General features: G+C 66.7%; 43 protein-coding genes and 4 pseudogenes (1 of these 47 running past the window's edge). 9 read left to right on the forward strand and 38 right to left on the reverse strand.

Going from position 1 to position 57,671, the window contains the following annotated elements; genetic code table 11:
- The first annotated feature begins 131 nt into the window (after positions 1 to 131).
- Complete coding sequence (locus ACV22Z_RS33565; protein WP_448080553.1) at positions 132 to 623, forward strand: IS21 family transposase; 492 nt, start codon at positions 132 to 134, stop codon at positions 621 to 623.
- Here the strand turns inward: ACV22Z_RS33565 and ACV22Z_RS33570 are convergent.
- From ACV22Z_RS33570 to tssJ, 18 genes and pseudogenes are all read right to left on the reverse strand, one after another.
- A pseudogene (locus ACV22Z_RS33570) lies at positions 598 to 1,128 on the reverse strand (contractile injection system protein, VgrG/Pvc8 family); the annotation flags it as partial. The gene ACV22Z_RS33565 and the pseudogene ACV22Z_RS33570 sit on opposite strands and share 26 nt — an antisense overlap.
- Positions 1,129 to 1,199: 71 nt before the next feature.
- The gene (locus ACV22Z_RS33575) at positions 1,200 to 6,176 is read right to left on the reverse strand and encodes an RHS repeat-associated core domain-containing protein (RefSeq protein ID WP_448080554.1); all 4,977 of its coding nucleotides are present in this window, start codon (positions 6,174 to 6,176) and stop codon (positions 1,200 to 1,202) included.
- 14 nt (positions 6,177 to 6,190) lie between these two features.
- Positions 6,191 to 7,456: a hypothetical protein gene (locus tag ACV22Z_RS33580; RefSeq protein ID WP_448080555.1), complete on the reverse strand. Its 1,266-nt coding sequence runs from the start codon at positions 7,454 to 7,456 to the stop codon at positions 6,191 to 6,193.
- 15 nt (positions 7,457 to 7,471) lie between these two features.
- Positions 7,472 to 9,676: a type VI secretion system tip protein TssI/VgrG gene (gene tssI / locus ACV22Z_RS33585; RefSeq protein WP_448080556.1), complete on the reverse strand. Its 2,205-nt coding sequence runs from the start codon at positions 9,674 to 9,676 to the stop codon at positions 7,472 to 7,474.
- A complete protein-coding gene (gene tssH, locus ACV22Z_RS33590) occupies positions 9,673 to 12,423 on the reverse strand; it encodes a type VI secretion system ATPase TssH (protein ID WP_448080557.1) in 2,751 nt (916 codons plus the stop codon). Before tssH ends, tssI begins: the two co-directional genes overlap by 4 nt.
- A 12-nt stretch (positions 12,424 to 12,435) precedes the next feature.
- Positions 12,436 to 13,605 (reverse strand): type VI secretion system baseplate subunit TssG, encoded by a 1,170-nt coding sequence (tssG, locus tag ACV22Z_RS33595; protein WP_448080558.1) that lies wholly within the window; start codon positions 13,603 to 13,605, stop codon positions 12,436 to 12,438.
- Complete coding sequence (gene tssF, locus ACV22Z_RS33600; RefSeq protein WP_448080559.1) at positions 13,602 to 15,473, reverse strand: type VI secretion system baseplate subunit TssF; 1,872 nt, start codon at positions 15,471 to 15,473, stop codon at positions 13,602 to 13,604. The genes tssG and tssF overlap by 4 nt, the downstream gene beginning before the upstream one ends.
- A gap of 4 nt (positions 15,474 to 15,477) precedes the next feature.
- On the reverse strand, positions 15,478 to 16,023 hold the full coding sequence (tssE, locus tag ACV22Z_RS33605; RefSeq protein ID WP_448080560.1) for a type VI secretion system baseplate subunit TssE: 546 nt from the start codon (positions 16,021 to 16,023) through the stop codon (positions 15,478 to 15,480).
- Between the two features lie 18 nt (positions 16,024 to 16,041).
- Positions 16,042 to 16,533, reverse strand: coding sequence for an Hcp family type VI secretion system effector (locus ACV22Z_RS33610; protein WP_448080561.1), 492 nt, complete (start codon positions 16,531 to 16,533; stop codon positions 16,042 to 16,044).
- A 34-nt stretch (positions 16,534 to 16,567) separates the two neighbouring features.
- Complete coding sequence (gene tssC / locus ACV22Z_RS33615) at positions 16,568 to 18,076, reverse strand: type VI secretion system contractile sheath large subunit (protein ID WP_448080562.1); 1,509 nt, start codon at positions 18,074 to 18,076, stop codon at positions 16,568 to 16,570.
- Positions 18,069 to 18,647, reverse strand: a complete 579-nt coding sequence (tssB, locus tag ACV22Z_RS33620) for a type VI secretion system contractile sheath small subunit (protein WP_448080563.1) — start codon at positions 18,645 to 18,647, stop codon at positions 18,069 to 18,071. The genes tssC and tssB overlap by 8 nt, the downstream gene beginning before the upstream one ends.
- Before the next feature lie 55 nt (positions 18,648 to 18,702).
- Positions 18,703 to 19,752, reverse strand: a complete 1,050-nt coding sequence (gene tssA, locus ACV22Z_RS33625; RefSeq protein ID WP_448080564.1) for a type VI secretion system protein TssA — start codon at positions 19,750 to 19,752, stop codon at positions 18,703 to 18,705.
- Between the two features lie 42 nt (positions 19,753 to 19,794).
- On the reverse strand, positions 19,795 to 21,789 hold the full coding sequence (locus tag ACV22Z_RS33630) for a serine/threonine protein kinase (protein WP_448080565.1): 1,995 nt from the start codon (positions 21,787 to 21,789) through the stop codon (positions 19,795 to 19,797).
- 117 nt (positions 21,790 to 21,906) lie between these two features.
- On the reverse strand, positions 21,907 to 22,617 hold the full coding sequence (gene tagF, locus ACV22Z_RS33635; protein WP_448080566.1) for a type VI secretion system-associated protein TagF: 711 nt from the start codon (positions 22,615 to 22,617) through the stop codon (positions 21,907 to 21,909).
- Positions 22,599 to 26,234, reverse strand: coding sequence for a type VI secretion system membrane subunit TssM (gene tssM, locus ACV22Z_RS33640; RefSeq protein WP_448080567.1), 3,636 nt, complete (start codon positions 26,232 to 26,234; stop codon positions 22,599 to 22,601). Before tssM ends, tagF begins: the two co-directional genes overlap by 19 nt.
- The gene (locus ACV22Z_RS33645) at positions 26,231 to 27,577 is read right to left on the reverse strand and encodes a DotU family type VI secretion system protein (RefSeq protein ID WP_448080568.1); all 1,347 of its coding nucleotides are present in this window, start codon (positions 27,575 to 27,577) and stop codon (positions 26,231 to 26,233) included. Before ACV22Z_RS33645 ends, tssM begins: the two co-directional genes overlap by 4 nt.
- 15 nt (positions 27,578 to 27,592) lie before the next feature.
- Positions 27,593 to 28,972, reverse strand: coding sequence for a type VI secretion system baseplate subunit TssK (gene tssK / locus ACV22Z_RS33650; RefSeq protein WP_448080569.1), 1,380 nt, complete (start codon positions 28,970 to 28,972; stop codon positions 27,593 to 27,595).
- Positions 28,969 to 29,487 (reverse strand): type VI secretion system lipoprotein TssJ, encoded by a 519-nt coding sequence (gene tssJ, locus ACV22Z_RS33655; RefSeq protein ID WP_448080570.1) that lies wholly within the window; start codon positions 29,485 to 29,487, stop codon positions 28,969 to 28,971. The genes tssK and tssJ overlap by 4 nt, the downstream gene beginning before the upstream one ends.
- Before the next feature lie 188 nt (positions 29,488 to 29,675).
- Here tssJ and ACV22Z_RS33660 point away from each other — a divergent pair, with 188 nt between their 5' ends.
- From ACV22Z_RS33660 to tagH, 3 genes are read left to right on the forward strand one after another with little or no spacing between them, the layout of a single operon-like run.
- Positions 29,676 to 30,059 carry a hypothetical protein gene (locus ACV22Z_RS33660; RefSeq protein ID WP_448080571.1) on the forward strand — a complete coding sequence of 128 codons (384 nt, stop codon included), beginning with the start codon at positions 29,676 to 29,678 and terminating at the stop codon, positions 30,057 to 30,059.
- 55 nt (positions 30,060 to 30,114) lie between these two features.
- On the forward strand, positions 30,115 to 30,519 hold the full coding sequence (locus ACV22Z_RS33665; RefSeq protein WP_448080572.1) for a TssQ family T6SS-associated lipoprotein: 405 nt from the start codon (positions 30,115 to 30,117) through the stop codon (positions 30,517 to 30,519).
- Between the two features lie 48 nt (positions 30,520 to 30,567).
- Positions 30,568 to 32,070 (forward strand): type VI secretion system-associated FHA domain protein TagH, encoded by a 1,503-nt coding sequence (gene tagH / locus ACV22Z_RS33670; RefSeq protein WP_448080573.1) that lies wholly within the window; start codon positions 30,568 to 30,570, stop codon positions 32,068 to 32,070.
- A 279-nt stretch (positions 32,071 to 32,349) separates the two neighbouring features.
- On the opposite strand, the gene ACV22Z_RS33675 is transcribed toward tagH, so the two are convergent.
- The 8 genes from ACV22Z_RS33675 to ACV22Z_RS33710 all read right to left on the reverse strand — a co-directional run bounded on the left by ACV22Z_RS33675 (position 32,350) and on the right by ACV22Z_RS33710 (position 41,606).
- Complete coding sequence (locus ACV22Z_RS33675; RefSeq protein ID WP_448080574.1) at positions 32,350 to 33,795, reverse strand: NAD-dependent succinate-semialdehyde dehydrogenase; 1,446 nt, start codon at positions 33,793 to 33,795, stop codon at positions 32,350 to 32,352.
- A 154-nt stretch (positions 33,796 to 33,949) separates the two neighbouring features.
- Positions 33,950 to 35,257 carry a c-type cytochrome gene (locus ACV22Z_RS33680; RefSeq protein WP_448080575.1) on the reverse strand — a complete coding sequence of 436 codons (1,308 nt, stop codon included), beginning with the start codon at positions 35,255 to 35,257 and terminating at the stop codon, positions 33,950 to 33,952.
- A gap of 14 nt (positions 35,258 to 35,271) precedes the next feature.
- A complete protein-coding gene (locus ACV22Z_RS33685) occupies positions 35,272 to 37,494 on the reverse strand; it encodes a molybdopterin cofactor-binding domain-containing protein (RefSeq protein WP_448080576.1) in 2,223 nt (740 codons plus the stop codon).
- Positions 37,495 to 37,650: 156 nt separating this feature from the next.
- Complete coding sequence (locus ACV22Z_RS33690; RefSeq protein WP_448080577.1) at positions 37,651 to 38,106, reverse strand: (2Fe-2S)-binding protein; 456 nt, start codon at positions 38,104 to 38,106, stop codon at positions 37,651 to 37,653.
- A gap of 74 nt (positions 38,107 to 38,180) precedes the next feature.
- Complete coding sequence (locus ACV22Z_RS33695) at positions 38,181 to 38,483, reverse strand: putative quinol monooxygenase (protein ID WP_448080578.1); 303 nt, start codon at positions 38,481 to 38,483, stop codon at positions 38,181 to 38,183.
- A gap of 90 nt (positions 38,484 to 38,573) precedes the next feature.
- A complete protein-coding gene (locus ACV22Z_RS33700) occupies positions 38,574 to 39,617 on the reverse strand; it encodes an NADP-dependent oxidoreductase (protein ID WP_448080579.1) in 1,044 nt (347 codons plus the stop codon).
- A gap of 91 nt (positions 39,618 to 39,708) precedes the next feature.
- A complete protein-coding gene (locus tag ACV22Z_RS33705; RefSeq protein WP_448080580.1) occupies positions 39,709 to 40,329 on the reverse strand; it encodes a TetR/AcrR family transcriptional regulator in 621 nt (206 codons plus the stop codon).
- 254 nt (positions 40,330 to 40,583) lie between these two features.
- The gene (locus tag ACV22Z_RS33710) at positions 40,584 to 41,606 is read right to left on the reverse strand and encodes a DNA-binding protein (RefSeq protein ID WP_448080581.1); all 1,023 of its coding nucleotides are present in this window, start codon (positions 41,604 to 41,606) and stop codon (positions 40,584 to 40,586) included.
- A 910-nt stretch (positions 41,607 to 42,516) separates the two neighbouring features.
- Here ACV22Z_RS33710 and ACV22Z_RS33715 point away from each other — a divergent pair.
- Positions 42,517 to 43,131, forward strand: coding sequence for a c-type cytochrome (locus tag ACV22Z_RS33715; RefSeq protein WP_448080582.1), 615 nt, complete (start codon positions 42,517 to 42,519; stop codon positions 43,129 to 43,131).
- A gap of 69 nt (positions 43,132 to 43,200) precedes the next feature.
- Here the strand turns inward: ACV22Z_RS33715 and ACV22Z_RS33720 are convergent, their stop codons facing one another.
- Positions 43,201 to 44,277: an MBL fold metallo-hydrolase gene (locus tag ACV22Z_RS33720; RefSeq protein WP_448080583.1), complete on the reverse strand. Its 1,077-nt coding sequence runs from the start codon at positions 44,275 to 44,277 to the stop codon at positions 43,201 to 43,203.
- 642 nt (positions 44,278 to 44,919) lie between these two features.
- On the opposite strand from ACV22Z_RS33720, the gene ACV22Z_RS33725 reads away from it, so the two are divergent.
- Positions 44,920 to 45,291 (forward strand): DUF3564 family protein, encoded by a 372-nt coding sequence (locus tag ACV22Z_RS33725; RefSeq protein ID WP_448080584.1) that lies wholly within the window; start codon positions 44,920 to 44,922, stop codon positions 45,289 to 45,291.
- Between the two features lie 21 nt (positions 45,292 to 45,312).
- Here ACV22Z_RS33725 and ACV22Z_RS33730 read toward each other — a convergent pair whose 3' ends face one another.
- The 7 genes from ACV22Z_RS33730 to ACV22Z_RS33760 all read right to left on the reverse strand — a co-directional run bounded on the left by ACV22Z_RS33730 (position 45,313) and on the right by ACV22Z_RS33760 (position 53,866).
- Positions 45,313 to 47,646 carry an exo-beta-N-acetylmuramidase NamZ domain-containing protein gene (locus tag ACV22Z_RS33730; protein ID WP_448080585.1) on the reverse strand — a complete coding sequence of 778 codons (2,334 nt, stop codon included), beginning with the start codon at positions 47,644 to 47,646 and terminating at the stop codon, positions 45,313 to 45,315.
- A 5-nt stretch (positions 47,647 to 47,651) separates the two neighbouring features.
- A complete protein-coding gene (locus ACV22Z_RS33735; RefSeq protein WP_448080586.1) occupies positions 47,652 to 48,908 on the reverse strand; it encodes a putative glycoside hydrolase in 1,257 nt (418 codons plus the stop codon).
- Positions 48,901 to 49,689 carry a polysaccharide deacetylase family protein gene (locus ACV22Z_RS33740; RefSeq protein WP_448080587.1) on the reverse strand — a complete coding sequence of 263 codons (789 nt, stop codon included), beginning with the start codon at positions 49,687 to 49,689 and terminating at the stop codon, positions 48,901 to 48,903. Before ACV22Z_RS33740 ends, ACV22Z_RS33735 begins: the two co-directional genes overlap by 8 nt.
- Positions 49,690 to 49,992: 303 nt before the next feature.
- Entirely contained in the window at positions 49,993 to 50,646 is a 654-nt protein-coding gene (locus ACV22Z_RS33745) for a dienelactone hydrolase family protein (protein WP_448080588.1), read from the reverse strand.
- A 328-nt stretch (positions 50,647 to 50,974) separates the two neighbouring features.
- A complete protein-coding gene (locus ACV22Z_RS33750; RefSeq protein WP_448080589.1) occupies positions 50,975 to 52,789 on the reverse strand; it encodes a PHA/PHB synthase family protein in 1,815 nt (604 codons plus the stop codon).
- Positions 52,790 to 52,800: 11 nt separating this feature from the next.
- Positions 52,801 to 53,547, reverse strand: a complete 747-nt coding sequence (locus ACV22Z_RS33755) for a beta-ketoacyl-ACP reductase (protein WP_448080590.1) — start codon at positions 53,545 to 53,547, stop codon at positions 52,801 to 52,803.
- On the reverse strand, positions 53,537 to 53,866 hold the full coding sequence (locus ACV22Z_RS33760; RefSeq protein ID WP_448080591.1) for a hypothetical protein: 330 nt from the start codon (positions 53,864 to 53,866) through the stop codon (positions 53,537 to 53,539). The genes ACV22Z_RS33755 and ACV22Z_RS33760 overlap by 11 nt, the downstream gene beginning before the upstream one ends.
- A gap of 105 nt (positions 53,867 to 53,971) precedes the next feature.
- Here ACV22Z_RS33760 and ACV22Z_RS33765 point away from each other — a divergent pair.
- A pseudogene (locus ACV22Z_RS33765) lies at positions 53,972 to 54,070 on the forward strand (Crp/Fnr family transcriptional regulator); the annotation flags it as partial.
- Positions 54,071 to 54,095: 25 nt separating this feature from the next.
- Here ACV22Z_RS33765 and ACV22Z_RS33770 read toward each other — a convergent pair.
- Together ACV22Z_RS33770 and ACV22Z_RS33775 are read right to left on the reverse strand one after the other, a co-directional pair.
- Positions 54,096 to 55,085 carry a zinc-dependent alcohol dehydrogenase family protein gene (locus ACV22Z_RS33770; RefSeq protein WP_448080592.1) on the reverse strand — a complete coding sequence of 330 codons (990 nt, stop codon included), beginning with the start codon at positions 55,083 to 55,085 and terminating at the stop codon, positions 54,096 to 54,098.
- Position 55,086: 1 nt separating this feature from the next.
- Positions 55,087 to 55,290: a DUF3562 domain-containing protein gene (locus tag ACV22Z_RS33775; RefSeq protein ID WP_448080593.1), complete on the reverse strand. Its 204-nt coding sequence runs from the start codon at positions 55,288 to 55,290 to the stop codon at positions 55,087 to 55,089.
- Between the two features lie 217 nt (positions 55,291 to 55,507).
- On the opposite strand from ACV22Z_RS33775, the pseudogene ACV22Z_RS33780 reads away from it, so the two are divergent.
- Positions 55,508 to 55,654: pseudogene (locus tag ACV22Z_RS33780) on the forward strand (Acg family FMN-binding oxidoreductase); the annotation flags it as partial.
- Here the strand turns inward: ACV22Z_RS33780 and ACV22Z_RS33785 are convergent.
- Positions 55,642 to 55,779, reverse strand: a pseudogene (locus ACV22Z_RS33785) (Hsp20/alpha crystallin family protein); the annotation flags it as partial. The pseudogenes ACV22Z_RS33780 and ACV22Z_RS33785 sit on opposite strands and share 13 nt — an antisense overlap.
- A gap of 99 nt (positions 55,780 to 55,878) precedes the next feature.
- Positions 55,879 to 56,154, reverse strand: coding sequence for a DUF1488 domain-containing protein (locus ACV22Z_RS33790; RefSeq protein WP_448080594.1), 276 nt, complete (start codon positions 56,152 to 56,154; stop codon positions 55,879 to 55,881).
- A 602-nt stretch (positions 56,155 to 56,756) separates the two neighbouring features.
- Here ACV22Z_RS33790 and ACV22Z_RS33795 point away from each other — a divergent pair.
- Positions 56,757 to 57,671 carry the 5' portion of an AAA family ATPase gene (locus ACV22Z_RS33795; RefSeq protein WP_448080595.1) on the forward strand. It continues 237 nt past the right edge of the window, so only the first 915 of its 1,152 coding nucleotides appear in the window; its start codon is at positions 56,757 to 56,759; its stop codon lies beyond the right edge, outside the window.

The following is a 57,671-nucleotide window of genomic DNA, read 5'->3' on the forward strand; positions in this document are numbered from 1 at the left end:
AGATTCTGGTGATAATTCACGTTATGTAAAGTCTGATCACTAGCAAACGGCTGACGTTTTTGTCAGGCCAATGGGAACTTGTTGTGAGACAACTCGCAGGCCATTGCCCAGTTTCGCCTCACGCAACGCTTATGAATGCCGCCGAACCGCGACACGGCGCGCTGTCCGATTTTCTCGCGCTCACTGACGGCCTGTCCGTCGCCCGAATCGCCCGGACGCTACGCTGCAGCACCCGCACCGTCCGGAACTACGTCGCCGGACGCTCGCCGATCCCGTGGCATCGAATCGAAATGCTCCGTCTGTTGGCGCTCGAACTGAGCCGTGCAGCGCACGAGCCTGCGACGCCCGCTCAACACGTCAATTCACCGTCGCCGGTACGGGCAAACATCGAACCGGATCCGGACGCACCGGACGTGCCACCTGATGAAATGCTGGCGTGGGTTGGCGTCCACGCTCCGCATTACCTATCGAGCCAACGCAGTCTCACGCACTACATTCGCGGGTGGAACGTGGTCGACAAAATTCACCGAGCCAAGAGCGAAGGTACGTTCTCCGTCGTCCTCGCGCGTTGGCGCACTCTCGCGCTTGATCTGCCGCGCGCATGGCGCTCAGGTCCGCTTTGACGTGTAGCATTCGCACTGCGAAACGTGATCGCGAAACGTGATCGCGATACGAATCGCCGCTGGATCTGCGCAGTCGAGTGTCGGCAGCGGCTTGCCGCTCGCACTCGCCCCTGTGCCAATCGGCATGAACAGCAAGCGCCCCTCCTTGACCGTCATCACCGCGTCGTAACGCTTCGCGAGCCTAACCAGAAACGACATGTCGCTTTCGCTCGTCTGGTCGATATGCGCGATCCTGATCTTCGCCAGCACGTCGCCGAGTGCGGGCGTTAGCTTGTGCCGTGCCGCAATCGTCTTGACGATGTCACGCCAGATCTCCGCGTGAATCGTCCAATACCAGATTGACCGAATCCGCCTCATCCTCCCTCGATTCCATCACCGCGAGCTCGATCAGGTATGGGGCAATCGTGCGCGACAGATCGCGCCCGTCGAGCGTGATGCGGTAATCGGCCTGGGGGGCGATGCGCCCGGTCGGCAGTAAGAGTCGGATGATCTGCTCGTCGGCAATTCGCTCCTTGATCGAGTTCTCTTTGCCTTGATCAATAAGACAACTCCTTGCTAAATGGCTGCGAGAAAAATTCAGGGCCATTTTCTCCACAAACCGTTCATTTTAAACCACTTCGTCTGTTTTTGACTTGCGACGCTTTGATGGTTTGGCATGCAAGATTTATCATGGCCGTCGTCTTCTATATTTCGTTTGCATTTATTTAGAACGGCATCTTTCTCGTCAGTCATGCTGAGATGGGCTTCTTGCAACATATTCGCAGGAACAATGAAACTCCCCTTTCGCACATGGGATGTTACTTGTGGTGCCTTGACTCTGAGTGCACCAAGTTTGTGCAGTTGCCCGAATATGTCCGGGCGGCATACCAATGAACACACGTTAGTGGGGAGCCATTCTTCGTGACGCTCCCATGGAGCATCGGCATCTTCACGTTCCATTCGAACGTACAAACCCTCAATGTTCGTAAAGTTTACACGTGCTCCTCGAATATCATGTTCGTGTTCGGAGATGGCGACTTGTTCCGCGTGCTTTCCCTTCAGCGGTGTATATTCTCCCGATATGAGCCCCCTTTTTGGGTGAGAAATTTCCACATTGATCCTGATCTTGTTTGGCCCGCGCCACGCCGTTTTGTTTTCATCTTCACCCTGGCCCCAAGGGAACAATCCAAGCGGGTCTATCGCATTAATTGTATTCGGGACATAACGGTAAAGATTTACCCCTCCGATCAACCCAATGGGATCTTGCGAAATGAAAATCCCACTGCGCGAATCATAATACCGGTTCCGGTTATAGTGCAGCCCGGTTTCTGCATCTCGATACTGCCCCTGAAGTCGAAGCGGTTGATCGAATTCTTCGAAGGCCCCAAATCGGCTGACCGCACCCCAAGCGCCATAACTGCCTTCCCAGGCGACGGCTCCCAGTGAATCGATAACCCGCGTAGGAGCCCCGTTGGGATCAGTATGGAAATAGTGCAGCGCTGCAGATTCCGGCGTCAGGTCCGACGGCGGAGGGATTGCCGCAAGATCCCGACTCTTCTCGGCGACGTACGGAACTTGCCGTTGTTGCCTATCCCTGTCGCTGTCTTCAGTTGCATGGCTGACGGTTCGAACATCGCTAGTGGGAGGTGTTCCGGTATCCATTCGGCATGTACACCGCACCTCGGCCAGCGGCCGGAAGGTTTCCGGATAGTAGATCCATTCCCGAGCCTCGCTGTATCTGCCCGTCGGTCCTGAATTCATACCGGCGTGGTTACGCATTTTGGGCTGCTCGGCACTTGCACCGAAAGACGCATTCGACAGCAATTTAGCTGCGTCCGGAGTACCGTGCGAGACTTCGCCCACCAGCGTATCCCCTTGCCAGAAGAAATAGCTGGTACAGGACAGCGGCAAGCTGTCGAATGAGGATTCGGGCGGAGTACCATCATCATGCCCAATCCGTGTGGTCTTCTTCACCCGCCGATGAAATGCATCGTACCCATAGCGCGTGCGGATGCTCAGTGTGCGATATGTGTCGACAACAGCCGTTGGTACCTGACACCGGATCAACGTCTCGATCAACAGACCGTCACCGTCCCACCACAGCAGCAAATCCTGCCGCCCATCCTGTTTGCGCACGAGATTGCCGATACGGTCGAATGCGTAGTAGCAGCCGTCAACTTCTCCTTCACGTACCCATGTGTCGGTGCCCGGGGCCGTAGCGAATATGTCGCCCTGACCGTCCTGGAGAATCTGGGTCTTCATCAGATCGCCGGCAGGGTCGTACAGGAAGCGATTCAGCGTGCCTGCTGGATCGACGTATCCAGTCAGTTTGCCCATCGGATCGTATTCGTAGCGTTCGATACCGAGCCGCGAGTCGCGCTTCGCGGTCATCTGTTGGTTGGCGTTATAGGTGTATTCGCTGGCGAATAAGGGGCCGGTATTGACCATCAACGTCTGCTTGGCCAGTTGCCCTTCAGACGTATATGAGAACTCGCGTCTCAGTTCGTCCCCGAGATGCTCGACACGAATTTGTCCCAGCGCGTCCGGTTCGATTGTGATCGCCGCCGAGTTGTCGATCGTGATCGAACTGATGGAACCGAGAGCGTCGTACCCGTAGCAAACCCTATGCTCGATGATCTCGTCGCCAGTGTCGAGTTGCGTCCGGCGTTCTATCTGATTGCCTACGTCGTCATACTCGTGGGCAATCACGAAGTCGTCACCCTGCTTTTCCTCGACGAGGCGACCGGCCACGTCATACGCCAGATCGACCCGGCTGTCCGGATTCTCCGCGATGACCAGGTTACCCATGCGATCATACGAGAACATTTCGATACGGATCCCGTCGGGCTGCCGCGGGTCAGGCACTCGCTTCTGTACGATGCGGCCAAGTGCATCCGTTTTGTAGTCGATCGCCTGTCCCAACGGGTCGATGCTGCGCAGCAGTTCGCCTGCCATGCCGTATACGTAGTAACGCGGCTGCCCCCAGTAGTCGACTTCCTCGACGATCCGCCCCAATGCGTCGCGCTTCAACTCGTAGTGCTCGCCGCGCTCGTTGACTACGCCGATCAATTGCTCCTCGGTATCGTACCGGTATTCGACCACGCCGCCGTCGGGCGTGTGTCGTTTGGTGACATGCCCCAGCGCAGAATATTCGCGTTGTGTGATCTGGCCGTTCGCATCGCGATAGCGCGTCAGGTTGCCGTCCGCGTCGTAGGAGCAATGGCGCTCACGCCCGCCCGGCTCAATCGTCCGCGTGAGGTTACCCTTGCGATCATATTCGTAGCGACTCATCTGCCCGAGGGCGTCTACGATCTCGATGACGTTGGCCCGTGCATCGTGCGTGTACTGTGTTCGGTGGCCACGTGCATCGGTAAGCCCCGCGAGATTGCCATCACAGTCGTAGTGGAAGTGCGTCACCGCGCCATAGGGGCCCGTAAGGGCGATGAGTTGACCGTGCCGGTCATGCTCGTAGTTCGTATCGCCCAGCCACGGCGTCGTTTGCCTGAGCAGATTACCCCGGTCATCCCAGACATATCGCCACGGCCTTCCCCACGCATCAGTTATGCATACCGGGTTATGGTCCGTACCATACTCCGTGCGTACGACTCGTCCATCCGGCTGCATTTGTGCCAGCAGATTACCGTAGGCATCGTATTCCCAAGTCGTGATGCGCCCGGACGGATCCGTTTCCGCGCTCGTGCGGCCCTGCGCGTCGTAAAGGTAAGTCGTCGCCCCCCCAAGTGGATCGATCCGTGCCACCGGCATGCCGCGCTCGTCAGCTTGGAGGATCGTCGTGTGGCCAAGTGAATCGGTGATTCGCGTTTCCCGATGCTCGACATCGTAGACAAAGCGGTAATCGAAAAGGCCGTTGTCCCCCCATGCGCGATCGACCCGCCACGCGCCGTCATCCTGCTGTTGATGGTTGTAGTAGAAAGATATCCCTCGTGCGCTCGTGTGGCGCACCATCTGGTGACCAACGGTATATGCGAAATAGTGCGGCTGCTTCATTGCGTCGCATACGGCGACCAGATCGCCGTTCTGATCGTGTTCGTAGCTGACGAGCGGATGGGGGCAGCCACCCATATCGATCAGCGTCAACGCGCTAAGCAAGTTCGAATGATGTCCGGCGTTGCTATCTGTGCCAACCTTGCACTCAATCATGCGCCCGGTCGCCTCGTCCGACTTCCACTCGCTGAGACGTGTGAGGCTGGAATCCGGTCCGCGCTCGAAAACCCATGCATTATCGTTGAGGTCAACTATCCGCCCGACAGGCAACGTCAACCTGCCCTCCGCCGCGCATCCAGCCAACTCGTGTTGCCAGTGTGCGGGCAATGCAAACTCATGTTCGATCCCGGCACGCGTACGCAGAACCAGGATTCCATCCCTCCGGTACAGCGAATATCCGTGCTGCCAGTCATGCACGCGCGCTAACCACCCGGCTGCGTCCGGTATCGCGTCGAACGCCGTCGTGTGATCGGGGAAATACGCCACCACATCCACCGCGCCTGGGTGCCGCATCAGTTCCAGCCGGATATCGGCGGGCGTCTGCCATCCCACGCCAACCGCTCCACACCACGTATTGTTGCCTGTGTAGTATCGGTCCCAGACGAGCGGTAAGCGGCCAGCGATCGTGAAATCCCGCTGTTGCACAACCACTTCACCGGTGATCGCATCCACCGGCTCCGCATGCAGCACCGTGCACCGCAAGAACCCCGACTTCAAATGCAGCTTATCCGCCAGCGCCTTCGCCCAATCCGATCCTTGAAATGATTTGAACAACCCCTTTGCCGCGGCAGCCATGTTCATGATTGGCGGCCCGCCCACCATCACCGGCCGCCCTGCCGGAATCGGCAGCATCACCGAACTCGGCATCGACGGATAAGTCCGGTCCGTATGCGCGCTATTGTGTGAAGGCGGCTCCAATCCGATCGACCAGCAACTCAACGCCTGCAACGCCATGAACGACATCGGATCGTTGTTGGCAAGCACCGTCTTGCTGCCCATGAACGATTCACCGTCATTCGAAGGCTCCGGATCCTCCTTCGGCGGCGGGGCAAACGATTCGCCGAGCGGAAAATGAAGTCCTGGAACGTGATACGCGTGCGTTCCTGCCGTAGCCCGCATCAAGCCATTTACGAGAATCGGCCTGCCGCTGCTCCCGCCCATTCCGACGTTCGAGCCGAGATCATTGCTGATACGGTTCTGGAGTGCCTTGCGCGCTTTGTTCAGCTTCATCCCTTCCGCGACAATCGGGTTGTCCTTGATGTCCGGAAGCTTGCCCCCCATTACACCGGCCACGTCATTGAGCTGCTGCATGGCGGAATCGGCCAGGTGGTCGAGCTTCTTCACATCGTCGGGATGATCCTCGATGTATTCGGTCACCTTCTCCTGCACGATCATCATTGCGATGCTGCCGACCACACCCTTCGCCGCCTCGACGTACTCTCGCAGATCGAGCATGAACCCGACATGAGGATGCGGCAGAAGAACGGGCGTCGGACTCGGCGCGACCAGTACCGAGTGAACATCGATTCCGACAACCGGATCCAGATGCTTGACCGCGAGCAAGCCCATGTCGTCCTCCCCACTCAGCGTCCACCGCGCAACGCGGCGACCTTCTCGCTGAGCGCGTTACGCCGCCGGTCCAGCATCCCCAATTGCGACACCATCCATTCGACGACAAGCGGCAGATTGCTGTTCGCACGCATCGGTTCGTCGATCATCAACCCGGCATCGAGCGCATTGAATCCAGCTTCGAGCGCATGCTCGCGCTCCCCTGCCCGCTCCCAGCACACAGCGCTCATACGCCACGCCTCCACCGTCATCAGCCCGTCCCGCGCGGCAGTAGTCGATGTCGCAGCGCGTTCATAGCAATAGGCCGAGTGCGCGTAATCATTGTGTGTCAGGTGCACGCTCGCCTCGCCGAACAACCCGTTCGCGACGAGCGTGTGACCTGCCGGATGCCCTGCTTCAACCGCACGCATGCCGTTGCTGGCTGCGCTCCGGTACGCCTCGATCGCGCGTTCCCGATCGCGCCATTTCAGATACGCGGCACCGGCGATCAGATGTACGACGACGCACTGATCGAACCACTGCTCGCGGTCCGCGACCTTCAATGCCGCCGCACGCAACTCCTCGAGCCGCGTCGGGTTAGCGCCTTCGATCGTCTCGGTCAACATCACGAACAGCCGTCGAAATTCGCCGCTCGGCCCGCGCTCGCCCGATTCCGCCAGCAATTCGCGCGCCACGCTCGCCATCGAATATTTGCCTTGCGCGATGCGCACCGCAGCAGGATGTTGTTGCAGCAGCGTCGCCAACGGCGTGATATCCGTGCACGGCACGACGAAGCGCACACGCTCCCCAAGCTTCGGGACGACGGCAACGATCGACAACAAGCCATCCAGCCATCGCGTCCATGCCGCGTTGTCACGCACTTGTGCCGGCTCCAGCACGAAAACCATCGCGGAAAAGATGTCCGGATGGTGACGCATCAGGCTGTCGGCGACCGTGAGCAGATACAGCTCGGGATTCGTGCCGTCGTCGCGCGGCGCTTGCCAATCGGCGCGCACGCCCTGCGCATTGGACGCATCGCGCCGACTGTCGTAGAACGCGATGAGTTCGTCCGTCAGTGCCTTCGCATAACGTTTCTCATTGACGAACGACGCGCGCATCGTCCGCACCGCGCACGACGTTTCGTTCTGAACCTGGAAATAGAGCTGAACGAGCCGCGCATCGGTCTCGTCGGTCTGCCAGATCATCATTCGCGCTTCCCGTTCCTTAGCGAAATTCATCCAGTCCGTATGCGCATCCATGAACCTGCGCTCCACCGGATTGGTCGGCTGCCAGTTCTGCATTCGTGCGGACCTCCGTCACGGATTCAGTTTCAATATGGTCCCTTCGACCGTGTGCTCGCCCGTCGCCGACGATGTCACCGTCTTGCCGCGCACGCTGTGGCTGTCGGTGCCGGTCGATTCGACGTTGACGCCCTGGATCACGATCGTGCCGTCGCGCTTCATCACGATGCTCGACATCCCGCAGACGAGCGCAAGCTGGTCGCCGGCATTGACGAGCACCTGATGCTGCACGTTCGTCGTATGGTTCGCGCCGACGCTGACGGTGTGTTCACCTCCGACCGTGAGCGTATGCGCGTTTGCAATCGTCGACGTGCGCGCACCGATTTCCTCGGTATGCGACGACGCCACCAACGTCTTCATGTCCTGCGACGTCGTCTGATAAAGCTGTCCGACGGTTAGCGTCTTGCCTGCGCCGATCGTTTCTGTCTTGCTTTGCGCGACCGTTTCCTTGTGCGTGCCGCCGATGGTCGCGTCACGGTTCGCGCCGATCGTCACGGTTTCGCTCTGCCCAACCGACCGCGTCCGGTTGCCGACGACTCCATGCGTCTCATTCCCCCCGATCTGCGCAACCCGATGCTGCCCGATGTTGACAGTCTCGTTCTGCCCTACACTCCTTTGCCGGTTGTTCTTCACCTGCATCGTCTCGTCGTTGCCGACCGTATGCGTGTGGTCGTGCCCGACCGACAGCGAGTGATCGAGCTCCGTCTCCGCATCGAAATTGCGTTCCGCATGCATCCACAGTTGCTCCGCGCCTTTACGATCCTCGAACCGAAACGCATTCGCGTGCTCGGTGGTCCCGCCCGGTGACGACCTCGACAACAACCCGCTTTGCGTCGCGCTCCCCGGCAGCCCCCACGGCGGCATCTTTTCCCCGTTGTACACACGCCCTGTCACAATCGGTTGATCGGGGTCGCCGTTCAGGAAATCGACGACCACCTCGTCGCCCACGCGCGGAATCTGCACGCCCCCAAACCCGCCCCCCGCCCACGGGCTCGACACGCGCACCCAGCACGATGAATCCTGGTTGCTCTGCCCGTAACGGTCCCAGCGGAACTGCAGCTTCACGCGCCCGTACTGGTCGGTCCAGATCTCCTCGCCCGGCGGGCCGACGACGGTCGCGGTCTGCGGGCCATTGGTGCGCGGCCGAAGCGTCATGCGCGGCGACCGGTACGGCAGGCTCGACGGTTGAACCGACACTTGCGATTCGTGCACGACGGCCTCGTTACCGCTGTCGCTCGCATACGCGTTCTCCTGAAACCGATAAATGCACCGCACGATCAGGTATTCGCGGTTCTGGTCGGCGCGCGGGCAATGCTCGAGCGTGAACAGGTAGCCGGGCGCGAGCCCGCGCACGTCCGTGCTCGCGCTCGCGCGCTCGTGTTCTGCCTGCTGTTCCTCGAGCCGCACGCGGCTGTAGCGCTCGCCGGGCGCATCGTCGCGATACCCGCCCGGCCATTCGAACGATTCGAAACCGTCGTGATCGTGGCCGCGCGGATCGACTTTCTGTGTCGACAGGTCCGCGCGTGGCTTCGTGTAGTCGTAGTCGTTCGTCTGGTGCTTGCCGACGCTAACCTCCTGCGCGGGCAGCCAGCTATCGATATGCTCCTCGTCCGCGATCGCCGTGCGGTCGCGCGCGATGAACGGAATCGTCTCGTAACCGGGCAGCGCCGCATGCGACGACATCGCATCGCACAGCACGAGCGTGTGGCTGTCCGCCGCGTGCCTGAAATAGAAGTAGATGCCCTCGAACTCCATCAGCCGCGACACGAACGCCGCGTCCGTTTCGTTGTACTGCACGCAGTATTCGCGCGGCGCATACGCTTCGGTCAGCCGGTTCTCGACCGGGAAACCATACCGCGCGAGCACGTCCAGCACGATTTCCGGCACGGTCCGGTTCTGGAAAATCCGGCAGTCGGAGCGGCGCGTCGCGAGCCACAGCCACGGCCGCGCGACCAGCAGGTAGCCATAGTGGCGCTCCGCGCGACGCCCGACGAGTGACGCGCGCGCGACGATGCCATTCAGGTAGCGCGTCGTACCGTCCTGCTGTTCGACCCGCACGGTCACCGGTTTGCCGAGCAGGTCCTTCAGCGACAGGCTGTGGTTGTCCGCAAGCGCCTCGATCCGGTATTCAAACAGGCGGCCGAGTTCCTCGTCGCCGTCGAGGCTGTGGAATTTCAGATCGTCGCCGTGTGGGCTGTCGAGTGTGAACACGCGGGTCACGTCGTCACCTCCTCGTCGAACCGGTAAACGAACTGGCCGTCGGCCGCGCCCACGTCGATCGACGACAGCGCGCGCCCTTCGACCGTCGCGCGCAGGATCGCCTGGCTGATCCGCGGCAGCACGGTATGCGTGAGGATCGCATCGACCATCCGGCCGCCAGATTCGATCGTCCGGCAGCGTTCGACGATCAGCGCGGTCGCGGAATCGGCGCAATGCAGCCGGATACCGTGGTGCGCTTCGATCCGCCGCTCGATGCGCCGCAGTTGCAGCGCGACGATCCGCGCGAGCGTCATGTCCGTCAGCGGGTAATACGGAACGACGGTCAGCCTGCCGAGCAGCGCGGCCGGAAACACGTCGAGGAGCGGCGCGCGCAGCGCATCGGCGAGCGTCTGCGCATCGGGCAGGCGCTCCGGATCGCGGCACAGCTGCATCACGCGCTCCGAGCCGACATTCGACGTCAGCAGGATCACCGTATGCCGGAAGTCGATGTCGCGGCCCTCGCCATCCTCCATCCAGCCCTTGTCGAACACCTGGAAGAACAGCTCGTGCACGTCGCGATGCGCCTTCTCGATCTCGTCGAGCAACACGACGCTATAGGGCCGCCGCCGCACGGCCTCGGTCAGCACGCCGCCCTGTCCGTAGCCGACGTAGCCGGGCGGTGCGCCCTTCAGCGTCGACACGGTGTGCGCCTCCTGGAACTCGCTCATGTTGATCGTGATCGCGTTGTGCTCGCCGCCGTACAGCATGTCGGCGAGCGCGAGCGCGGTCTCGGTCTTGCCTACGCCTGACGGCCCGCACAGCAGGAACACGCCGTGCGGCTTCGCGGGATCGTCGAGCCGCGCGCGGGCGGTCTGGATCCGCTCGGCGATCAGCTCGACCGCGTGACGCTGGCCGACCACGCGTTCGCCGAGCGTGTCGGCGAGCGTCAGCACCGACTGCATCTCGTCGCGCACCATCCGGCCGAGCGGAATCCCGGTCCAGTCCGCAACGACAGCCGCGACGGCATGCGTGTCGACCGCCGGCAGCACGAGCGGCGACTCGCCCTGCAGCGCGGCGAGCGCCGCCTGCGCGTCGGCGAGCTTTGCCTGCAGATCAGTGCGTGACGATGCGTCGGACGCCTGCGACGGTGCATCGACAACCCGCGAGCCGGCAAGCTTCGCCTGCAGGTGGGCGCGCACCGATGCGTCGGTCGCTGGCGATGGCGCATCGACAAGCTGCGCGTCGAGCAACGCAGCGCGCGAATCTGCGATGGCCTCGAACGCATCGCGCTCGGCCTGCCAGCGCGCATCGAGCCGGTCAAGCTCGGCCTGCCCGGCGGCGATCTCCGCGTCGACGTCGGCAAGCCGTGCCGCGTCGCCAGTGCCGAGCGCGCACTCGCGCGCAACCCGCTCGCGCTCGACGCGCAGGCCGTCGATACGCCGCCGCGCGTCCTCGACCGGCGCGGGCACCGCATGCTGGCTGACGGCGACCCGCGCGCATGCCGTGTCGAGCAGGCTGATCGCCTTGTCGGGCAACTGACGGGCCGGGATATAGCGGTGCGACAGAGTCACGGCGGCCTGCAGCGCGTCGTCGAGCACGAGCACGCGGTGATGCGCTTCGAGCTTCGCGGCGAGCCCGCGCAGCATCGCCAGCGCCGCGTCCTCCTCGGGCTCGCGCACCTGCACGAGCTGAAAGCGCCGCGTCAGCGCCGGGTCCTTCTCGATGTGCTGCTTGTATTCGGACCACGTGGTCGCGCCGATCGTGCGCAGCAGGCCGCGCGCGAGCGCGGGCTTCAGCAGGTTCGCCGCATCGCCGGTGCCCGCCGCGCCGCCCGCGCCGACGAGCGTGTGCACTTCGTCGATGAACAGAATCACCGGCCGCTCGTTCGACATCGCTTCGTCTATCACGCCGCGCAGGCGGCTCTCGAACTCGCCCTTCACGCCCGCACCGGCCTGCAGCAGCCCGATGTCGAGCAGGTACAGCGCGACATCGCGCAGCGACGGCGGCACGTCGCCCGCGACGATCCGCAGCGCGAAGCCCTCGGCGACGGCCGTTTTGCCGACGCCCGCTTCGCCGACGAGCAGCGGATTGTTCTGCCGACGCCGCAGCAGGATATCGACGATCTGGCGGATCTCGCCATCGCGCCCGACGACGGGGTCGATCTCGCCCGCGCGCGCCCGGGCCGTCAGGTCGACCGCGAAGCGCGAAAGCGCGGAACCGTCGGCGGAAGCGGAAGCAGATGCGGACGCGCGCGCGTCGACCGGCGTCCCGTGCGCGGCGGGCGACGGCGCCTCCGGCGAACCATCGACGATCTGTGCGAGCCCATCGGCAAGCATGTCCGGCGCGACGCGCTCGAACTCGCGCGAGATCCCGTACAGCACGTTGCGCAGCGGTGGCGTCTTCACGATCGCGAGCAGCAGCGTCGCGCCGCGGATCTGCGTTGCCTCGTACTTCAGCGTCGCGTAGACCCACGCCCGCTCGACAGCGTCGTCGATGTGTACGGACAGGTCCGACACCGAGCCGGCGCCGCGCGGCAGCCGGTCGAGCGCCGCGACGAACCCGCGCTCGACCGTCGTGGCGTCGATGTCGAAGCGGCGCAGAATCCGATGCAGGTCGCTGTCCGGGCGCCGCACAATCTGGCTCAGCCAGTGCGCGAGCTCGACGTACGGATTGCCGCGCAGCCGGCAGAAACCGGTCGCCTGCTCCAGCGTCTCGTAGAGAAAGGGGTTCAGCTTGCCGAACAGCGTGACGCGGCCAATATCGGACATGGTGGTTTCCTTTCAGTCAGGTTCGCGTTGCAAAGCAGCGTCGCCGGCCGCCCTGACCGTGCCGGTAGGCCGCGCGTCGCAGCGGATCACGAGATTGCGCGCGGGGCCCGGCTCGAGCCGCTGCCCGAGCCATGCGGCGCGGCCGATCCCGTGCGGGCTGCCGAGCGCGAGCGCCGGCACCGCGTCGTGCGCGAGTTCGAGCTGCACGTCCCAGTCGAATTCGATGCCGACGTATTCGCGCACCCACTGCTCGAGCTGCCGCGCATGCTCGCCACCCGGCAGGAACCGCCGGTACGCATCGAGCGACAGCGGCCCGAGCACGATCCGGAAGCGCGACTGCGCATCGCGCACCGCGACCCCAAGCACCGCGCCGCCGAGCGGCAGCGTCGGCCGCATCGCGTGGATCGCGCAGCGTTGCGTGCACTCGATCGTCACCCACTGCGGCACGTGCTCGACGATCCTGACCGCGACGCCGAAGTGCCGCCGCAGGATCTGCGCGAGCCCTTCCGGGTTGCGCGTGTGGCGCACGAGGTGTCCGGCGTGGAAAAGGCGTGCATGCGGCGCAAGTGCATCGACCTGGCCAGACAGCCGGTCGTCCGCGGATGTGGATGTGGATGTGGATGTGGATGTGGAAGGTAAAGCCGAAGAGGAACCGGACGCAGGCGCGGACAGGCCGCGCCCGATCAGGCTCGCTACATACCCGTCGAACCGTGCGCGCGCCGGCCGGTCGAGGCTCACCGTCGGCTGCGCGTCCGCCCACGCGCGGTAGAACAGCAGAATCAGCCGGTGATGGAACAGGTCCGCGAACGCGGCGAACGTCGGATCGTCATGCTGGGTCGCGCGCTCGTACGCATAGTCGGTCAGGTGCGTCGGCAGCGGCCCGTTCGGCCCGAACAGCCCGAAGCCGTGAATCGTCACGAGTGGCACCCCGCCGTTACCCTGCACGCCGGCCAGCATCGCGGCCGCGAACGCGAGCGACGGCGCCTGGCCGAGCCGCACCGGCTCGTCGCGCGGCCGCGCCGCATGGCCGAGCGGCGCGTGTCCGGGCGACAGTGCGTCGAGCCAGCGCAGCGCCTGGAACAGGTCGTAGCCGTACGGCGCCGTACGCAAGCGCGCCCACAACGCGTCGCGCCGTGCCACGACGGACGCCGGGTTCGCAGTGGGCGGCGTATCGCGCTTCATGCCGCGGGCCGCCTGCCGACGCGCGCCGGCCATTGCGCGAGCATGCCGCGCTGCGTGCTCGTCAGTACGCATTCGGAGAACGCGTTGATCGACACGTGGCGCGCGAAAAACTGCTCGAGCACCGCGCCGAGCAGGAACGGGCTGTCGCCGGAAAACGCATGGTCGTCGACGGTCACGTCGACCTGCACACCGCGCCCGAACATCAGCGGCCCGGCCACCGGCAAGCGGCGGAACACGGGCGCGAACGCGACGCGACGCACGCCGTCGATCTGCCGGCGCATCGCGGCATCGGCCGGGTCCGCATGCAGGCCGAGCAGTTCGCGCAGCACGCGCGCGCCTTCTTCGTCGTCGAGATCGGTCAGCGTATGCCGCGCGAGCCCGAGATGACGGATCAGCCGCCACGCGGTTTGCGCCTCGGCGATCGGCGGGCGCGGCCGCGTCGGCCCGCGGATCGCGACGATGCGCTCGACAGGCGCCGACACGCGCAGCGTGAACATATTCGCATCGCCGGGCGGCTGCAGCAGCACGAGGTCGCGGTTCGTGCAAAGCGTATCGACGGCCAGATAGCGCATCGTTTCGTCGTATGGCGCGCACTGGCTGTCGACGAGCGACACGTAGGTCTCGCTGCCTGCGTAGCCGGTGCGCGTGCCATTCGCGCGCGCCTGTGCGGACACGAGGCGCGGCTCGTGGCGCACCGTGTAATACGCGCCGAAGTTGCCGTCGTCGTCCGCGAACGATGCATGGAACGGCCGGAATTCGCGCGCCTGTCTGTCGTCGCGCTGCTCGCTCGCGAGCCGCTCGACCGCGTAGACCTCGTAATCGAGCGGCCGGCTGCGGTCGACGACGACATGATGCTCGCGCGCGCCCGGCTGTACCGGAATCCGGTCCGCGCGGCGCGCGAACAGGTTGATGGCCGGCGTGCAGTTCAGCGCGAGGTGCCGCGCGTCGACGGCCGCCTCGAGCGCCGCGTCGTGCCGGTCGAACAGCAGCGTCAGCTCGCATTCGTCGCCGCTCGCGCGCGCGAGCGCCGGCCGCAGCCCGTCGACGCTGAAGAACAGGAACCGCGCCGGGAACGCGAAATACTCGCGCAGCAGCCGGTAGCCCTGAAAGCTGCGGCCGTCGTTGGGCAGCAGCGCCTGGTCGGCGCCGAAGCCGTGATGGACGATCGCGTCGGGGCCGAGCGTGTGCAGCCAGCACGGCGGCTGGCCCGGGTCGTGCACGACAACGCCGAGCGTATGTGCGGCGATCAGCTCGAGCAGATGCAGCGCGTCACGCTCGGGTCCCGCGAGATGAAACATCAGCCGGTCGGCCGCCAATTGCGCGAGGCGCGCGCCGCCGCGCGCCTTCAGCCGGATCCGCAGCGCGCCGCGCACGTCGTGCCGCGCCGCGACAGCGCCGCGCGGCAGGTAGGCGGGCGCGCCCGTCACGGCGGCGCGTGTCAGCTCGAGCGGCCACAGCGTCAGGTCGTGCGCGGTGCGGAATTCGCACGCGGTCTGCTCGGACGCGGCCGGCCGCGCGCGCAGCGCAGTGCCGGCCGGTAGCCGCCAGCCTTGCGCGAGACTGCCCTCGTTCATCACCGGCGCGAACTGCACGATCGCCATCGACGGCAGCGGCGCGACGTAGCCCGGATACACGGCATCGAGCAGCGCCTGCGTGAAGCGCGGAAATTCCGCATCCATCTTGAGTTGCACGCGCGCGGTGAGGAAGCTGAAGCCTTCGAGCAGCCGCTCGACGTACGGATCGGGCGGCCCCGATTCGGTCAGCCGCAACCGCGCGGCAACCTTCGGGAATTGCTGCGCGAACTCGCCGCCGAGTTCGCGCAGGTACGCGAGTTCGCGGTTGTAGTACTCGAGCAGGCGCGTATCCATCGCGTCAGCCCCCCGCCGCCGATTGCAGCGACATCGCGCCGGTCTCGAGATCGAGATCCGAGCGCAGCACGAATTCGACCGGGTACGGCACCGACCATAGCGTGCCGCGGATCTCGAACATCAGCACGTTGTGCCGCCCCTCGCCGGCGGCGCCAGGCGCGTCGAGCACGCTGCGCACGTCGACGCTGTCCGGCGCGATGCGCGGCTCGAAGCGGACGATCGCGTCGCGGATCGACGCCTCGACCGACATCCGCTCGACGCCCGACATCGGCTTGCCGACGAGCGGCCGCATCCCGTAGTTCAGCACCGACGCCTGCGCATGCGGGAACGCCGACCAGTCGACGAAGCCGTCTTCCCCGTTACGCGTATTGAGGAGCCACGTCAGGTCGCGCAGCACCGCCGCGCGCAGCGGCTCGGCGCCGACCGCCTGCGCGCCCGGAGGCTCCGTGCGCCGCTGCGGGTCGGCGTCGGTCAGGCGGTCGAGCAGCGCGGGCTGCAGCCGGTCGCGCAGGCCGCCCGCGCGGTCGTCACGGGTTCGCGCATCGCTCATCGGTTCGCCTCCGCGCGGTCACATCTCGGTGTTTTCCTTGATGTTCCAGCCGACCGACACCTCGGCGCCCTTGCCGCCGTTGTCGTTCTGCTGCCAGTACTGCTTCTTGACCTTCGCGGCCTGGAAGCCGTAGTGCATCAGCAGCCGGTCGGCCGTGTCGCCGGGGTCGACGCCCGCGAGCTGCGCGGACGTGACGAGCACCTCCTGCAGCGTCACGCGCATGAACTCGACCTGCGAGCCGCCCGTCTTGCACGCAGAGATCTCGACCGTCGGCAGGTGCTTGCCGTTCGCGCAGTATTTGATGATCGCGGGCGTGCCCTTGTCCATATATGCGGCCACGACGAGATCGTTGAAGCTCGCCTTGCCCGCATTGCCGCCGCTGCCGCTCGCCATCGCGCCCGGCTGGCTCGCGCCCCACGAGAACGTCTGGATGTCGGTCCAGCCCTTGTGCTGCGCGTCCGCCGATTCGCCGGATACGCCATCCACCTTCATAAACATTGCCACGCCCATCGCTATCTCCATTCGGGTTGAGGTGAGCCGACGCTCATTCGTTTGCCGCCTTCGCCGATGGCAGCTTCGAGATGAGCCGCAACGACACGGTGAGCCCTTCGAGCTGGTAATGCGGCCGCAGGAAGAACTTCGACGCGTAATAGCCGGGGTTGTCCTCGACCTCGTCGACGACGACCTGGGCCGCCGCGAGCGGCTTGCGCGCCTTGGTTTCCTGCGACGAGTTCGCCGGGTCGCCGTCGACGTAGTTCATGATCCAGTCGTTCAGCCAGCGCTCCATGTCGCTGCGTTCGCGGAACGAGCCTATCTTGTCGCGCACGATGCACTTCAGGTAATGCGCGAAGCGGCAGCACGCGAACAGGTACGGCAGGCGGCCGGACAGCCGCGCGTTCGCGGTCGCGTCGGGGTCGTGATACTCGGCCGGCTGGTACAGCGACTGCGCGCCGATGAATGCCGCGAAATCCGAGTTCTTCCGGTGCACGAACGGCATGAAGCCGTTCTTCGCGAGCTCGGCCTCGCGGCGGTCGCTGATCGCGATCTCGGTCGGGCATTTCTGGTCGACGCCGCCATCGTCGGTCGGGAACGTGTGGCACGGCAGCCCCTCGACCGCGCCGCCCGATTCGACGCCGCGAATCGACGAGCACCAGCCGTACAGCTTGAACGAGCGGTTGATGTTCGCGGCCATCGCATACGCGGAATTCGCCCACGTGTAGCGGTCGTGGCTCGCGGCTTCGGTGTCTTCCTCGAAGTCGAATTCGTCGACCGGGTTGGTGCGTGCGCCGTACGGCAGCCGCGCGAGGAAGCGCGGCATCGCGAGGCCGACGTAGCGCGAATCATCCGACTGGCGCAGGCTGCGCCACGCCGCATATTCGGTGTTCTGGAAGATCTTCGTCAGGTCGCGCGGGTTCGACAGCTCCTGCCACGAATCCATCTGCATCAGCGCCGGCGACGCGCCTGCGATGAACGGCGCGTGCGCGGCCGCCGCGATCTTCGACAGCTCGCCGAGCATCTCGACGTCGGGCGGGCTGTGGTTGAAGTGGAAATCGCCGACGAGGCAGCCGAACGGCTCGCCGCCGAACTGCCCGTATTCCTCTTCATAGACCTTGCGGAACAGCGGGCTCTGGTCCCATGCCACGCCCTTGTAGCGCTTCAGCGTGCGCGCGAGCTCGTTGCGCGACACGGGCAGCGCCTTGATCTTCAGCAGCTCGTCGGTCTCGGTGTGCGTGACCAGATAGTGCAGCCCGCGCCACGCGCCTTCGAGCGTCTGGAATTCGCCGTGATGCAGGATCAGGTTGATCTGCTCGGTCAGCTTGCGGTCGATCTCCGCGATGATCTGCTTGACGCTGCCATACGCGTCCGTCGTCATGCCGACGGTGTTCTCCAGCGCCTGCTGCGCGAGCGTGCGCACGGCCCGCTCGACCGATTCACGCGCTTCGGCGGTCTTCGGCTTGAATTCCTTCTGCAGCAGCGCGGCGAACTCGTTGTGTGCGACGGCCGGCTGCGCTGCGTCGCGCGTGTCGGCGCGGGTTTGGGCGCGTTCATTCATGGCGGGCCTCCGGGCCGGCGACGGCGCCGTTCTGTGCGGCCGGTGCTTCGTTCGCGGCAGATTCCGCCGCCGGCTGCCGCACGAGCGCCTTCAGCAGTTCAGGATCGTTGATCGCCTGCTCGATCAGCTGCTCGGCGCCATGCTTGCCGTCCATGTACGACAGCAGGTTCGACAGTTCCGTGCGTGCGTCCAGCAGCTTGCGCAGCGCGTCGACGTTGCGCGCGATCGCCGCCGGCGAGAAATCGTCGATCCGCTCGAACGTCATGTCGACGCTAAGCATCCCGTCGCCCGACAGCGTGTTCGGCACCTGGAACGCGACGCGCGGCGCGACCGACTTCATCCGTTCGTCGAAGTTGTCGACGTCGATCTCGAGGAACTTGCGGTCCGCCAGATCCGGCAGCGGCTCCGCGCGCCTACCGGCGAGATCCGCCATCACGCCCATCACGAACGGCAGCTGCACCTTGCGTTCGGCGCCGTAGGTCTCGACGTCATACTCGATCTGCACGCGCGGCGCCCGGTTGCGCGCGATGAATTTCTGTCCGCTGCCTGCTGCCCTGGTTCTGTCCATCATCGTCTGCTCCTTTCCTTTGCGTCAGGTTGCCCCGTTCAAGTCCGCGTCATTTGCGTCATTCGCTCCGTTCGCCGCTCAACAGGTCCAGCTTCGGCAAGCTCTCTGGGGCAAGGTCCCGCATGATTTCGTAGAAGTCGAGCGCGAGCAGCCGCTGCGCGCGCCGCATCAGCAGCGGCGCAGGGTGGCTCGGCTCGTGCTGCTCGAAGTAGCGGCAGAATTTCTCGAGACCGATCCGCACGTCGTCGCGGCTCGTCACCTCGGCGTCGCGCCACGCGCGGCCGTCGGGCAGCGTCGCGGCCTGTGCAGCGCCGGGTTTCGTGGATTCGGCAGCCATTGCCGCGACAGCCGCCGCCGGGGCGTCGTCCGCGTCCGTGTGCAGTGCTGCCGCCGGCAACGCGTCGTGCACGATCCGCCTCAGCGCCTTCTCGAAGTCGCTTGTTTCGGGCGCCCATTCGGCGCCGAGCTTTGCGCGCATCTGCGCGCGAATCGCGTCGAGCGCATCGAGCACGGCGAGTGCCGCGCGAAGCGGCGCCTGGCCGGTGTCGCGCGCGTGCGCCAGATCCGCGACCAGCCGGTCGCTGCCGCCCGGATAGCGCGACGCGGCGTCATCGCGGCCGTCGAGGATGCGCTCGGCGTCGCGCACGCTCGGGCCGCCGTCGAGAAGCGGCTGACGCCGCGCGGCGCGTGCGCAGTCGTGCGCGCCCGCGATCTCGGCCAGCGCGTTGATCCGCGGGCCCGGGTCCACGTCGCCGTCGGCGTCGAGGCGCGGATGCACGTCGTCCCACCAGCGCTCGAGCAGGCCAGCGACGAGCGCCAGCCCGTCCGCGTGACCCGGCAGGCCGCGCAGTTCGGTCCAGCTCCGCGTCAGGTGCGCGGCGACGCGCAGATCCTTCGTCCGCTCGCCCAGCGCAAGCGCGAGCTGCTCGACGGCCGCCCAGTCCGGCGCCTCGGCCGGGATCACGGTGTCGCCATACTGCTGTTCGGCGCGCGGCGTCGCGCGTTCCCGCAGCAGCAGGAAATCCGCGTCGTACTCGAGATTCGCGCCGCACGGCGCGTCGGGGGCGACGGGGGCAAGCAATCGTTCGATCAGGTCTGCGTGCGGCATGAACGTTCCCGTGGCTGAAGGCGGCGCGGCGGCCGGCCGGCGTCATTCGAAGGCATAGTCGATGCTGATCGGCTTGCTGCCGGGGTCGATCTTCACGGTGCGCCGCATCGGCGGCAGCGTGCCGTTGCGAATCTCGATCTGGTATGTGCCGGGCGACAGCGACACGGAGCGCAGCGGCGGGCTCGCGCCGCGCCGCACGCCGCTTACGTAGACGTCACCCCACGGCCGCACGCGGAAGCGCACCGCGACGGTTTCCGGCGGCAGCTCGGGGGCTATCGCGTTCGGTGCGGGGGGCATTGCGGTGGTTGCAACATTAGTCGCGGCAGTCGTGCCTGCTGTCCCTGCTGTGCCCGCTGCACCCGCTGTGGCTGGAGTGGCTGGAGTGGCAACAGCCGACGCGGCGGCTGTTGGTGCGGCGTTGTCAGTTGGCGACACGTTGACGACGCGCTCCGACGCATCGAGACTCCCGGCCGGTGCGAGGCCCGAACCGTGCGCGGCCGACGGCGAAGCAGTGCCGGCATCAGTCGTCCCGATTGGCGGTGGCGGCGACACGGCGGGCACGCTGGCCGGCTCTGCCGCGACGACAGGTGCGGACGCTTGCGCAGACGACTCCGCCGGCGTTTGCGGCTGAGCGAGCGCGGACGTCCGGGCTTGCCGCGCGAGTGTCGCGGCCGGATTGCTGCCGACTTCGGGCGACGGCACGGACGCCTGCGGCAGGCTCGCGCCCGATGCCGGCATGTCCGCCTCCTGCGGAGGCTTCATGAGATACGCAGTGCCGATGCCGATCACGAGCAACAGCGCGAGCGCGCCGCCGACGTAGAGTCGGGTACGGCGGTCGCCCGGCAGGCGCCGGACGATGCCGGCGCGCGAGCCTGTCGACTCGGCGTAGGCGGCGGCGGCCGGCGACGCCGCGGCCGCCGTAGCGCTTCTCGTCTCGTTCGTCGCATCGTTCCGATATGCGGCGCCCAGTCCCGCTGCATCAGAAGCAGCAGCCTGCGCTGCATTCGCGGGAGCTTCACGCTGGTCGGGCGTGTTCGATGCCGGGCGCGATTGCCGCTCGCTCGCCGGCGTCGCGCCGTAACCGTGCCGCTCGGGCTCACGCAACCCCAGTTCCGCCGCAAACGCGGCGACCGTATCGGGCCGATCCGCGATCCGGACCTGCAGCGCATGATCGACCGCCGCGAGCAGCGCCGGGCTGTACACCTCGCGCCCGGCCAGCTGACGCGTCGCGAGCGGCCGGTACGTATCCTGGATGCTGCGCACCACCGCCGCGGGCGGCAGCTCGCCGGTGATCATCGCGTGCATCACCGCGCCGAGCGCGTACAGGTCGGTCCACGGCCCCTGGCTGAACGCGGGGTCGTCGGTGTACTGCTCGATCGGCGCATAGCCGGGTTTGATCATCATCGCGCCGTCGTCGACGAGATCGCCGATCCGTTTGCGCGCCGCGCCGAAGTCGAGCAGGATCGCGTTGCCGTCGGGACGGATCAGCACATTGTCGAGTGCGATGTCGCGATGGAAGCACTGCGCGCGATGCAGCGTGTCGAGCGCGCCGAGCAGCGCGCCGACGACGTGGCGCAATTGCGTCTCGCCCATCTGCACGCCGCTGTCGAGCAGTTGCTTGAGCGTGCGCCCTTCGTAGAACGGCATCACCATGTACGCGGTGCCGTGGCTTTCCCAGAAATGCAGCACCTTCACGAGCCCCGGGTGATCGAACTGCGCGAGCAGCCGCGCCTCGTTGAGGAACGCGCCGCGCCCTGCGTCGAACGCCTGTGCGAACCGCTCGGCGCGCAGCGACACTGTGTAGTCGCCGCCGCGCGTCGCGAGCATCGACGGCATGTATTCCTTGATCGCCACCGCGCGGCGCAGCGTGCGGTCGAACGCGCGATAGACGATCCCGAAACCGCCGACGCCAAGCACCTCGTCGAGCTGCAGCTCGCCAAGCCGATGCCCGAGCGGCAGTGGCCGCACCGCGAACTCGGCCGCCCTGCCGCGGGTTGCCGTCTCCTGCTCGTTGTCCTTCGAAACCGTGTCCTTCATGTCCACCTCTCGATACCGCTTGCCGCGGCCGGCGCCCGCCCGCATGGCGCGTCCCGTTGCGTTGCTTGCCGGCGCGCGCGGCCCCCTGCGTCGCGTCGCGTCGTGCACCCTTCGGCGCTAGATTCCGTCGCCGAACAGCCGCAGGAACAGCAGGCTGTCGGGCACGCCCGTATGCGCGTGCGTGCGCAGCGGCGATCCGTCGGCGCGATTGGTCCACCAGAAGCTCGTCGCGCCGTGCGGATCGAAATAGCCGGACAGCCCCGGCCACGCGGGCGCGACCGGCAGCACGGGCTCCGCCGACGATCCGTCAGCCACGCTGCCCAGCACGCGCGGCGGCATGACGGACAGATCGCCCGGCACGAGCCGCACCTTCTCCAGCGATTCGTCGAGGTCGACGGGCGCGCGCGCATGCCGGATCGCATCGAGCAGCGCGCTGCCGACCTGCCAGTAGAACGCGTCCGCCGCGTCCGGCAGCCCGCTCCAGTAATCGGCCTCACGCAGCGGCAGCGTCACGAGCACCGGGTAATAGCGCCCGACGCGATCACAGCTCGGCGCGAGGCAGCCGGGCTGCACGCATTGCGCGCCGGCACCCGCCGGAATCAGGAAATTCCAGACCGGCGCGACCGTGTAGTAGCGCTCGATATCGTCCTTGCTGCGCTGGCGCATCGCAGCCATGCCCTGCTGAAACCAGCGCTCCCACCAGCCGGCGAGCGCATGCGGCAGCCGCCGGTTGACGAAGTCGCCGGCGCCGGGGATCTTTCCGTACCACGCGGGCGGTGCGCCGTCGTAGGCGAGCGACGGCGTCGGGCTCATGGCTTCGGAGGGCATGTGAAGGACTCCATCTGGGCCAACCTGAACGGATTGCGCACGCTGTCTGCCGTCACCTGCAGCACGATCGGCTTCCCGTCGACGGACAAGCGCGCGATCATCTGCTCCGGCCCGCGCCCGGCCGACAGCGCCGCGCGGTCGAACAGCCGGTGCAGCGCCCACGGCCCGTCGGTCGTGATGCCGTCCGCGGCGCCGGCAAGCCCGGTCGTCTGCAGCCGCACCTGGTTGCTGCCACGCGGGCCCGGCCACTGCACGGCGCTCGGCACGAGCGGCCCGTGCGCATAGCGGACGATCTGGCCGTCGACGTCGAGCACCATCTCGGAGATCGACGGGTCCATCTCGAGCGGCTCGATCTGCACCTTCAGCTGTGCGGTCCGCGCGCCGCCCGCGAAATACACGTCGCGGATCGCCGCCGCCTTCTCGAACGACACGAGCATCGCGGCGGCAGACGGATCGGCGTCGGCGTTGCGGTTCGCGAAACGCCACGGATGCGACGTCGTGTCGACGATCGGCTGCAGGTTCTTCTGGAAGAAGTCGTCCATCAGGCCGCCCGGCGCAAAGAGCTGCGCGAAATCGGACGGCGCGACGTCGCGCGGCGAACCGTGCGCGAACGGATAGCGGCCCGCGATCGCCTGCCGGCAGAACTCGCCGACGTTCGCGCCCGCGCGCTGCGCGACGCTGCGCTGCTCGACAGTCGCGACGCTGCCGTTCGCGACGTTCGACAGACCGTCGAGCACTTGGCGGAACGGCGTCGGCAACCGCCCGGCCTGCGCACGCAGCCGCGCGGGTGCGTCGGACGGCGGCGGCGTCGCGCCGCTGCGCAATGCGTCGTCGGTCGCGGTCAGGTACGTATACAGCGCGTCGATCGCCTTCAGCACCGCGTCGAATGCCGCGGCCTGGTCGCCGCTGCCCGGCGCGAACGCACGCAGGCCCGCGAAGTGGCTGTCGACGACCTGCTCGGGGCTCGCGGGGCCGGCAGCCGCCGCACCCGCGTCGCTGCCCGGCTGCCCCGCGAAGATCTGCGCGAGCGAACTGCGCGCCTCGTCGACCTTGTCCTGCGCGCGCGATGCGAGGTTGCGCGCGCCGCCCGGCGCATCGCCGAGCGCGGTGTCGCGCGCGAGCGCGACCATCAGCCGGGCCAGCGGCGAATCCGCCGACGACAGCATCCGCGCGACCTGGATGCTCTGCGCGAGCGTCGCCGTGTGCTGCAGCCGGATGTCGGCCAGATAGTCGTCCCAGGTCTTCAGGTAATCGTTCAGGTAGCGCTGCCGGACGTCGCGCGCCCACGCGGCCGCGTCGTTCGCATTCGGAATCTCCGACGCGCCGAGGTTCAGCACCCACACTTCCTCGCGTCCGTATGCGTCGATCGCGCCGGCCAGCTGCGGCGCAAACACGTTCCGGTAGCCGTTGCGCGTATAGAGGCCCGGCACACCGTCGGCGAGCGGCTTGCCGCTGTCGCGCCGGAACACGAGCGACGCGTCGGGGCCGACCGCGCGCGCGACGCTGAAGTCGTACGACGCGGTGGCCGCGCGCAGTGTGCGCGTGAGCTGGCTGTACAGCCGCTGCGAGAACGGCACCTGCCGCAGCCGCTCGCGCACGTCGGCGACAAGCCGCTCGTTCATCGGAAACGGCGACACCGCGACGCGGTTGCCGAACAGCGCCGCGAGATGCGCGCGCAGCGCGGCGCGCTGTGCCGGCGAAAAATCGGCGGGCAGCGCGCGCTCCATCTCGAGGTCGACGACGGCCTGCACGAACGCGGGGTCGTAATGCGCGCTGTCGTAGAGCATCAGGTAGGCCTTCAACGCGGCATACGCGTATTCGCTGTCGCCTGGCTGGGCGTCGCGCAGCGCGGCTTCCATCCGGTTCGCGGCGATCGGCAGCAGCACGTCGTCTAGCGCGCGCCGGTAGACGACGTCGACTGCCTCATCGATCTTCTCCCCCTGGAACAGCCCCCAGCGGTACGCGAGCGGCGGATGCGCAAGGTCGAGGCCGCCTGAGTTCGACAGGTTGCCGAGCGCATCGAGCACCGGCAGCAGCCGCACGACGTCGGCTGCGTCCGCGAGCTTCGCGCGGCCGATCTCCGCGTCGACGGCCGGCACGCGCGCGGCGACTGCGTCCAGGTACGCGCGGTTGTTCGAATAGCTGCGCAGCCACGCGAACAGCACCGCGATGCACACGAGCGCGAGCGCGACGTAGCCGGCGGCCTGCAGCACGCGCCGCCGCCGGTGCCAGCGCAGGTTGCTGCCCGCGAGCGCCGCCTCGCGGAAGATGTGCTCCTGCAGCAGCGATTTCAGGAAGAAGCTGCGCCCCGTCGAACCCGCCTGCGCGACAGGCGGCACGCCCTCGATCTTCAGGAAGCGCTTGATGCCGCTCATCACGCGGTCGAACGCGGTGCCCTCCTGGGTGCCGCTCGTCAGGTAGACGCCGCGCAGCATCGGCATCGGCTCGAAGCTCGACACCGAGAACACCTCGGCAACGAACTGGCCGAGCAGGTCCTGCAGATCCGCGATCTGCTGCGGCAGCAGATAGGTCATCTCGCGCTGCCGCGCATCGGTCTGCGACGCGAGCAGCTCGGGCAGCGCGTCGTTGAGCCGCCGGTGCAGCAGCCGATATTCGCTGTCGAACGCCGCACGCAGGTCGAAGCCCGGCTTCTCGCTGTCGGCGAGCGGGAACGTGAAACCCCACACTTGCGCGCACTCCACGCGGCCGAAGCCGCCGAAATACTCGGCAAACCCCGCGAGCAGATCGGCCTTCGTCACGAGCAGATACACAGGGAAACGGATCCCGAGCTGCGCGCGCAGTTCGAGCAGGCGCTTGCGCAGCACCATCGCGTGCTGCGTGCGCTCGGCCTCCGACGCGCCGAGCAGGTCCGCGACGCTGATCGTCAGCATCGCGCCGTTCAGCGGCTGGCGCGCGCGGTATTTCTTCAGCAGGTCGACGAAGCCTTTCCACTCGGCCTCGTCAAGCGCGCGGTTGCCTTCGTGCGTCGTATAACGGCCGGCCGTGTCGATCAGCACGGCGTCGTTCGTAAACCACCAGTCGCAGTGCCGCGTGCCGCCGACGCCGCGGATCGCCGCGCGGCCGAACTGCTCGGCAAGCGGAAAGGTGAGCCCCGAGTTGACGAGCGCCGTCGTCTTGCCCGAGCCCGGCGCGCCGATGAACACGTACCACGGGAGCTGGTACAGGTATTGGCGCGACAGCCGCCCGAGCCAGCGCGACCAGCCGGGGCTGCGCGCGCCGTCGGCCTGCCCGAAGCGGACCTTCTTCAGCAGCGTCGCGGCTTCGTCGAAGCGGCTGCGCAGTTCGTCGAGCTGCGCCTTCGCGGGGGCGCCGGCGGCCGGATGCGGCGCCGCTTCGCGCAGCTGGTTCAGCAACTGCGCGTTGAGCTGGCCGGCCCGCCAGCTCTGCCACGCGGTGCGCGCGCCCCACACGGCGAACAGCGCGGCGATCGTCAGCGCGCGCGCCCAGCCGCTCTCGAGCGGCCGGACATCCGCGAACGCGAGCAGCGGGCCGGCGAGCCAGATGAAGCACGCCAGCACGACGAGGCCGGCGAACGTCCAGACGGTCCGCGACGGCAGCGGACGCACGAAGCGGAAGCGGGCAATGGCCTGGTTCATGGTCCGGGCGCCTCCTTCGTCGCGGGGGTGTTGTCTGCGGCCGCGCTGGCCGTGTTATCTGCGCCGGGCGCGAGCATCAGCGTGATCTCGACGCGCCGGTTGCGCGCGCGGTCGGCGGGCGAGTCGTTCGGCGCGACCGGATCGAGCGTGCCGCGCCCTTCCGCGGCGAGCCGCTCCGGATGCGCGAGCCGCGCCGCAAGCAGGCTGCGGACCGCTTCCGCGCGCTCGCGCGACAGGTCCCAATTCGACGCGAAGCGTGCGGAGTGCACCGGCGTGTCGTCCGTAAAGCCGCTCACGCGCACGTTGCCGGGCACCTGGTTCAACGCGTCCGCGACGCGCGACAGCACCGGCAGGTAGCGGTCGATCACCGACGTCGAACCCGACTGGAACAGCCCGTCGCCGCGCAGCACGATCACGCTGCGATCCGCTTCGTCGCGCACGGACACGAGGCCTGCCGCGATCTCCGGCTCGAGGAATTTCGCGATCCGTGGCGCGGACGCGGGATGTGGCGCCGGTTGCGCAGGCTGCAGCCGCGGCACGTGCAGCGCGTCGATCGATGCGAACAGCCGGTCCGAATGGCCGGCCAGCGCGATCCGCAAACCGGCGAACAGGCCGAAGCCGCTCAGCAGCGCCAGCGCCGCACACACCCACAGCGGCACCGTGAAGCGCCGCGCGACGTCGCGCGTGACGACATCGCGCCAGTGCGGCGACAGCGCCGGATCGAACTCGCCGCGCACCGAGCGGATCGTCAGCGCAAGCTGGTGCCTGAGCGCGTCGAGCTGCGCGTGGCCGTTGTCGAGCACGCGGTAGCGGCCCTCGAAACCCAGCGCGAGGCAGTAATACAGCAGCTCGAGCAGGTCGAGATGCTGGCGCGGCTGCTGCGACAGCCGCCCGAGCAGGTGGAAGAACTTCTCGCCGCCCCAGGTCTCGTTGTGGAACGACACGAGCAGGCTGTGCGACGACCACACGCTGCCGCCCCACGGCGTCAGCGCGGCGGCCTCGTCGAGCGCCGTGCACAGGCAGTAGCGCGCGCCGATGATCGCCTCCGACGCGACGCCCGCCTCCTGTGCGCGCGCTTCGAACTGCCGGATCTCGACGACGAGATGCTCGCGCAACCACGCGGGGTTCGGGTGATGGACGGTCGAGCGGATCTGCGGCACGAGGTTGAGCAGCGGATTCGCGGCGGCGACGAGCGGATTCGTGCCGCTCGCGGCCCAGCGGCCGGGCCTCGGCTGCGTCGCGGCGGGGCCGGCCGCGCCAGCCGCCGCAGGATGCGTGCCGCCCGGATTCGGCGGCACGAACCCGCCTGCGCCGGCGGAAATCGGATCGGGAGAAGAGTTCATCGCGATCTCCCGCCGTCACCCGCGAATCGCCCAGAACGCCATCGAGAGTCCCGGGAATTCGCCGGCCAGATGAAATGCGAGCCCGCCGGAGCGCGCGAGCTGCTTCCACAGCTCGCCGCCCTTGTCGATCTCGAAGTACGTATGGCCCGCGTGATATGGAATCTGCCGCGGCGCAACCGGCAGCTGGCGCATCCCGATGCCCGGCAGCTGAAGCTGCACGAGATCGCGGATCCGCTCGACGGGCCCGAGCTTCGCCTGCGCCGGAAAGCGCGTGCGCAGGCTGTCGGCCGGCACGTCCGCGCGCACCGCGAGTACGAAGCCGGCCGTGTCGCGCAGCGACGGATCGGCGATCGTCGCGACCATCATCCCGTTGCCCGCGTCGCGCAGCTCGATCTGGATCGCGTTCTGCTCGAGCACGGTCGACAGCGACCGGCGCAGCTCCGCCATCAGCTCGCCGAAACTCGACCGCAGGTCGTCGTGCCGATAGACGGCGAGCGCCTGCGGCCGCCGGCCGGCCGCCGTGAACGTGCTCAGGTCGCATGCGAGCTTCAGCCAGTCGCAGAACAGCGCCTCCGGATGCGTGGCGACGTCCTGCTGCACGTGCCACGTGAGCGCCAGATAGCGGTTGACGAGCTGCAGCAGCAGGAAATCCGCGACCTCCGACACGCCGCCGCGCCCGGGTTCCGACAGTCGGCCCGCCAGCGCCTCGCTGCGTTGCGTGAGGAGCCCGTGCAGCTCGCGCGTGAAGCGCAGCAGCAGTGGATCGTGCTGCGCGACGAGCCGCGGCGGCACGTAGCCGTCGTCGACGACGAGCCGCCCGTCCGTGCGGCGCTCGACGATCCGCGCGACGCCGAGCGCGTGCCAGTCGCCCGACCGCTGCGCGTCGAGCATCAGCCGCACGTTCAGGCGGCCGGTCTGCAACAGCGCGGGGCCGAGCGCGACCGCGTTCGCGTCGGCGATCTCGTATTCGCGCACGACGTAGCGCGCGATCTCAACGTCATCGGCTGCCCCCGCTGCGCCGAATGACACGTCCTCCGCGCCGCCGCGCCAGTGCGGCAACGCGAGCACGACGAGCGTGTCCTTCGCGTCGGCCGGCACGTCTAGCGGCTCGGGCAGATCGTCGGGATGCAACAGCTCGAACGGCGTGCCATCGCGCATCACGCCTGACGCCGCGCGCAGCGCGACCTGGCCGAGCGCGAGCCGTTCGCGATCGATCTCCAGCGCGTCGAAGCCCCAGTAGAAGCCTTGCAGCGGCAGGCAGCGCATCCCGACGTAGCGTTCCCAATGGCGCTCGAGCTGCTGGAAATGCTGCGGCCGCAGGAACATCCCTTCGGTCCACACCACGCGCTGGCGCAGCGCGGTGACGGGCGTTGCGGACAACGACGGTTCGTTCATTGCCGCCCCCGCGCATCGCCGCCGAGCCTGATGCCGCCGTTGCGGACCGCGATCGACACGTTCATCTCGCCCGGCGACGTCTGCCAGAATTTGTAGAGATTGAGCTGCTTCGCGCGCGGCAGCGGCACCGTCAGGCGCCAGCGGTTTTTCTCGAGCATGCGGTATTCGGCGACGACGCCGAGCGCGCCCGCTTCGACATTGCCCGGATAGTGGAGCGTGCGCGCATCGCCGGGCCGCAGGACGATGCGATCGACGCCGAGCAGGTCCGCGCCGAGCACGCTCTCCGGCTTGTCCTGCAACGAGAAGAAATCGGCGCTCTCGAACGCCGACGCCGTCTTGAGCTGGAACACCTTCAGCACGATCGGCGACGGCGTCCGGTTGCGATCCGGATTCACGTCGGGCGCGACGTCGACCGTGATCGCATACGGCACCGCGACATTCCGCTCCGTCGCCCCGCACCCCGAGAACAGCAGCACGCATCCCAATACGATGAAACCACCGGCCTGCCGTCGCATATTCCATCCTCGCAGCGCAATAAAACTCCCCGGGTTTCCCATCGACGGAAACCGGATCGCCCTTCAATAAAGGGGAAATTTTTCGATCGGTAATTATGTAATTTCGATATCCTTTCGCAGCAGTTTCATCCGGAAATTTGTTCATACGAAAAGCCGGGTCAAATCACAAAATATTCCATAAGATGAAAATGGGGAAGCGATTGATTATTAATTTAATATCGATCAATTCAAGGAGTCGTTTACCGCATTGGTTTGCGCTGGCCACCCAGTTCCAGCGCGAGGCGAGCCGCCAGGCAGGCACGATGCGCCTCCGCCGGCCCGCAGACAGGCGTCAGCACGCGACGCGGATGACGTGCCAAGCTGTTCATGCCGCCGGAATAAACGGCCCGCTTTTACGCACATGGATAAGCGCTGCCAAACAACTGACGAAACCCAAAACCACACCGAACTATAGTTTCGATTTTCCGGATTCTCAAGGCGCAAACGAAATTCGAGAAAGCATTCGACTCGGATTATTGTTTCAAGATGAAACAAAACGTAACAACCAATCCGCACCGGATTATTGTCACTAGAATCCAACAGCATTGCGCGTGACCATTCAAATCAACCCGACCATCCATTTCAACAATGAACGGCCGTTCGACGCTCGTCGTTTTCGTTGGCGTCCTGTTTCTGGGGATCGGCGGCTGCAGCATGATGTCGCCAACGCCGCCGTCGCCGACCCAGTCGGCCGCGCACGCGACGGTCGACAGCGCACGTGCCGCGTACGACGCGGGCGATTACGGGCGCACGATCGCGCTCCTCGTCCACGCGCGCGAAGTCGACGGGGCGGACGTCGACACGCAGGTGGCCGCGCACAAGCTCCTCGCGTTCAGCTATTGCGTGACGAACCGCGTCACGCTGTGCCGGGCCGAGTTTTCGAAGATTCTCGATCTCAATCCGCGCTTCGACCTGTCCCCCGCCGAGCGGGGGCATCCGATCTGGGGCCCCGCGTTCGAGGCCGCGCGCCGCAAGCATGCGCCGTCGTCCTGATCGAACCGGTTTCTCCGCGAGCGCTTCATCCATCGGGCGACGCATGACATGCAACTGATCGTGATCGAACACGCCGGCGAGCCGGTCGACGGCGACCATTACGACGCCGTCGTGTTTCAACCGCCGGGCGGCACCATCGGCCGGGCCAGCGACAACCACCTCGTGCTGCACGACGACACCCGGCAGATCTCGCGCCTGCAGGCGCTGCTGCAGGTCGGCGACGATGCGTGCCTGCTGAAGAACCTGAGCAGCGTGTCGACGATCGAGGTGAACCGCGTGCCGATCGGCTATGCGCAGGAGCGGCCGCTGAACTCCGGCGACATCATCCGGATCGGCCCGTACGTGCTGCGCGCGGAGCGTGACGATGATGGCGACGCGGCGCGCGAGCGGACCGTCGACATGGGCGCGAGCGGTGCCGCAGAGCCTCCCGGCGACGCGAAAGGCGCGGGCAACCGGCTCTGGGGGCGGCTGCACGACCGCTTCGGCCGCGCACCCGGTGCCGCCGACCCGGGGCCGCAGTCAGGCAAGCCAGCAGGCACGCAGGCGCACGGCAACCTCGCCGACCCGCCGCGCGGCACGCCGCCGGAACGCCTCGCCACGCCTGCCGCATACGCCGCTGCCGCGCCTCGCGGCCTGCATCAGTTGTCGACCGATCCACTCGACCTGTTCGTCCATTCCGCCGCCCCCGCCGATTCGCCGGCCGGCATGCCGCGCGAGACCGCCGGCTCGGGCGCGGCCTTCACGCAAGCTGACCACGCGCCGGAATGGACGCAGCACATGCGCGTGCAGCCGGCGGCGCCCGCCGACGTGTCGCAGCCGGTGCACGATGCTGCGCCGTCAGCCACGTCGTCCGCGACGTCGTCCGCAACTTCGTCAGCTGCGTCGTCAGCCACGCCATCCGCCGCGCCGTCAGCTGCGTCGTCAGCCACTTCGTCCGCCGAACCCTCAACGCCCGACGCGCTGCTGCGCGCGTTCTTCGAAGGCGCCGGGCTCGACGCAGCCGCCGATCCGCATCGCTGGTCGACGGAGCAGCTCTTCATCGCCGGCCAACTGCTTGCGCTGTTCGCGAACGGCACGGTGGAGCTGCTGTCGTCGCGCAGCATCCTGAAGCGCGAGGTGAAAGCCCACATGACGATGCTGCTGGACCGCGAGAACAATCCGCTGAAGATGCTGCCGGACGGCGGCGCGGTGCTGCGGCAGATGTTCGGCCTGCCGTTGCCGGGCTTCATGTCGCCGCAGAGCGCAGTTCACGATGCGTTCCAGGATCTGCACGCGCACCAGATCGGCATGGTCGCCGGCATGCGCGCGGCCTTGATGGACCTGCTGACGCGCTTCTCGCCGCAGCGCCTGCGCGAGCGTGACGATGCGAAGCAGTGGTACGAGAAGCACTTGCCGGCGCTGTACAAGGCGCGGATGTGGGATCGTTACGTGGCGGCGCATCGCGACACTGTGTACGCGATCGAGGACGATTTCGCGTCGGTGTTCGGCAGGGCGTTTCTGGCCGCGTATGACGCGGAAGTGGAAAGCTATCGCGGCAGCAGCCGGCATTGACGGGGCGCCGATGCCGATGCCGATGCCGATGCCGAACGGTGACGTAGTGCAGTGACACGGTAACGTAGTGGCGGCCGCGTTGCGCGACCGTATTCGGCGGCATGCTACGAAGCGCGGGTCCGCATCCGCACGAGTCGCCCGCTATCCTGAAGCTTTTGCGAACGTGCGCCGGCGGGTGCGAGCGGGTTCGATACCCGGCCGCGCGGACACGTGGGCACACGACACCGCCGCCCCGGAAATCGCGAGGCGGCGGCATACGCACCGGTCAACGCGCCATCGTCACACGGCCATGACCGTCACCGACTTCGTGACGAGATACGGCTCGAGCGCTTCCGGCCCGCCTTCGGAACCATAGCCCGAATCCTTCACGCCGCCGAACGGCATTTCGGGCCACGGCGTCGCTGGCTGGTTGATCCACAGCATCCCGACCTCGAGACGCTGCGTGAGCAGATGGACGTTCGCGAACGAGCGCGTAAACGCATAACCGGCCAGACCGTAAGGCAGGCGGTTCGCTTCCGCGATCGCATCATCGAGATGGTCGAAGCCGCGAATCGCCGCGACCGGGCCGAACGGCTCGTTGTTGAACACGTCCGCCTCGAGTGGCACGTTCGCGAGCACGGTCGGCGCGAAGAAGTTGCCTTCCGAGCCGATCCGCTCGCCGCCGGTCTCGACGCTTGCGCCAACCTTGCGCGCGTTGTCGACGACGGACGCCATCGCGGTGAGGCGTCGCGGGTTCGCGAGCGCACCGAGCGTCGTGCCTTCCTCGAGCCCGTTGCCGACCTTCAGCCCTTCCGCATGCTTGACGAGCGCGCGCGTGAATTCGTCGCGGATGCTGTTGTGCACGAGGAAGCGCGTCGGCGAGATGCAGACCTGGCCCGCGTTGCGGAACTTCGCGCCGCCGGCGGCCTTCACCGCGAGCGCTACGTCAGCGTCCTCGGCGACGATCACCGGCGCATGGCCGCCAAGCTCCATCGTCGCGCGCTTCATGTGCTGGCCCGCGAGTGCCGCGAGCTGCTTGCCGACCGGCGTCGAGCCCGTAAACGTGACCTTGCGGATCACCGGATGCGGGATCAGGTACGACGAGATCTCGGCCGGATCGCCAAACACGAGGCCGATCACGCCGGCCGGCACGCCCGCATCGGCAAACGCGCGCAGCAGCGCAGCCGGCGACGCCGGCGTTTCCTCCGGCGCCTTCACGAGGAACGAGCAGCCCGTCGCGAGCGCCGCGCTCAGCTTGCGCACGACCTGGTTGACCGGGAAGTTCCACGGCGTGAACGCGGCGACCGGGCCCACCGGCTCCTTCACGACCGTCTGCTGCGCGCCGAGGTTGCGCGGCGGCACGATCCGGCCGTAGACACGGCGCCCTTCGTCAGCAAACCACTCGATGATGTCCGCGGCCGACAGCACTTCGACGCGCGCTTCGACGAGCGGCTTGCCCTGCTCCTGCGTCATCAGCTGCGCGATCGTGTCGGCGCGTTCGCGCACGAGCGCGGCCGCCTTGCGCATCGTCGCCGCGCGCTCGTGCGCGGGCACCCGGCGCCACGCTTCGAAGCCGCGCTGCGCAGCGGCCAGCGCGCGGTCGAGATCTGCGACGCCCGCATGGGCCACCTTGCCGATCACCTTGCCGGTCGCCGGGTTCACGACGTCGATCGTCTTGCCGCTCGCGGCATCGGTCCACTCGCCGTCGATCAGGAGTTGTGTATCCGTATAAGTCACGTTAGCCATCCAGACACCCCTACTTTGCGTCAAAAAAGCGCGCGGCCTCGCGAACGAGCGCGCGCGGATCACCGGAACCGCCGCCGGCGCGCAACGCGCGCGGCGGCTTCATGTGCGGGCAGCATACCCGCGTTTCGCCTTCCTCGTATGGCACCAGGCGCGCTCAACGCGCCGCCTGGGTCGCCTTGCGAAGCTTCCCGACGTCCGACGCCTGCACGGCGGGCGCGCCGTTGTTCCAGCCGGCGCGCATGAACGTCAGCACGTCGGCGATCTGCCGGTCGGTCAGCACGTTCGAGAACGCCGGCATCGGATACGCGGACGGCACGCCGTCGATCACCAGCGTGTCGCTGCCGTTCAGCGTCACGTTGATCAGTGACGCCGCGTCCTGCTCCAGCAGGTTCGGATTGCCCGCGAGCGGCGCGAGCAGCGGCGCGTAGCCGCGCCCGTCCACGCCGTGGCAATGCAGGCAGTAAGCGTTATACACCTTCGCGCCCGGATCGTTCGCCGGCCGGCCGAGCGACGCCTGCGTCGCCTGCGGGTCGTACCGGTAAGGCGGCGCGCCCGTGCCGCCGGCCGCCGGCAGCGACTTCAGGTAACGGGCGATCGCCGCCAGGTCGTCGTCGGTAAGCGCCTGCGTGCTGTGGTTGATCACGCTCACCATCGAGCCGAACGCCGTTGCGTGCCGGTTCGCACCGGTCTTCAGGAACTGCGCCACGTCCGCGTCGTTCCAGCGGCCGAGCCCCGTGTTGTGCTCGCCCGTCAGGTTCGACGCGAACCAGTTGTCGATCGGCGCGCCGGACAGGAATGCTGCGCCGCTTTCGTCGAGCGCCTTCTCCTGGAAACCGACGCCGCGCGGCGTGTGGCACGACCCGCAGTGCCCGAGACCCTGCACGAGATACGCGCCGCGATTCCACATCGGATCCCGGCCGGCCTTGTCCGTGTAGGCCGCCGTGTCGAGGAACACCGCGTTCCACAGCTTCAGCGGCCAGCGCAGGTTGAGCGGCCACGGGATGTCGGACGCGCGGTTCGCCTGCTTCACGGGTTCGACGCCGTTCATGAAGTACGCATAGAGCGCCTTCACGTCGTCGTCACGGAGCTTCGCGTACGACGGATACGGCATCGCCGGATACAGGTTGTGGCCGTCCTTCGCGACGCCCGCGCGCAGTGCGCGCGCGAAGTCCGCCTCGGTGTAGCGGCCGATGCCCGTGTCCGGGTCCGGCGTGATGTTGGTCGCGTAGATCGCGCCGAGCGGCGTCTCCATCTTCAGACCGCCCGCGAACGGCGTGCCGCGCGGCGCGGTGTGGCACGCGACGCAATCGCCCGCGCTCGCGAGATACGCGCCGCGTGCGATCAGCGCGTCGTCGGGCGCGGCGGTCTGGGTGGCAGCCTGCGCGGCCGTGCCGACCATCAGCGCGACGACAGCCGCGCCGATCAGGTTTACGGCGCGTGCCAGGGTTGTGATTCGACTCATCCGGTTCCTCGATGTCAGGCGGTTTTCAGCTGGTTGCCGACCGGCAGCTTCCGCAGGCGCTTGCCGGTCGCCGCGAAGATCGCGTTCGACAGCGCCGCCGCCGTCGCGGCCGTGCCCGGCTCGCCGATCCCGCCTGGCGCTTCGCCGCTTTTCACGAGGTGCACGTCGATCGGCGGTGTCTCGTTGATCCGCAGCATCCGGTAGTCGGTGAAGTTGCTCTGCATCACGCGGCCGTCCTCGATCGTGATCTCGCCGTATAGCGCGCCCGTGATCCCGAAGATGATGCCGCCCTGCACCTGCGCCTCGATCGTGCTCGGATTCACGACCATCCCGCAGTCGACCGCGCACACGACGCGCGTGACCTGCACGTCGCCATCGTCGACCGCGACGTCGACGACGATCGAGAAGAAGCTGCCGAACGCGTGCATCACCGACACGCCGCGGCCCTGCCCCTTCGGCAGCGGCGCGCCGCCCCAGCCCGCCGCCTGCGTGGCGACGTCGAGCACGTTCCGCGCGCGCGGCGTCTTGCCGAGCAGCGCGCGGCGGTATTGCACGGGATCGGTTTTCGTCTGCGCGGCGAGTTCGTCGATGAAGCTCTCGACGACGAACGTGCTGCGCGTCGGCCCGACGCCGCGCCAGAACGCAGTCGGCACGTGGCGCGGCTCCTGCCGCACGTAGTCGACGAGCTGGTTCGGCAGGTCGTACGGCAGCTCGGCCGCGACCTCGACCGCGTCCGGATCGACGCCGTCCTTGACGGCCGGCGGCGCGAAACGCGCGAGGATCGACGAGCCGACGATCCGGTGCCGCCACGCGACCGGCTTGCCGTTCGCGTCGAGGCCCGCGGAAATCCGGTCGTAGTAGTACGGCCGGTACATGTCGTGCTGGATGTCCTCTTCGCGCGTCCACACGACCTTCACCGGCGCATTCACCTGCCGGCCGACCTTGAGCGCCTGCGCGACCATGTCGGTCTCGAGACGCCGGCCGAAGCCGCCGCCGAGCAGATGGTTGTGGACGACGATCTTCTCGGCCGGAAAGCCCGTGATGCGCTGCGCGGTATCGACCACGCGCGCCGGCACCTGCGTGCCGACCCAGATCTCGCAGCCGTCCGCCCGCACGTGCACCGTGCAGTTGACGGGCTCCATCGTCGCGTGCGCGAGCAACGGCTGCTCGTAGACGGCGTCGACGCGCGTCTTCGCGCCGGCAAACGCGCGATCTACGTTGCCGTCCTTGCGCGCGACCGCGCCCTTGCCGCTGTCCGCGGCCCGCGCGTGATCCGCGGCGATGTCCTTCGTCGACACCTTCGCACCCGCGCCTTCGTTCCACTTCACGACGAGTGCCGACGCGCCGCGCTTGGCCGCCCACGTGTGATCGCCGACCACCGCGACCGCGTTGTCGGCGCGCACGATCTGCCGCACACCGCGAATCTGCTTCGCGGCCGTGTCGTCCACGTTCGCGACCGTGCCGCCGAACACGGGGCTGTTGACGATCACCGCGTACAGCATGCCCGGCAGCCGCACGTCGAGGCCGAACTGCGCGGTGCCGTCGACCTTCTCCGGCGAATCGAGACGCTTGACCGGCTTGCCGATCAGCTTGAATTCGTCGGGCTTTTTCAGCGCGACGTCGTTCGGCACCGGCAGCTTCGCAGCGGCAGCCGCGAGCTGGCCGTACGACGCGCGGCGCCCGCTCGGCGGATGCTGCACCTCGCCGTTTTCTGCGCGGCAGGTTGCCGGATCGACGTGCCACTGTTTCGCGGCCGCCGCGACCAGCAGCGTGCGCGCGGTCGCGCCCGCACGGCGCAGCGGCTCCCATGCGTAGCGGATCGACGTCGAGCCGCCGGTCAGCTGGCCGCCGAGCAGCGGGTCGAGGAACAGCTTTTCGTTGGGTGGCGCGTGGTCGAGCGTCACGCTCGACAGCGGCACTTCGAGCTCCTCGGCGATCAGCATCGGGATCGACGTGTACACGCCCTGCCCCATCTCGACCTTCGGCATCACGAGCGTGACCTGCCCGTTGCGGTCGATCTGCACGAACGCATTCGGCGCGAACACGCCGGGGCGCTGCGCTTCGTCCGCATCGCCGCCGATCACCGAGCGCCGCGCATCGCCGCCCATCGCCGGCACGCTGAAGCCGAGCAGCAGCCCGCCGCCCGCCGCCGCGCCGAGCGACATCCCGAACTTCAGGAACGTGCGGCGCGACACCGCCGCGCGGGCCCGGCCCGCTTCGATCAGTCCGCGTGACATGTCAGCCTCCGCAGGGCCGCCCCAAGGGCGTAGCAGGGAATTCGCAGCGTACCGCTCTGCGCCTGCGAAGCCGGCCGGCGTTGCAATAACGGCCGTGGGCGGCTGACCGCCTCCTCCAGGGGCAACGAGCAATGCGAGTGTGAGGGTCGTTGCATCTCAGGCCTCCTTCGCGGCTTGCTTGATCGCCGCGCGCACGCGGTTGTAGGTGCCGCAGCGGCAGATGTTGCCGGCCATCGCGGCGTCGATGTCGGCGTCGCTCGGGTGCGGGTTCGACGCGATCAGCGCGCTCGCCGTCATCACCTGGCCCGACTGGCAGTAGCCGCACTGGACGACGTCGAGTTCGCGCCAGGCCTGCTGCACCTTGCGTCCGGCGGGTGTCGCGCCCACCGCTTCGATCGTCGTGATCTTCCGGTTGCCGACCGCCGCGACCGGCAGCACGCACGAACGCGCCGCGACGCCGTCGAGGTGCACCGTGCACGCGCCGCACTGCGCGATGCCGCAGCCGAACTTGGTGCCGGTCAGGCCGACGACGTCGCGCAACACCCACAGTAGCGGCATGTCATCGGGTGCGTCGACTGCATGGGTCGCGCCGTTGATGTTCAGGGTGATCATTCAGCCTCCGGGGCCGATGTGGTGTGGGGACGGCGCGCGGGATGCGCTCGCCAGGTAGACGGGCTGCGGACCGGTTACGGCTGCACGGCGTCGATGGCCGTCAGAACCTTGACGACCGGCGGTTCCGCGAGCCATTCGCCGGCCTTCGCGCGATACGCGACGTAATGCGCGCTCGAGCGATGTGCTTCGAGCGCCTGTGCGTCGTCGTAGATCTCGAACAGGTGAAAGCCCGGCGCGCCGTCTGCGTGACGGAACAGGTCGTAGCGCCGGTTGCCCGGTTCGGTGCGCGACGCGGCGACCATGCCGCGCAGTTCCGCTTCGACGCGCTCTGCGTATTCGGGCTTCGGAATCAGCGAGGCAATCACATAGACAGGCATGTCGTTACTCCTTCGAGGCGGGATCGAGAATGCCACAAGCCGGCGTCATGCGACGCCAGCGTGCAACGCGGCTTCACTGCGTCAGGTCGGTCAGGCCAGTTCGTCCGGGCCGACCCGCACGACGACCTTGCCGAAGTTCTTGCCGGCGAGCAGCCCGATCAGCGCGGCAGGCGCGTCGGCCAGATCCGCGACGACGTCCTCGCGCGCCTTCACCTTGCCTTGCGCGACCCATTCACTCATGTCCTTCTGGAACGCGGCATGGCTGTCCGCGTAGTGATCGAAGATGATGAAGCCCTGCATCCGGATGCGCTTGCGCAGCACCGCGGCCATCAACAGCGGCATGCGGTTCGGGCCGGCCGGCAGCGCGCTGTCGTTGTAATGCGCGATCAGACCGCAAACCGGCACGCGCGCGTGAACATTCAGCAGCGGCAGCACCGCGTCGAACACCGCGCCGCCGACGTTTTCGAAATAGACGTCGATGCCGTTCGGGCACGCGTCGGCCAGCTTGCCCGCAAATGCCGGATCGCGATGGTCGATGCACGCGTCGAAGCCGAGCGTACCGGTCACGTACTCGCACTTGTCCGCGCCGCCGGCAATGCCGACCACACGGCAGCCCTTCAGCTTCGCAATCTGGCCGACGACTGCGCCGACCGCGCCGCTCGCCGCCGCGACGACCACAGTCTCGCCGGCCTTCGGCTCGCCGATCTTCAGCAGCCCGACGTACGCGGTGAAGCCCGGCATGCCGAGCACGCCGAGCGCATGCGACGGATGCGCGAAGCCGCGGCCGAGCGGAATCAGGCCCGAGCCGTCCGAGACCGCGTAGTCCTGCCAGCCGCCGCTCGCGACCACCAGATCGCCTGTCCGGTAGGCGGGCAGGTTCGACGACACGACCTCGCTGACCGTCCCGCCGACCATCACGTCGCCGAGTTCGACCGGCGGCGCATAGGATGGCGCGTCGCTCATCCGGCCGCGCATGTACGGGTCGAGCGACAACCAGACCGTGCGCAGCAGCACCTGCCCCGGCGCGAGCGCCGGCACCGCGCCGGTTTCGATGCGGAAGTTGTCCGGCGTGGGCGCGCCCGCCGGGCGCGAAGTCAGGACGATCCTGCGGTTTGCGGTCTTGCTTTGCGGCATGTGAACCTCCGTCAACGTGGATACGTGCCTGGTTAGTAGACCAGTCGTCTAGACACTGGCACAAAATAAGGCGCGCCAATGCGCGCCTTGGTTACGACCGCTCGCCGGGCATGTCCGGCTGCGGCAGATTCAGCATCCGCAGCGTCGCGGCCATGGCCGTTTCGAGCGGCTTGCGGTTGCGGTGCATCTTCTCCAGCAGCGTCGCGCCGAGCCACAGCTCATACAGCGTCGACGCCGTGTGCAGCGGATCGGCGATCCCGTGCAGCGAACCATCCGCGAGCCCCGCTTCGATGCTGGCCGCGAGCCGGTCGATGATCTGGCCGGTGCCGCGCCGCAGGACCGCGCGCATCGACTCGGACAGATCGGACACCTCGGCGCCGAGCTTCACCGCGAGGCACTTGCCTTCCGGATCGTCCGCACACTGCGTGTGCAGCCAGTTGCCCCAGTAGCTCATCAGGCGCGCGGCGGCCGAGCCCGGCTGCCGGAGCAGCAGGTTGTCGAGATGCTCGAGATAGCCGTCGAAATACGCTTCGAGCAGCGCTTCCCCGAACGCCTCCTTCGAGCCGAAATAGTGATAGAACGAGCCCTTCGGGATGCCCGCCGCGGCGAGAATCTCGTTCAGACCGACCGCCGAAAACCCCTTGTGGAGCATGATCGGCTTCGCGATATTCAGGATGTGCTGGCGGACTTCCGCGCCTGAAGATGCATTCATGGTGGCGTATGGTAGCAAACGATTAGACCGGTCGTCTAGTAACGGACGGACCGCATTTTGAGCCGCACTTTACCCCAATGGCTTCGTGCGAAGCGCGAGGTGCGAGGTGCGACGCCGGCGGACTGCCATCGTGAATGGAATCCGGCGTCGTGCGCATGTGGCTTCGGCTGTGACTGTGGCAGTAGCTGCGGCTTGGGCGGCTACGGCTGCCGCTACGGCTGCGGCTGCGGCTGCGGCTGCGGCTGCATGCAGCATCAGACACCCTTCGACGAACGCCGCTTGACGCCCGGCTTCGCCGCATGACCGCCGCCGCTTGCGGCCCGCGCCGGCGTGCGGCGTGCGGGCAACCGTATCGCGCGCGCGTTGCGCAACGCTTCGAGTTCGACGACATACGCCGCGTTTGCCGCCTGTGCGCCGTCGAGCTGTCCCTGGAGCACCCCGCACCGGTGCAGCGCGTCGCCGAGTTGCGCCTGCAGCGCGGCGACATCGCTGCGATGCTGCACGTCGCTTTGCAATTGGCGCTGCTCGGCGCGCGCGGCCATCGCATCGATCTCCTTCTGCAGCCGCACGGCGGCCGTCCGCTCGCGATCTATCTCCTGAAGCGCGCGCTTTTCCGATGCGCGCAGCCGGTCCTCGGCGCGACTCGCATCGTCGCGCAGCCGATCGAGTTGAGCGGTGAAATCCTCACGCGCCTGCGCCAGCGCGCGGTCCCCTTCCGCGTTGTCGGCCTGCAGGCGCTCGACCTCCGCGGCCAGCGCGCGCTGCGACGCCCCGTCGGCTGCCCGCGCCTGCTCGAGTTCCTGAATCCGCACCTGCGCGGCCAGCAGAGCAGTCGTGCGTTGTTCCAGTGCCGTCTCGGTACGCGCCAGTTCGGCCTGCAGTGCAGCGACCTCCGCGCGCGCAGCCACCCTTTCCGACTCCACGTCCGCGCGCAATGCGTCGAGGGCCGTTTCCGCAGCGGCCGTCGAGCGCTGCCATAGCGTCGCGACCAGTTCGCCCGCAGCCGCCTGCAGATCGGACGGCAAATCCGGATGCGCGATCCGCACCCGGCTCTTTTCCCGGAGTTCGGCCCAGAACTCGCCGAGCACTGCCGTGGGCGTGCTCATGCTGCCTTTGCGGACGAGCTGGTAGAGGCGGTTCGCAGTCGGCGTGATGCCGAACCGGAAAAACAGCAGCGCGCAGGCTTCGCGGTACAGCTCGCGGGTTTTCGGGAAATCGGCCTTCAGGCGCTCGATTTCGGCGGCGAGGCGGGATTCATCGGCGGCGATGTCGGACATGGTCAGAGGTGGCTGAATTTTTTGTGAATAATACAACGTAAACCGTTAAATATCCAATCATCCAGCCCGACACTTTTGACATTATTTCTATAATGTTGAAATTATCGCCCCAGCTACATGTGGCAACTGCGCCGCCCGGTGATTACAGCAATTTAGGGGCGGCATTTCCGTACACCATAAGTCGATGCCTGCGTACCGGCTCCACCTGCGGAGACTGCGTGATACCCCTGCGTTTATACGTGGACACAGAATTCACGCATTTTTGAGATTGCGACCTGAACAGCGATCAGTTTTCCATCGCGAGATTCATCGCCCTGGCAGTCATGCAACGTGCAATGTCTCGCCTTGGCGAACGCGACTGCCGGCTGCTGATCAACAATTGCGAACACTTGGCTCTCGGTTCCTGTTTGCTCAAGCAAGAAGCGAGCAGGTCGAAGCATGCACGCGCATCCCTTCGCACATCATGGCAAGCCTCACCATGCTCGTTGCCCGCTCGGTTGTGCATGAATGGCGTGCTGCGTTCTCTGCGCGCACCGTCAGCCTCCGAGTTGCCGCGCTGAACGCTTGGCGGCGCGCAGCACCAGCGGTCGGAAGCTGCGCATTGACGATGGGTAATCGGCGGAATCCCGGAGCATCGCGGTCAGCCGTTATGGAATGCGAATCATGGCGGATTCGTTGTCTGCCGACGCGGAAGCCCCTCGTTGCTAAAGGTCAACGTGCGAATCGGTGCGGAATTGGCGCCGTGGCGCGTGAGGCGTTCATCTCGACGGGCCGCGCCCGCTTACAACGCGTACCCTGAGAAATCCTTGTATTTGACTTCAATCAAAGCCCCTCTCCTTGGGCGCTCTCACACTGGATTTGTCGTTGCGACGCAGGCGGCGCGGATGCCGGCCTCTACAGTGGAGCGTCGATGAACAAACTGCTTCTTTTGCCGATGTCGCTGCTATCGATCGTCATTGCGATCGGCAGCTTGCCGTCGCTTGCGCGCGCTGAGGACGGGGAACTTCTTGCCCGGCAGCTCTGTGCCACTTGCCACGGTGCTCGTGGGCACAGCGAATCACCCATGTTCCCGCGCTTGAGCGCTCAGACACCGGAATATCTCACTGTGCAGCTCAAGGGTTTCCGCGAGCACACGCGGGGCGAAACGCATGCGCGCGAGTATATGTGGGGTATCGCGTCGCGGCTCGACGATGTGACGATCGCATCGCTTGCAGACTATTACTCGCATCAGGAACCGGTACATGGCTACACAGGCAACGCAGCGCTGATGGCGAGAGGGAAGGATATTTTCGAGCATGGCGTACCGGACCGGGGGACCCCGGCATGCGCTTCGTGCCATGGCCCGCAGGGCCAGGGTGCCGGCGCGTTTCCGCGGCTTGCGGGGCAACACCGGGAATACCTGCTTCGGCAGATCGAAGTCTTCAAGAACGGGACGCGCGCCAATGCCCCCGTCATGACGGCCGTCGCTCATACGCTGGATTCCGACGACGCCAAAGCGGTCGCCACATGGCTCGAATCGCAGTAGTGTCGGCGACGATCCCGATCAGGTTCATGGTCACCGTGATGCGAGCCAGTTGAAAAATTCCACGCTGCGTCATTTGATGCGATACCAGGCGACGCCGTCGCTATCGAGTTTCACCTCGGCTTCGCGCCGATGCAGCAAATAATTCAGATGCGCAATGCTCTCGCCGGTGGCCACGTCCAGTAGATCGGGATCGGATCCTATGGGACGCGAGAACAACTGCGGAAATACGTCAACTGCTCGCCTGGGTTCGCGCAACGCCTCCCGCACACGATCCAATGCAAGGTGCTGGCTGCGCTTCAGATAGTCGAGCCGAAGGTGAAGTCCGCGGAACGGCTCATCGTGACCCGGCAACACCAGGACATCATCGGGTATTTCGAGCCGCAGCTTGCCCAGTGAATCCAGCCAGTCGCCGGTCGGATTGGCATCGGGTTCGGTGGGGATGACCGAAACGTTGGGCGAGACCCGCGCCAGAACCTGGTCGCCCGAAATCAGCAGCTTCAGCTCAGGACAATGGAAGCACGCATGCTCCGACGCGTGTCCGGTGCCAACGACGACGCGCCATATGTGGTCGCCAATGCGCAGTTCCTCGCCGTCGCGCACGCGCTGATAACTGTCCGGTGGTGCGTACACATACTTGCCGAAACCGCCGAAGCAAGTTCGGTGGACGTCGATCGCATCGTCGTCCCAGCCTGCGCTTCGATAGAAGCGCACGACATCGTCGGGCGCATCGCGACCGACCTCCGCCGTCATGACGCGGCACATCAGGTATTCCGTCCGTGTCATCCAGAGGCGGCAGCCGAACTTGCGCGTCAGCCACCCTGCCAAGCCACTATGATCCGGATGCGAGTGTGTGACGAAGAGCCGTGTCAGTCCACCCGGTGCCAGTGCGCCGCCCCCTGCGAAGAGCCTGCGCCATGCATCTGCGGTGTCGCCGGTCTGCAGCCCGGTGTCGAAGGCCGCCCACCCGTTTCCGTCCCGCACCGCCCACAGATTGACGTGACTCATCAGGCTGAGCGGCATTGGCATACGCATCCACAGCACCCCTGGCGCAACCTCGTGCGCCGCCCCTGGCACCGCTGCCTTGCCGCACGGGTAATTCAGAACGGGCTTGGTGTCAGCGGGCGTAACGAGCGTGTCGTCGCTCATTTCAGTATCACCGATGGTCGATGCACTCGGGTCGCACATGCAGCCCGTTCCGCCGTACCGGCATGTTGCCGCGCCGCAGCCGGCACGGAGAGCAATGCCTGCGTCGCAAAAGGACCCGAGCCGCACGCGCCGACTGCAGGACTGAGGTCATCATCATACGAATACTTGCAGCGCATAGTCGAAGGCGAGAATCGCTGCAGAAGACACGATTCCCAGTATGACGTTAGGAAGACGGTGCTCGAGGTCAGGATGCCTGCTTACCCACGCCGACATGAATCCTTCCGGGACGTTTCCCTTGTCACACGAGTAAGGCAACGCAGTGGATCAAAGCATCTTGTTTTCAACATCGACCTTTCTGGCGACCGGATATTGATGTGAATCAACGTGGTTGAAGGCCTCGAACGAAGCGCGATGCGTTCGATTCAGCGCTGTCGCCGTGAAGATCCGGCCCGCCGTCGAGCAAACATACCGGCTCGGACTTGCGCGCGTCGTCGACGCCGCTCAACCGGGGCCCGAAACCACCAGGCTTGCGTTCGATCAACGATGCCCGGCCGGCGCCTCGTACAAGGCGTCGGCGCGGCGCGCCGCATGTGCGTCGCTGATCCACCCAATTGTTGCAGCCATTCATTACAGGAGTCTGCCGTGCGCATCACGGTTCATCTCGACACATTCGCGCAAGCCGGCTCATCGGCCTATGCGATCGTCTGGCTTGATTTCGACGAGCACAAGTGGTCGTGCGAGGGGCACGACGCAATGGCAATACCGTCATGGGGGACGCTTGCACGAGCTGGCGACGGCATCCGGCTTGCCGCGCCCGATTCCGACCACCCGCTCGTCGTCCTCGACGACTTCGCGTCCGGCAATGCCAAAGCGCCGTGTGTCGGCGCATCCGGCATGGCACGCTGGTACCGGCACGCACATCATGCGCCGGATGCCGGCCGCTGGCATGTGCAGTGCGTCGATACCGAGCAGGCCGAACCCGAGCACCGGCTGTTTGCCGATGACGCAAGCTGACGATGGTGGTATCCGCGAGCGTCAATACAGCAGATACGTTGCACGCTCGCGCTCGAACACGGCGTTCTGCGCATCGGCGCCCCTCTCGATCTCGTCGAGCGGATGCCCGTCGTTCAGCATGTCGGCAATGACCTTCGAACCGACCGACGCGCGGATCGCGTCAATCCGGAAGCGGCCTGGATAGCGTCGGTGCAGCGCGAGCGCCAGCGCGAGTCCGAGCGCCCCTGGCCGCAACGGCCCCGGCGTTCGTGCAATCCGCACGCCCTCGCACAGCGCGCCGCGGTGGGTGCCCTCCACCGGTACGAACCGGGTCGGCGCGAACGTCGCGTTCAAGTGCATCGCGCGGAGATCGTCCGCGAGTGCACGGCCGTCGATCCACGGCGCACCGACCACGCCGAACGGGGTCGCGGTGCCGCGCCCGACGCTGACGTCTGCGCCTTCGACGAGGCCAACGTCCGGATACAGCGACAGCGCGACAGGATCGCGCAGGTTCGGCGAAGGCGGCACCCAGCCGAGCCCGGTGTCGTCGAAGCGCATCGCACGCCGGTAGTTCTGCATCGGCACGACGGAGAGTTGCGCACCGATCCCGAGCCGATCGTTGAACAGTTGGGCCAGTTCACCGACTGTCATCCCATGCATCAGCGGCAGCGGGTAATAATTCGTGAAGGATCCGGCATCGGGATCCGACACCGGTCCGCCGGCAAGGTCCGCGCCGAGCGGATCCGGCCGGTCGAGCACCACGATCGGGATGTGCGCGGCCGCGGCAGCTTCGAGCGCGTAGCCGAGTGTCGCGATATACGTGAAGAAACGCACGCCGGCATCCTGGAGGTCGAAGACGAGCACGTCCACGTCCGACAACGCCGCTGGCGGAATCCTCCGACGGTCGCCGTACAGACTATGGACCGCCACGTTCGTGCGCACGTCAACCGTATCGCCGAACGTCGTGTCGACATCGGTATCGAGGCCGTGCTCCGGCGCGAAGATCGCCGTGAGCCGGGCCCCCGGCGCCTGCGCAAGCAGGTCGATCGTGCGCCTGCCCTCGCGATCGAAGCCGCTGCGGTTCGTGACGACGCCGATGCGCTTGCCGGCGACGGCCGCGAATCCAGTCGCCGCGAGCACGTCGATGCCGGTCAGCACCGTTCCCGTCGACGCCGGCAGGCGCGCCGCCTGCGCAACGGCCGCCGCCATCGCGGGCACGCGCACGGCGATCTGCGCGCCCGATACCGGCGGCGCGCGGCTCGACACGATGCCCAGCACCTGGGCGCGCAACGGCTGCGCGTCGCCCGTCGCGTCCGGATACAGGCGGCTCGTCAGCACGACGACGAAGCGTCGGGTGACGAAGTCGATCCACAGACCGGTGCCCGTATAGCCCAGATGGGCGATCGCGCCCGCCGCCGGCAACCGGTAGCGGTTCGCAACGAGCGGCGGCTGCAGCGCCCAACCCGCGGTGCGTGCATCGCCTTCGGCGTCGAGCGTCGCCGGCGTTTCCAGCACGGCGACGCTGTCGCGCTGCAGGATGCGCCGGCCGCCGAGCACGCCGTCATGCAGCACCATGCGCGCGAAGCGCGCGAGATCGTCAGCGGTGGAGAACAGCCCCGCGTTGCCCGAGACGCCGCCCATTGCCGCCGCAATCGGGTCGTTCACGCGCGCGCCGGTCGTCGCACGACTCTGCGCTGCACGCGTTGGCGCGACGCGCGCAAGCATGCGGGTACCGGGCCGGAAGCGCGTATCGTGCATCCCGAGCGGCGCGAAGACGTGGGTCGCGCACCATGCGTCGAGCGGTTCGCCGCTTACGCGCTCGACGATTTCGCCGAGCGCCACGTAATTGATGTCGCTATAGACGACGTGCGCGCCCGGCGACGCGACCGGCGGCATCGCCGCCACATCGGCGAGGACCGCCGCGCGGGAGTGCAGCGCCCGCGCCGACGACACGCCGGCCGGCAGGCCCGACGTATGCGCGAGCAGCTGCCGGACCGTGATGCTGTCCTTGCCGTGCGCGGCGAAAGCCGGCCAGTAGCGGGCGGCCGGTGCGTCTAGCGCCAGCTTGCCACGCTCTGCGAGCTGCAGGATCGCCGTCGCGGTGGCGACGGCCTTCGTCAGCGAGGCGAGATCGAAGATCGTATCGGCCGTCATCGCATCCGGCACCGGCGCTGTCGTGCGCATGCCGCTCGCGACCCGATAGCGGACGCCTTCGGCATCGCCGACGAGGACGACCGCGCCGGCAACATGGCGATCCGCGATCTCGGACGCAATCGCGGCGGCAACCGTGGCGGCCGCCTGCCGGTCCGCGTCGCGAAGTGCCGCCGCGTCGCCGGCCGCACCTGCGACGCTGCCCGGCAGCGCCAGTACCAGCATTCCGATCAGCGCGGCAGCGCTTCTGGCTCGTAGCGATTGCGCGGATTCCATAGCATCCACCCGTCTGTGCCTGCAGCGTCGGCCGCATCCGCTTGTGCACGGATCTCATCGGCATCGAACACACGATGATCGAACGCATAGTCACGAAACGCCTGCAGCCATGGCCGGAAACGTACGCCATCGAGGCCAGTGCGACGCTTCGCCTCCTCCAGCGACCGGGAAACGATCTCTCCGGGTTTGTCGGTGGGCTTCCGGCAGCCCGGCAATCCCCACGTGAACCCGGACGGATACAGCATCGGTGAAATGTAGTCGACGACTCGCCCGAACGTCTCGAGCCGCTGCCCGATCGACGTGTCGTCGAAATTCCAGCAGACGTAGCCGAAGATGTCCGCCGACACGTAGAGGTTGTATGGCCGCAGGCGCTCGCGCGCACCCGCCAGGAAACCCGTGATTGCTGCCACGCGGTTCGCCTCGGTGTTCGCCACGCTGAACCGCAGGGCGTTGGCGTCGGGAAACCGCAGATAGTCGAACTGGATCTCGTCGAAACCCATTCGGGCGGCCTCTTCCGCGACGTCATAAATGTGTTCCCGCGCGGCGCGAACGGTCGGATCGATCCAGCGTTGCTGTTCGCGGTCGCGCCAGATTTCGCCGGCGGCATCGCGTGCGGCCCAATCGGGATGCGCTCGGGCCAGCGCATCGTCCTTGAACACGACGATGCGTGCGATCAGGTAGAGGCCGCGCGCATGAAAGGTCCTGAGCAGCGCCGGCAGATCCGTCGCGCGGCCCTCGCGGCCGGGGATCGGGTCCGCCGCGCCGGCGATTTCGCGCGCGAGGCTGCGATAAGGCGTCATCCCGCTGTCGCCCTTCACGTCGATCACGAGCGCGTTGATGGCCGTCTTGCCCTGCAGCGCCAGCACCGCATCGCGCAGCGTCCGGTCGTTGACGCCGTAAGCCGACAGATAGACGGCCTTCGGGCGCAGTGCCGTCATGCGGATCGTGCGCGTGGCGTCATGTCCGACCAGCGTGATCTCCGCGCGCGTGTAGCCCGGCATCCGCACGCTCACGTTCGTTCCGCTGCCGTCCGCCGGGACGGCAAACTTGCCGGCGGCATCGGCGATGCGGCTCTCACCCGCCGCGTAGCCGATCGCACCGGGCAGCTGGCGTCCGCTCGCGGCATCGACGACCGTGACCGTCACCGTCGCCGCATGCGCTGCGAGCCCGGCGAAGAACAGCATGACCCAGACGATCGCGCGGCTAGCCACGGTTGCCTCCGGCGGCGCGAAGCAGGCCGTTCATGCAGCGCGTGTCGCATGCATCGGTCATCAGGTAGCGCGGCAGCGCCATCGCAGGGTCGGCGCGCCGCACGGGCCGCGCGTCGATCGTGAACGCGGCGACGTAGCCTTCGCGAGCGGCGAGCTGCTCCGTGTCCGCGTCGTGGACGCCGAACGGCCAGGCCAGCAGGCGGACCGGCTTGCCGGTTTCGGTTTCGAGCCGGTCGCGGGAGCGGCTCAATTGCCAGGACACGAAGCGCCGGAAGTCGTCCGGTGACCGTCGCGTCCGCTCGGTCGCGAAATTCGGATGCCAGTAGGTATGGGATTCGATGTCGAATTCGCCCGATGCACCGAGCGTGCGCAGTTGATCCCACGTCATCGCGTAGCTGGCGTTGGAAATCGCCGACGGGTAGATGAAGAGCGTGACCGGCACCGGATGTTGCGCGAGGATCGGGCGCAGCACGTCATAGACGGAGCGATGGCCGTCGTCGACCGTAATCGCGACGGCGCGCGGCGGAATTGCGACGGCGTCGCCGGCATGCCAGCGCACGACATCGGCGAGCGGCACGATCCGGTAGCCGGCCGCATCGATTGCTTGCAGTTGGTCGTGGAACGTGTTCGTACGCACCGTCATCGAATCCAGCCGCTCGCTCGCGAACCGGTGATAGACGAGGATCAGCACGCGCGGCGGCAACGGCGTGACGTCGTCGCCGAGCACGGCTGACGGCACGCACGACAGCAGGAACAGGCAGACGATCAACCGGACGGTCACGATGCACCTCGTTCAATACGCGTCCGTCATTCTTGCCGAGTGTGCCTGCCGCGCGTTGAGTCAGATCAATCGGCAGAGACGCACGTGCGATGCCTCGAGATATGTGCGAACCGCGAATATCGGCTCCGTAGCGCCATGCGTTCGGTCTCGCGCAGGCGGTCGCCCGCGTTCCGTCGCCCACCGGAACGAGCAGCTGTCCTCCTCCCGGGGTACGCCCCGCCCGGCACGTGACCCGGTCCGGTTTCTCGACGAGCCCATCCAGAACATCGCTTTGGTCAGGCGAATCGGCCACGAACGAACCCTCTATCGGAGGCCGGCAGAAAGCCAGCGATTGAACCATGCGGCGGCGAGCCGCGCGACAGTGTCGAGCGCGCCCGGCTCCTCGAACAAATGAGTCGCGCCCGGCACGATTTCGATCGCGGTTTCGCAAGTCAGGCGCGCAGCGGCCAGCCGGTTGAGTTGCAGCACCTGCTCGTCACACGCGCCGACGATCAGCAGCGTCGGCGCGCTCACGTGCTCGAGCGCGTCGCCGGCCAGGTCCGGACGGCCGCCGCGCGACACGACGGCGCCGACGCCCGGATCGTGCGCGGCCGCGACAAGGGCGGCCGCCGCGCCTGTGCTGGCACCGAACAGGCCGACCGGCAGCGACCCGGTATCTGGCTGCGCCCGCGCCCATGAGATCGCGGCCGACAGACGATTCGCGAGCAGCCGGATGTCGAAGCGATAGAGACCTGTACGATTGTCGACGTATTCCTCGTCGCGTTCGAGCAGATCGAAAAGGAGTGTCGCGAATCCCGCCTTCACGAGTGTCGCCGCAACCGCGCGATTGCGCGGACTCAGGCGACTGCTGCCGCTGCCGTGCGCGAACACGACGAGGCCGCGCGCGCCATACGGCGTCGTCAGCACGCCATCGAGCCGCGTTCCGTCGATTTCCATCACGATGTCGCGCATTGTCATGCGATACCTCGCTCGCGCCGTACCTGGCCGGCCGTTCGAGCCGGCTAGTCGAGCGTCTTACGACCACGGTAGGTCACGCGACGCAGGGTGCGATTGATACAGATCAGCGGGCGGCCAGCATCCCCGTCGCTCGCTCGGGCACCGGTGCGTTAATCGAAAATCCCGGCGAGCGCGGCGATGCTTGCCGGATCGCACGGATGCACGACAGCGACCGAAAGCGGCGGTCCGGCGCGCGCACGTATCATCAGCGGCGGGAGTGCGCCGTCTGCCGGCGGAATCGGTCCCGGCAGTCACTCGTCGTCGCCCATGTCGACATGGCTACCGCTGTTCAAGTCTCGAGCACATAGGTGCCGGGTGCCGGCCCGAGGCCCGCGTCAGGCGTGCGCGCGGGCGTATCGCCCGTCGAGCGGGCGCGCAGCCAGTCGCACCAGCACGTCCACCACGACCCTTCGACCACCGGCGTGTCGTTCACGAAGTCGTGCCGGCTCCGGTAAGGCGCATCCGGGTCGCGCGTCGCGCAGCGATAGTGGCGGCCCCGATGACCGGGCTCGGATACGATCCCCGCGTTATGGCCGCCTGCCGTCAGCACGAAGGTCAGCGCGTTGTGCGTGAGCAGGTGCAGCTTGTAGACCGAGCGCCACGGCGACACGTGATCCCGCTCGGTGCCGACGACGAACATCGGCACGTCGATATCCGACAGCGCGACCGGCTGGCCGCCGACGCAGTAGCGGCCGGCCGCGAGATCGTTGTCGAGAAAGAGATGCGTCAGGTATTCGGTGTGCATGCGGTACGGCATGCGCGTGGAGTCGTCGTTCCACGACATCAGGTCGTTCGGCTTCGTGCGCCGGCCGAGCAGGTACTCGCTCATCATGCGCGACCAAATGAGGTCGCGCGCGTTCAGCAACTGGAACGCAGCGGACATCTGCGAGCCGTCCAGATAGCCTTGCCGCCACATCAGCGCGTCGAGCGCCGCCAGTTCGCTTGCGTCGATGAACAGGCCGAGTTCGCCGGGCTCGCTGAAGTCCGTCAGCGCGGCCAGCAGTGTCACGGACCTCAGCATGTCGTGCTGCCTGCCGTCGCGCGCAAGTGCTGCGGCGCCGATCGCGAGGAGCGTGCCCCCGAGGCAATATCCGACGGCATGAACCGCTTCGCCGCAGCTTGCGCGAACCGCGTCGAGTGCCGCAAAAAATCCGTCTCGCACGTAGTCGTCGAGTCCGAGATCGCGCGCCTCCGCGCCCGGGTTGCGCCACGATATCGCGAACACGGTGTAGCCGGATTCGACGAGGAAGCGGATCATCGAGTCGCGCGGTTGCAGATCGAGGATGTAGTACTTCATGATCCACGACGGCACGATCAGGATCGGCTCGCGCGCGACGTCCGGCGTCGTGGGGTCGTATTGCAGCAGCTCGCACAGCGCATTGCGCCATACGACGCGGCCCGGCGTAATGGCGACGTCGCGTCCCGGCAGATACGTCCGCGCATCGCGCGCGTGCGCACCGCACACGCGGTCGGCCATCGCATTCGCGTCGTCGAGCCAATGCCGCGCGCCTGCCGCGAGGTTCGCTCCACCGCTTCGAATCGTTGCTTCGAGCACGACCGGATTGGTCAGGATGAAATTGCCGGGCGAGCAAGCATCGAGCCACTGGCGCGCCGCGAAGCCGGCCAGCGCTTCGTGGTGCCGCTCGACGCCCCGCACGCCGCGCGTCGCATCGCGCCACCAGCGCTGGATCGCGAGAAAGCCGTCGCGGTACGCGCTGAATGGCCAGTTCGACCACGACGCTGCCGCGAAACGGGGATCGGCGTCCCCCGCGTGCACCGCGAGATCGCTCTCGTCCGTTTCGTCGCCGGCGGCCGGCGCCGCCGCCTGAAACGTGCCGGCCGCTAGCCACGCGTGCGTCGCCAGTTCAAAACACTTGCCCGGCGACACGGCGAGATGCGCGGCCCAGTCGAACATGGCCATGGCAAGCGACACCGGCGACAGGCCGAACGTCATTGCGGCCAGACCTGCGTGTGCTGCACGATTCCACTGTTCGGCTGGCGTTGCATCAGGGCGCTTGCACTCATCGGCAAGCAGTTGACGACTGGTGTCCGGAGAGGACCCCATGTCGCGAAGTGCCGGATTTCGAACGGCGGAACCTGACATGACGACCTCGTTCATCGCATGTGCATGCCACCGTTGACGGAAAAATCGGCGCCCGTTGCAAATGCGCCCTCATCCGAGCACAGAAACGCGACGAGCGCCGCGATCTCGTCAGGCTGCCCGAGGCGCCCTAACGGAATCTGCGGCAGGATTTTCGTTTCGAGCACTTCCTTCGGCACCGACTCGACCATCTGCGTCGCGAGATAGCCCGGCGACACCGTGTTGACGGTCACGCCGTGCCGTGCGAGCTCGAGTGCCAGCGCCTTTGTGAAGCCATGCACGCCGGCCTTGGCGGCCGCATAGTTGGTCTGTCCGAAGGCCCCCCGCTCGCCATTCACTGAACCGACGTTGACGATGCGACCGAAACCGCGCTCGATCATGCCGGCGACGAACGGCTTCGTCATGTTGAACAGGCCGTCGAGATCGGTCCGCAGCACCGCATCCCACATGCCCTTGGTCATTTTCACGAACGTGGCGTCGTGCGTGATGCCCGCATTGTTGATGAGCACGTCGACACGCCCCAGCTTATCGAGCACGCGTCTGCCGCATTCCTGGCATGAATCGAAATCGGCGACGTCGACCTCGAATGCCTGAAAGGTACGCCCCGCATCGCGTTCTCGCGCGAGCCAGGTTGCGACATGGTCGTTACGTTCCGAATGCGATACCGCGACCGTCATGCCGGCAGCGTGCAGGCGGCGGCTGATGGCGGCGCCGAGACCGCCCATTCCGCCGGTGACGAAGGCGACCCGGTCAGCGCGCATGAGCACCCTCCTTCGTCACATTCGCACCGTCCCGGCGCCCCTCGGCGATCAGCGTACCGCCATCCTTCCCGGAGATCTCCGTCATCCCGCGCTCGAGTGCCTCCATCCAGTCTCGCCACGGCATGCTGGCCTCGTTGACTACGCCCAGCCGGCTGAGGTCAGGAAACCAGTCCGACTGGAACCGGGGCACCCATCCCGTCTGGTATTCCCGCAGCCAGGTGCGCCACGCGTTGCGCATGCTCGCACAGGCGCACGACTGGCGGCATGAATGGCACGGGCTGATGGGGCGCCGCGCGCAGCCGCCGTTGATCTGAGTCAAGCGTGCAATTTCTGCCGCTGCCGCACGTGTAGTTCGACAAAGGCGTGCGCCGCTATGGCATCTTCGCTGCGGGGGATTGCTCCGACGGGCTTGAGCGAAGTCAGCGACAGCCGCATGCTCTCGAAATTCCAGCGCAAAGGGATGGCCGCAGCGCATGGCAAACAGATTTGCATCGTGGGCCCGGAAGGACTCGCTCGCATCTGAAATCGCATATCAGACGCGCCATCGATCAGCCGCGCACGTTCAGCACAGCGGCGCCTGACACACGTCCCATGCGCAAGTCGTCGAGCGCGCGATTCGCGTCGGCCAACGGATAACCGGCTGCCTCGATCTGCAACGGCATCGCATCGGCAAGCCGCATGAATGCATCGGCATCCGCACGCGTCAGATTAGCCACTGACGCGATACGGCGCTCCCCCCACAACGCGGCATACGGAAACGCCGGAATGTCGCTCATGTGAATGCCGCCGCACACGACGATGCCCCCTTTGTCGACCGCGCGAAGCGCCACAGGCACGAGCGCGCCGACGGGCGCGAAGATCAGCGCGGCGTCGAGCGTCTCCGGCGGCGGCTCGTCGCTGCCGCCCGCCCATGTCGCACCCAGCCGGCGCGCGAGCTGCTGGGCAACCGTGTCCCCGGATTTCGTGAAGGCAAAGACCTTGCGTCCCTCCAGGTGCGCGACCTGTGCAACGAGATGCGCGGCCGCACCGAATCCGTAAATCCCGATTCTCTGCGCATCGCCTGCCATGCGCAGCGTACGATGGCCGATCAGGCCGGCGCAAAGGAGCGGAGCCGCCTGAAGGTCGGAATAGCGCGCAGGCAGATGCACGCAATAGCGGAAATCGGCGACGGTGCGCTCGGCATATCCGCCGTCGATCGTGTAGCCGGTAAAGCCCGGCGTGTCGCACAGATTCTCCCGTCCGGCAGAACAGTACGCGCAGTGGCCGCACGTATGTCCGAGCCATGGCACGCCGACCCGGTCGCCGACGGAGAAACCCGTCACGCCGTCACCCAGCGCCGCAACCGTCCCGACGATTTCGTGTCCGGGAACCAGAGGCAGCTTGGGATGCGGCAGATCACCGTCGATGACGTGGAGATCGGTGCGGCAGACGCCGCATGTGCGCACGTCGATCAGCAGTTGCCCGGCTGCGGGCAACGGATCCGGCATGCGCGCCTCGCGCAAGTGCGGCGTTTCGCCATCGAATACCATCGCAAGCATGCTAGTTTCTCCGCCTGGCCGAGCGGACAGCCGCCAGTCGACTGCGCACGCGCCGGATTGCGAACACCATCAGATAGTCACGTACCCGCGCACCTTCCCCGAGGCTCTCGATTTCCTCGTCGAGCCAGCGTTGCAGTACATCCTCCGCTATTGCCAATTCCCGCGCCGCATCCCGCAGCGGCTCGAGCCACCGTTCGTCCTGCATCGCGCCCCCTTCATCGCGCGCGCCTCAACTGCTTCAAGACTAGTCGCCCGGCGGGGTCTCCGCACGCCTCGGCAACCGGCGCTTGACCTGTGTCAACGGGCCCCCGGCGGTTGCTGACACGATGAAATTGCGTTCCGCCGCTTGCCGGCTATCCGGAGATCGTCTGATGAGCCCCCTTACTTCACTTGCCGCTGGCGCCCGCCTCGACGATCAATTGATGACGCTGCCGAGTCATGCGGTACTGGCACCATCGAGCCACAATTCACAACCCTGGCGGTTCATTATCGACGGCAACACCGTCGCGGTATGCGCGGATCGGGTACGCGCATTGCCCGTCGTCGATCCTTTCGACCGCGAGCTGATCGACACTGTGCGGCCAGTGACCCGGACATCGATGTCCTCCTTCGCAACGCCGGGCAGTTCCGCTTTCACGGAATAGGCTCCGTCACTTTCCGTGACATCGATCTTCATCGACGCAAGATCGGGCTCGCGTGAGGGACGAACAATCGTCGCTGCAATCCAGCGTAGCCGCCAGTGCCGCCGTGCGCTTGATACGCGTCAACGTCACGAACCTTGCAAGGGAGCAGGTCAGCTACAGAACCGGAAGAATCCACTGTGCAGCAGGACGGGCCGCCCTCCGACCTCTTCCAGCATCCGTCGCGCAACGGACTCGATAACGGGACGGTTGCGCACGAAGGCGTCGGCGAGATCCTGCTCGCGAGGCGAGGCGGCGCCGAAATGATCCTCCAGCGCCTCGGCCGTGATCGCACACTGAACGCGACCGCCCTCGACGAGCGCCGGAAAGGCCAGAATGAGATCCGGAGCGCAGTATTCCGGTTTTTCGGCAGGAAACGAGATCTGCATGATGATCACCTGACTCAGCGGCACGCCGTTTGGTGGCTGTTGCGGAAAGCGTAGATTTGACGGCTCGTGCGCGCTTGACCTGCATCAAGCATCCTGTTCCGATCGTCCGACGGAAACGTGACGTTGTCGCCTGGCGAGACACCGCTCACATCCCCATCCTGCCCATCTGCAGCATGCCGTCCGCCTCTCGTCGCGCGAGAATGCGTGACGCTCAGATTCATTCATTGAGACACCCGCAAGGCGTCGTCAAGCGCTGAGTCCTTGCTGCGCGGCATGTCGGCACCAGATATTGGCCAGATCCGGGCGCCGCCGCTGTGCATTGAGCTTAACGAAACAGCCGTCGGTATCAGCAACGTCTCCCGACTGCCTCATGCTCGAACGCGCTTGACGCACGTCAAGCAGCGATGCGCCGAAGTTCGGTTGAATTCGGTTGGTAGGCACGCGTATCTCCGACGCACGCCGACCCGACCAGGAGTGCCAATCGTGCGCACACTGTACATTCTGTTCAAGCTCGTGTTCGACCCGCCACGCATGCACCGCATTCAGGCTGTGCAACCGTCTGGCCGGCCGGCCTTGCATGCGCTTTCGCCCGCTTACCTGCCATGTCCGGCACGCGCCGCGTCCCGTTCGCGCTGAGAGGCGGCAAAGCACGCCGCGACGCACTGCGTGTCGATCGCGCGCTGCGCCGAGCGGTCACCTACCCTCATCCCGCCGGCCGGATCCGACGCATCGAGACTCATCTGTCGGTTGTGTATCTCGCAGGGCGCTACGCGTACAAGATCGTCAAGCCGGTGAAGTTCGGCTTCGTCGATCTCACGCGTCTCGCGCAGCGCCGCCGTTGTGCGCAGGCCGAGTGCACCCTCAATCGTCCGTTTGCCGCGCCGCTGTATCTCGACGTCTGGCCGGTCGTCGCACATGGCCGGCGCTGCACGTTCGGCAGCGCGTTGCGTGAGCATCGGCACATGCGGCAATCCGGCGACGATCCGCTGGAGTACGTGGTGCGCATGCGGCGTTTCGACGCGCATGCGGTGCTCGACGTGCTGCCGTTCTATATGGTCTACCGTGCACTTGTGCGTGCGCTGGCGGCCCGGCTGCGTGGCGATGCCGTCGATCGCGCACGCTATCTGCGTGTCGCAACGGCCATCGCGGCGCGAGCACGTGACGCGCAGCCATGCCTGCTGCTCTGTCACGGCGTGTCGGGTTCGGGCAAATCGGTCGCGAGTCGTGCGCTCGCCGTGCGGCTCGGCGCGATCCGCCTGTCGAGCGACGCAGCGCGCAAGCGCCTCGCCGGCCAGGCTGAAGAAGCCCGGCTGCCGGCTTCGGCCTATTCGGTAGCCGCGATCGACGGGATTTACGAGCGCTTGCTCGTGCACGTGCAGACCGTGCTCGAAAGCGGCCATACGGCAATCGTCGATGCGACCTTCCTGCGCGAACGAAACCGGGCCGCGTTCATCTCGCTCGCACACCGTCTGGGGTTGCAGGTCATCATCCTGGATTTCGTCGCGAACCCATCGACG

This window comes from Burkholderia sp. PU8-34, from assembly GCF_053427725.1.

Coding starts and splice junctions, on each gene's coding strand:
- tssB (WP_448080563.1), bottom strand. CDS start 18,647: ATGATGGACAGAACCAGGGCAGCAGGCAGCGGACAGAAATTCATCGCG.
- ACV22Z_RS33750 (WP_448080589.1), bottom strand. CDS start 52,789: ATGTCAGGTTCCGCCGTTCGAAATCCGGCACTTCGCGACATGGGGTCC.
- ACV22Z_RS33565 (WP_448080553.1), top strand. CDS start 132: ATGAATGCCGCCGAACCGCGACACGGCGCGCTGTCCGATTTTCTCGCG.
- tagH (WP_448080573.1), top strand. CDS start 30,568: ATGCAACTGATCGTGATCGAACACGCCGGCGAGCCGGTCGACGGCGAC.
- ACV22Z_RS33610 (WP_448080561.1), bottom strand. CDS start 16,533: ATGGGCGTGGCAATGTTTATGAAGGTGGATGGCGTATCCGGCGAATCG.
- ACV22Z_RS33755 (WP_448080590.1), bottom strand. CDS start 53,547: ATGCGCGCTGACCGGGTCGCCTTCGTCACCGGCGGAATGGGCGGTCTC.
- tssE (WP_448080560.1), bottom strand. CDS start 16,023: ATGAGCGATGCGCGAACCCGTGACGACCGCGCGGGCGGCCTGCGCGAC.
- ACV22Z_RS33770 (WP_448080592.1), bottom strand. CDS start 55,085: ATGCTTGCGATGGTATTCGATGGCGAAACGCCGCACTTGCGCGAGGCG.
- tssF (WP_448080559.1), bottom strand. CDS start 15,473: ATGGATACGCGCCTGCTCGAGTACTACAACCGCGAACTCGCGTACCTG.
- ACV22Z_RS33720 (WP_448080583.1), bottom strand. CDS start 44,277: ATGAGCGACGACACGCTCGTTACGCCCGCTGACACCAAGCCCGTTCTG.
- ACV22Z_RS33775 (WP_448080593.1), bottom strand. CDS start 55,290: ATGCAGGACGAACGGTGGCTCGAGCCGCTGCGGGATGCGGCGCGGGAA.
- ACV22Z_RS33730 (WP_448080585.1), bottom strand. CDS start 47,646: ATGCTGGTACTGGCGCTGCCGGGCAGCGTCGCAGGTGCGGCCGGCGAC.
- tssG (WP_448080558.1), bottom strand. CDS start 13,605: ATGAAGCGCGATACGCCGCCCACTGCGAACCCGGCGTCCGTCGTGGCA.
- ACV22Z_RS33645 (WP_448080568.1), bottom strand. CDS start 27,577: ATGAACTCTTCTCCCGATCCGATTTCCGCCGGCGCAGGCGGGTTCGTG.
- tssC (WP_448080562.1), bottom strand. CDS start 18,076: ATGAATGAACGCGCCCAAACCCGCGCCGACACGCGCGACGCAGCGCAG.
- ACV22Z_RS33690 (WP_448080577.1), bottom strand. CDS start 38,106: ATGATCACCCTGAACATCAACGGCGCGACCCATGCAGTCGACGCACCC.
- ACV22Z_RS33715 (WP_448080582.1), top strand. CDS start 42,517: ATGAACAAACTGCTTCTTTTGCCGATGTCGCTGCTATCGATCGTCATT.
- ACV22Z_RS33695 (WP_448080578.1), bottom strand. CDS start 38,483: ATGCCTGTCTATGTGATTGCCTCGCTGATTCCGAAGCCCGAATACGCA.
- tssM (WP_448080567.1), bottom strand. CDS start 26,234: ATGAACCAGGCCATTGCCCGCTTCCGCTTCGTGCGTCCGCTGCCGTCG.
- tssJ (WP_448080570.1), bottom strand. CDS start 29,487: ATGCGACGGCAGGCCGGTGGTTTCATCGTATTGGGATGCGTGCTGCTG.
- ACV22Z_RS33575 (WP_448080554.1), bottom strand. CDS start 6,176: ATGGGCTTGCTCGCGGTCAAGCATCTGGATCCGGTTGTCGGAATCGAT.
- ACV22Z_RS33580 (WP_448080555.1), bottom strand. CDS start 7,456: ATGCAGAACTGGCAGCCGACCAATCCGGTGGAGCGCAGGTTCATGGAT.
- ACV22Z_RS33790 (WP_448080594.1), bottom strand. CDS start 56,154: ATGCAGATCTCGTTTCCTGCCGAAAAACCGGAATACTGCGCTCCGGAT.
- tagF (WP_448080566.1), bottom strand. CDS start 22,617: ATGCCCTCCGAAGCCATGAGCCCGACGCCGTCGCTCGCCTACGACGGC.
- ACV22Z_RS33745 (WP_448080588.1), bottom strand. CDS start 50,646: ATGACAATGCGCGACATCGTGATGGAAATCGACGGAACGCGGCTCGAT.
- ACV22Z_RS33710 (WP_448080581.1), bottom strand. CDS start 41,606: ATGTCCGACATCGCCGCCGATGAATCCCGCCTCGCCGCCGAAATCGAG.
- ACV22Z_RS33680 (WP_448080575.1), bottom strand. CDS start 35,257: ATGAGTCGAATCACAACCCTGGCACGCGCCGTAAACCTGATCGGCGCG.
- ACV22Z_RS33675 (WP_448080574.1), bottom strand. CDS start 33,795: ATGGCTAACGTGACTTATACGGATACACAACTCCTGATCGACGGCGAG.
- ACV22Z_RS33665 (WP_448080572.1), top strand. CDS start 30,115: ATGAACGGCCGTTCGACGCTCGTCGTTTTCGTTGGCGTCCTGTTTCTG.
- ACV22Z_RS33630 (WP_448080565.1), bottom strand. CDS start 21,789: ATGAAGGACACGGTTTCGAAGGACAACGAGCAGGAGACGGCAACCCGC.
- tssH (WP_448080557.1), bottom strand. CDS start 12,423: ATGTCCGATATTGGCCGCGTCACGCTGTTCGGCAAGCTGAACCCCTTT.
- ACV22Z_RS33705 (WP_448080580.1), bottom strand. CDS start 40,329: ATGAATGCATCTTCAGGCGCGGAAGTCCGCCAGCACATCCTGAATATC.
- ACV22Z_RS33660 (WP_448080571.1), top strand. CDS start 29,676: ATGGGGAAGCGATTGATTATTAATTTAATATCGATCAATTCAAGGAGT.
- ACV22Z_RS33685 (WP_448080576.1), bottom strand. CDS start 37,494: ATGTCACGCGGACTGATCGAAGCGGGCCGGGCCCGCGCGGCGGTGTCG.
- tssA (WP_448080564.1), bottom strand. CDS start 19,752: ATGCCGCACGCAGACCTGATCGAACGATTGCTTGCCCCCGTCGCCCCC.
- tssK (WP_448080569.1), bottom strand. CDS start 28,972: ATGAACGAACCGTCGTTGTCCGCAACGCCCGTCACCGCGCTGCGCCAG.
- ACV22Z_RS33700 (WP_448080579.1), bottom strand. CDS start 39,617: ATGCCGCAAAGCAAGACCGCAAACCGCAGGATCGTCCTGACTTCGCGC.